Origin of the sequence: Nocardioides sp. Root140 (assembly GCF_001426745.1) — a bacterium.
Classification (GTDB): domain Bacteria; phylum Actinomycetota; class Actinomycetes; order Propionibacteriales; family Nocardioidaceae; genus Nocardioides.
Window position 1 is genome coordinate 1 of sequence record NZ_LMFI01000001.1, and the last position, 56,743, is coordinate 56,743.

At 66.5% G+C, this 56,743-nt stretch carries 52 protein-coding genes and 4 pseudogenes (1 of these 56 cut by a window edge); 23 read left to right on the forward strand and 33 right to left on the reverse strand.

Going from position 1 to position 56,743, the window contains the following annotated elements; translation table 11 throughout:
* Positions 1-33 precede the first annotated feature (33 nt).
* Both ASD30_RS00005 and ASD30_RS27360 read right to left on the reverse strand, forming a co-directional pair.
* On the reverse strand, positions 34-1,428 hold the full coding sequence (locus tag ASD30_RS00005; RefSeq protein WP_082563432.1) for an IS30 family transposase: 1,395 nt from the start codon (positions 1,426-1,428) through the stop codon (positions 34-36).
* Between the two features lie 79 nt (positions 1,429-1,507).
* Positions 1,508-1,705 (reverse strand): annotated as a pseudogene (locus tag ASD30_RS27360) (IS30 family transposase); the annotation flags it as partial.
* Between the two features lie 288 nt (positions 1,706-1,993).
* Between ASD30_RS27360 and ASD30_RS00010 the strand changes: the two are divergent.
* Positions 1,994-2,209: a hypothetical protein gene (locus tag ASD30_RS00010; protein WP_056675100.1), complete on the forward strand. Its 216-nt coding sequence runs from the start codon at positions 1,994-1,996 to the stop codon at positions 2,207-2,209.
* 184 nt (positions 2,210-2,393) lie between these two features.
* Here the strand turns inward: ASD30_RS00010 and ASD30_RS00015 are convergent, their stop codons facing one another.
* Positions 2,394-2,999 carry a TetR/AcrR family transcriptional regulator gene (locus ASD30_RS00015; RefSeq protein WP_056675103.1) on the reverse strand — a complete coding sequence of 202 codons (606 nt, stop codon included), beginning with the start codon at positions 2,997-2,999 and terminating at the stop codon, positions 2,394-2,396.
* 120 nt (positions 3,000-3,119) lie between these two features.
* On the opposite strand from ASD30_RS00015, the gene ASD30_RS00020 reads away from it, so the two are divergent.
* From ASD30_RS00020 to ASD30_RS00065, 9 genes are all read left to right on the forward strand, one after another.
* Complete coding sequence (locus ASD30_RS00020; RefSeq protein ID WP_056675105.1) at positions 3,120-3,998, forward strand: CoA transferase; 879 nt, start codon at positions 3,120-3,122, stop codon at positions 3,996-3,998.
* A 25-nt stretch (positions 3,999-4,023) separates the two neighbouring features.
* Positions 4,024-5,550 carry a class I adenylate-forming enzyme family protein gene (locus tag ASD30_RS00025; protein WP_056675107.1) on the forward strand — a complete coding sequence of 509 codons (1,527 nt, stop codon included), beginning with the start codon at positions 4,024-4,026 and terminating at the stop codon, positions 5,548-5,550.
* Positions 5,543-6,358, forward strand: a complete 816-nt coding sequence (locus tag ASD30_RS00030; protein ID WP_056675110.1) for an enoyl-CoA hydratase/isomerase family protein — start codon at positions 5,543-5,545, stop codon at positions 6,356-6,358. Before ASD30_RS00025 ends, ASD30_RS00030 begins: the two co-directional genes overlap by 8 nt.
* The gene (locus ASD30_RS00035) at positions 6,355-7,530 is read left to right on the forward strand and encodes a thiolase family protein (protein ID WP_056675113.1); all 1,176 of its coding nucleotides are present in this window, start codon (positions 6,355-6,357) and stop codon (positions 7,528-7,530) included. The genes ASD30_RS00030 and ASD30_RS00035 overlap by 4 nt, the downstream gene beginning before the upstream one ends.
* 11 nt (positions 7,531-7,541) lie before the next feature.
* Positions 7,542-8,285, forward strand: a complete 744-nt coding sequence (locus ASD30_RS00040) for an SDR family NAD(P)-dependent oxidoreductase (protein ID WP_056675119.1) — start codon at positions 7,542-7,544, stop codon at positions 8,283-8,285.
* A gap of 13 nt (positions 8,286-8,298) precedes the next feature.
* On the forward strand, positions 8,299-9,993 hold the full coding sequence (locus ASD30_RS00045) for a long-chain-fatty-acid--CoA ligase (RefSeq protein WP_056675121.1): 1,695 nt from the start codon (positions 8,299-8,301) through the stop codon (positions 9,991-9,993).
* Positions 9,986-10,762 (forward strand): enoyl-CoA hydratase-related protein, encoded by a 777-nt coding sequence (locus ASD30_RS00050; protein ID WP_056675125.1) that lies wholly within the window; start codon positions 9,986-9,988, stop codon positions 10,760-10,762. The genes ASD30_RS00045 and ASD30_RS00050 overlap by 8 nt, the downstream gene beginning before the upstream one ends.
* Positions 10,763-10,772: 10 nt before the next feature.
* Positions 10,773-11,933 carry an acyl-CoA dehydrogenase family protein gene (locus ASD30_RS00055; RefSeq protein ID WP_056675128.1) on the forward strand — a complete coding sequence of 387 codons (1,161 nt, stop codon included), beginning with the start codon at positions 10,773-10,775 and terminating at the stop codon, positions 11,931-11,933.
* A gap of 379 nt (positions 11,934-12,312) precedes the next feature.
* Entirely contained in the window at positions 12,313-13,404 is a 1,092-nt protein-coding gene (locus tag ASD30_RS00065; RefSeq protein WP_056675134.1) for an MBL fold metallo-hydrolase, read from the forward strand.
* A gap of 654 nt (positions 13,405-14,058) precedes the next feature.
* On the opposite strand, the gene ASD30_RS00070 is transcribed toward ASD30_RS00065, so the two are convergent.
* Together ASD30_RS00070 and ASD30_RS00075 are read right to left on the reverse strand one after the other, a co-directional pair.
* On the reverse strand, positions 14,059-14,658 hold the full coding sequence (locus ASD30_RS00070) for a TetR/AcrR family transcriptional regulator (protein ID WP_056675137.1): 600 nt from the start codon (positions 14,656-14,658) through the stop codon (positions 14,059-14,061).
* Positions 14,627-15,175, reverse strand: coding sequence for a MaoC/PaaZ C-terminal domain-containing protein (locus tag ASD30_RS00075; protein ID WP_056675141.1), 549 nt, complete (start codon positions 15,173-15,175; stop codon positions 14,627-14,629). Before ASD30_RS00075 ends, ASD30_RS00070 begins: the two co-directional genes overlap by 32 nt.
* A gap of 100 nt (positions 15,176-15,275) precedes the next feature.
* On the opposite strand from ASD30_RS00075, the gene ASD30_RS00080 reads away from it, so the two are divergent.
* The 6 genes from ASD30_RS00080 to ASD30_RS00105 are packed head-to-tail and all read left to right on the forward strand — an operon-like array spanning position 15,276 to position 21,219.
* On the forward strand, positions 15,276-16,865 hold the full coding sequence (locus ASD30_RS00080; protein ID WP_056675143.1) for an AMP-binding protein: 1,590 nt from the start codon (positions 15,276-15,278) through the stop codon (positions 16,863-16,865).
* Positions 16,862-17,677 carry an enoyl-CoA hydratase/isomerase family protein gene (locus tag ASD30_RS00085; RefSeq protein WP_056675146.1) on the forward strand — a complete coding sequence of 272 codons (816 nt, stop codon included), beginning with the start codon at positions 16,862-16,864 and terminating at the stop codon, positions 17,675-17,677. The genes ASD30_RS00080 and ASD30_RS00085 overlap by 4 nt, the downstream gene beginning before the upstream one ends.
* Positions 17,674-18,810 (forward strand): acyl-CoA dehydrogenase family protein, encoded by a 1,137-nt coding sequence (locus tag ASD30_RS00090; RefSeq protein ID WP_082563434.1) that lies wholly within the window; start codon positions 17,674-17,676, stop codon positions 18,808-18,810. The genes ASD30_RS00085 and ASD30_RS00090 overlap by 4 nt, the downstream gene beginning before the upstream one ends.
* Before the next feature lie 37 nt (positions 18,811-18,847).
* Positions 18,848-19,618 (forward strand): SDR family NAD(P)-dependent oxidoreductase, encoded by a 771-nt coding sequence (locus tag ASD30_RS00095; RefSeq protein ID WP_056675152.1) that lies wholly within the window; start codon positions 18,848-18,850, stop codon positions 19,616-19,618.
* A gap of 43 nt (positions 19,619-19,661) precedes the next feature.
* Positions 19,662-20,081: a Zn-ribbon domain-containing OB-fold protein gene (locus tag ASD30_RS26300; protein ID WP_162250900.1), complete on the forward strand. Its 420-nt coding sequence runs from the start codon at positions 19,662-19,664 to the stop codon at positions 20,079-20,081.
* Positions 20,074-21,219, forward strand: coding sequence for a thiolase family protein (locus ASD30_RS00105; protein WP_056675159.1), 1,146 nt, complete (start codon positions 20,074-20,076; stop codon positions 21,217-21,219). Before ASD30_RS26300 ends, ASD30_RS00105 begins: the two co-directional genes overlap by 8 nt.
* A 729-nt stretch (positions 21,220-21,948) precedes the next feature.
* Here ASD30_RS00105 and ASD30_RS25840 read toward each other — a convergent pair.
* The 3 genes and pseudogenes from ASD30_RS25840 to ASD30_RS00115 all read right to left on the reverse strand — a co-directional run bounded on the left by ASD30_RS25840 (position 21,949) and on the right by ASD30_RS00115 (position 24,344).
* Positions 21,949-23,297 (reverse strand): annotated as a pseudogene (locus ASD30_RS25840) (IS30 family transposase).
* Positions 23,298-23,590: 293 nt separating this feature from the next.
* Positions 23,591-23,953 (reverse strand): IS3 family transposase, encoded by a 363-nt coding sequence (locus ASD30_RS00110; RefSeq protein ID WP_162250901.1) that lies wholly within the window; start codon positions 23,951-23,953, stop codon positions 23,591-23,593.
* A gap of 70 nt (positions 23,954-24,023) precedes the next feature.
* Entirely contained in the window at positions 24,024-24,344 is a 321-nt protein-coding gene (locus ASD30_RS00115) for a transposase (protein WP_056675162.1), read from the reverse strand.
* Positions 24,345-24,554: 210 nt separating this feature from the next.
* Between ASD30_RS00115 and ASD30_RS00120 the strand changes: the two are divergent.
* A pseudogene (locus ASD30_RS00120) lies at positions 24,555-25,202 on the forward strand (IS630 family transposase); the annotation flags it as partial.
* Here ASD30_RS00120 and ASD30_RS26305 read toward each other — a convergent pair.
* The 3 genes and pseudogenes from ASD30_RS26305 to ASD30_RS00135 form a co-directional block, all read right to left on the reverse strand.
* Positions 25,202-25,396: pseudogene (locus ASD30_RS26305) on the reverse strand (IS3-like element ISPfr13 family transposase); the annotation flags it as partial. The pseudogenes ASD30_RS00120 and ASD30_RS26305 overlap by 1 nt on opposite strands.
* Before the next feature lie 408 nt (positions 25,397-25,804).
* Complete coding sequence (locus ASD30_RS00130) at positions 25,805-26,296, reverse strand: luciferase domain-containing protein (RefSeq protein WP_056675168.1); 492 nt, start codon at positions 26,294-26,296, stop codon at positions 25,805-25,807.
* Positions 26,297-26,322: 26 nt separating this feature from the next.
* A complete protein-coding gene (locus tag ASD30_RS00135; RefSeq protein ID WP_056675171.1) occupies positions 26,323-26,742 on the reverse strand; it encodes a DoxX family protein in 420 nt (139 codons plus the stop codon).
* 99 nt (positions 26,743-26,841) lie between these two features.
* Here ASD30_RS00135 and ASD30_RS00140 point away from each other — a divergent pair, with 99 nt between their 5' ends.
* Entirely contained in the window at positions 26,842-27,189 is a 348-nt protein-coding gene (locus ASD30_RS00140) for a winged helix-turn-helix transcriptional regulator (protein ID WP_200951053.1), read from the forward strand.
* Between the two features lie 1,240 nt (positions 27,190-28,429).
* Here ASD30_RS00140 and ASD30_RS00145 read toward each other — a convergent pair.
* Positions 28,430-29,788 carry a phenylacetate--CoA ligase family protein gene (locus ASD30_RS00145; RefSeq protein ID WP_056675175.1) on the reverse strand — a complete coding sequence of 453 codons (1,359 nt, stop codon included), beginning with the start codon at positions 29,786-29,788 and terminating at the stop codon, positions 28,430-28,432.
* Positions 29,789-29,857: 69 nt separating this feature from the next.
* On the opposite strand from ASD30_RS00145, the gene ASD30_RS00150 reads away from it, so the two are divergent.
* Entirely contained in the window at positions 29,858-31,249 is a 1,392-nt protein-coding gene (locus ASD30_RS00150) for an MFS transporter (protein ID WP_200951054.1), read from the forward strand.
* Between the two features lie 73 nt (positions 31,250-31,322).
* On the opposite strand, the gene paaI is transcribed toward ASD30_RS00150, so the two are convergent.
* Together paaI and ASD30_RS00160 are read right to left on the reverse strand one after the other, a co-directional pair.
* Complete coding sequence (gene paaI, locus ASD30_RS00155) at positions 31,323-31,727, reverse strand: hydroxyphenylacetyl-CoA thioesterase PaaI (RefSeq protein ID WP_056675179.1); 405 nt, start codon at positions 31,725-31,727, stop codon at positions 31,323-31,325.
* Positions 31,724-32,563: a LuxR C-terminal-related transcriptional regulator gene (locus ASD30_RS00160; RefSeq protein ID WP_056675181.1), complete on the reverse strand. Its 840-nt coding sequence runs from the start codon at positions 32,561-32,563 to the stop codon at positions 31,724-31,726. The genes paaI and ASD30_RS00160 overlap by 4 nt, the downstream gene beginning before the upstream one ends.
* Positions 32,564-32,671: 108 nt before the next feature.
* Here ASD30_RS00160 and ASD30_RS00165 point away from each other — a divergent pair, with 108 nt between their 5' ends.
* Positions 32,672-33,022, forward strand: coding sequence for a response regulator transcription factor (locus ASD30_RS00165; RefSeq protein ID WP_056675184.1), 351 nt, complete (start codon positions 32,672-32,674; stop codon positions 33,020-33,022).
* Between the two features lie 13 nt (positions 33,023-33,035).
* Here ASD30_RS00165 and ASD30_RS25845 read toward each other — a convergent pair whose 3' ends face one another.
* Entirely contained in the window at positions 33,036-33,620 is a 585-nt protein-coding gene (locus ASD30_RS25845; protein ID WP_162250902.1) for a TetR/AcrR family transcriptional regulator, read from the reverse strand.
* A 204-nt stretch (positions 33,621-33,824) separates the two neighbouring features.
* On the opposite strand from ASD30_RS25845, the gene ASD30_RS00175 reads away from it, so the two are divergent.
* Genes ASD30_RS00175 through meaB (ASD30_RS00185) form a run of 3 tightly spaced genes read left to right on the forward strand, consistent with a single transcriptional unit; the run spans position 33,825 to position 36,798 of the window.
* The gene (locus ASD30_RS00175; RefSeq protein ID WP_056675191.1) at positions 33,825-34,253 is read left to right on the forward strand and encodes a cobalamin B12-binding domain-containing protein; all 429 of its coding nucleotides are present in this window, start codon (positions 33,825-33,827) and stop codon (positions 34,251-34,253) included.
* Complete coding sequence (locus tag ASD30_RS00180) at positions 34,250-35,911, forward strand: acyl-CoA mutase large subunit family protein (protein WP_056675194.1); 1,662 nt, start codon at positions 34,250-34,252, stop codon at positions 35,909-35,911. The genes ASD30_RS00175 and ASD30_RS00180 overlap by 4 nt, the downstream gene beginning before the upstream one ends.
* Positions 35,908-36,798 (forward strand): methylmalonyl Co-A mutase-associated GTPase MeaB, encoded by an 891-nt coding sequence (meaB, locus tag ASD30_RS00185; RefSeq protein ID WP_082563440.1) that lies wholly within the window; start codon positions 35,908-35,910, stop codon positions 36,796-36,798. The genes ASD30_RS00180 and meaB (ASD30_RS00185) overlap by 4 nt, the downstream gene beginning before the upstream one ends.
* 15 nt (positions 36,799-36,813) lie before the next feature.
* On the opposite strand, the gene ASD30_RS00190 is transcribed toward meaB (ASD30_RS00185), so the two are convergent.
* The 18 genes from ASD30_RS00190 to ASD30_RS00275 all read right to left on the reverse strand — a co-directional run.
* The gene (locus ASD30_RS00190) at positions 36,814-37,755 is read right to left on the reverse strand and encodes an amidohydrolase family protein (RefSeq protein WP_235532470.1); all 942 of its coding nucleotides are present in this window, start codon (positions 37,753-37,755) and stop codon (positions 36,814-36,816) included.
* A gap of 985 nt (positions 37,756-38,740) precedes the next feature.
* Positions 38,741-40,720, reverse strand: a complete 1,980-nt coding sequence (locus ASD30_RS00195; RefSeq protein WP_156393466.1) for an AMP-binding protein — start codon at positions 40,718-40,720, stop codon at positions 38,741-38,743.
* Positions 40,721-40,796: 76 nt separating this feature from the next.
* The gene (locus ASD30_RS00200) at positions 40,797-41,999 is read right to left on the reverse strand and encodes an ABC transporter substrate-binding protein (protein ID WP_056675196.1); all 1,203 of its coding nucleotides are present in this window, start codon (positions 41,997-41,999) and stop codon (positions 40,797-40,799) included.
* An 81-nt stretch (positions 42,000-42,080) separates the two neighbouring features.
* Complete coding sequence (locus tag ASD30_RS00205; protein ID WP_056675198.1) at positions 42,081-43,121, reverse strand: branched-chain amino acid ABC transporter permease; 1,041 nt, start codon at positions 43,119-43,121, stop codon at positions 42,081-42,083.
* Between the two features lies 1 nt (position 43,122).
* Positions 43,123-44,001 carry a branched-chain amino acid ABC transporter permease gene (locus ASD30_RS00210; protein WP_056675202.1) on the reverse strand — a complete coding sequence of 293 codons (879 nt, stop codon included), beginning with the start codon at positions 43,999-44,001 and terminating at the stop codon, positions 43,123-43,125.
* Entirely contained in the window at positions 43,998-44,816 is an 819-nt protein-coding gene (locus tag ASD30_RS00215; protein WP_056675205.1) for an ABC transporter ATP-binding protein, read from the reverse strand. Before ASD30_RS00215 ends, ASD30_RS00210 begins: the two co-directional genes overlap by 4 nt.
* Positions 44,813-45,658, reverse strand: coding sequence for an ABC transporter ATP-binding protein (locus ASD30_RS00220; RefSeq protein ID WP_200951055.1), 846 nt, complete (start codon positions 45,656-45,658; stop codon positions 44,813-44,815). The genes ASD30_RS00215 and ASD30_RS00220 overlap by 4 nt, the downstream gene beginning before the upstream one ends.
* Positions 45,655-46,905 carry a phenylacetate--CoA ligase family protein gene (locus tag ASD30_RS00225; RefSeq protein WP_156393467.1) on the reverse strand — a complete coding sequence of 417 codons (1,251 nt, stop codon included), beginning with the start codon at positions 46,903-46,905 and terminating at the stop codon, positions 45,655-45,657. The genes ASD30_RS00220 and ASD30_RS00225 overlap by 4 nt, the downstream gene beginning before the upstream one ends.
* Positions 46,906-47,129: 224 nt before the next feature.
* Positions 47,130-48,689 (reverse strand): AMP-binding protein, encoded by a 1,560-nt coding sequence (locus ASD30_RS00230; protein ID WP_056675211.1) that lies wholly within the window; start codon positions 48,687-48,689, stop codon positions 47,130-47,132.
* A gap of 41 nt (positions 48,690-48,730) precedes the next feature.
* Entirely contained in the window at positions 48,731-50,095 is a 1,365-nt protein-coding gene (locus tag ASD30_RS00235) for an acetyl-CoA carboxylase biotin carboxylase subunit (protein WP_056675214.1), read from the reverse strand.
* Positions 50,095-51,042 carry a methylmalonyl Co-A mutase-associated GTPase MeaB gene (meaB, locus tag ASD30_RS00240; protein ID WP_200951056.1) on the reverse strand — a complete coding sequence of 316 codons (948 nt, stop codon included), beginning with the start codon at positions 51,040-51,042 and terminating at the stop codon, positions 50,095-50,097. Before meaB (ASD30_RS00240) ends, ASD30_RS00235 begins: the two co-directional genes overlap by 1 nt.
* 47 nt (positions 51,043-51,089) lie before the next feature.
* A complete protein-coding gene (locus tag ASD30_RS00245) occupies positions 51,090-52,127 on the reverse strand; it encodes an MBL fold metallo-hydrolase (protein WP_082563442.1) in 1,038 nt (345 codons plus the stop codon).
* The gene (locus ASD30_RS00250) at positions 52,096-53,004 is read right to left on the reverse strand and encodes a 3-hydroxyacyl-CoA dehydrogenase family protein (RefSeq protein ID WP_056675217.1); all 909 of its coding nucleotides are present in this window, start codon (positions 53,002-53,004) and stop codon (positions 52,096-52,098) included. Before ASD30_RS00250 ends, ASD30_RS00245 begins: the two co-directional genes overlap by 32 nt.
* A gap of 10 nt (positions 53,005-53,014) precedes the next feature.
* Positions 53,015-53,425, reverse strand: coding sequence for a cobalamin B12-binding domain-containing protein (locus ASD30_RS00255; protein ID WP_056675221.1), 411 nt, complete (start codon positions 53,423-53,425; stop codon positions 53,015-53,017).
* A 44-nt stretch (positions 53,426-53,469) separates the two neighbouring features.
* Positions 53,470-55,200, reverse strand: a complete 1,731-nt coding sequence (locus ASD30_RS00260) for an acyl-CoA mutase large subunit family protein (protein WP_056675224.1) — start codon at positions 55,198-55,200, stop codon at positions 53,470-53,472.
* Between the two features lie 21 nt (positions 55,201-55,221).
* Positions 55,222-55,995 (reverse strand): enoyl-CoA hydratase/isomerase family protein, encoded by a 774-nt coding sequence (locus tag ASD30_RS00265; protein ID WP_082563444.1) that lies wholly within the window; start codon positions 55,993-55,995, stop codon positions 55,222-55,224.
* Positions 55,996-56,158: 163 nt separating this feature from the next.
* Positions 56,159-56,392 (reverse strand): biotin/lipoyl-binding carrier protein, encoded by a 234-nt coding sequence (locus ASD30_RS00270; protein WP_056675229.1) that lies wholly within the window; start codon positions 56,390-56,392, stop codon positions 56,159-56,161.
* Positions 56,389-56,743, reverse strand: the final stretch of a protein-coding gene (locus ASD30_RS00275; RefSeq protein WP_056675233.1) for a TetR/AcrR family transcriptional regulator. 413 nt of this gene lie beyond the right edge of the window; only the last 355 of its 768 coding nucleotides appear in the window; its start codon lies off the right edge, out of view; its stop codon occupies positions 56,389-56,391. The genes ASD30_RS00270 and ASD30_RS00275 overlap by 4 nt, the downstream gene beginning before the upstream one ends.

Genomic DNA, 56,743 nt, shown 5'->3' on the forward strand with positions numbered 1-56,743 from the left:
ACTGGGTTCAACCGGTGGTAGCAACAACTGGGTTCAACCGGTGGTAGCAACACCAGCTTGGTGGAGCAATCGTAGGTGCTCGTCGAGGGCCTCTGCTGGGGTCTTCCATCCGAGGCTCTTCCTGGGTCTGCTGTTGAGTGCAGCTTCGACCGCTTGTGTCTCCTCGTTGCTCCATCGCGAGATGTCGGTGCCCTTGGGGAAGTACTGGCGCAGCAGACCGTTGTGGTTCTCGTTGGTGCCGCGCTGCCAAGGGCTCTGCGGGTCGGCGAAGTAGACCGCGATCCCGGTCTCGATCTTGAACTGCGCGTGCTGGGAGAGCTCCTTGCCGCGGTCCCAGGTCAGCGTGCGTCGCAGTTGCTCGGGCAAGGTCGTCATGGTCTCGACGAGGGCCTCCTTCATGGCCACCGCGCCGTAACCACCCAACGGTGGCCCGTTCTTCGTTGGCGCCACCATCCCGTAACCCTCAGCGCGAGGAAGGTGGACCAGCATCGTGTACCTCGTGCTCCGCTCGACCAGGGTCCCGATCGCGGAGCGGTTCAACCCGATGATCAGATCTCCCTCCCAGTGCCCCGGGACTGCACGGTCCTCGACCTCGGCAGGTCGCTGACTGATCACGACATCGGCGGTGACATGGCCGCCGGGTCTGTTGCGGGTACGTGCCCTGGGCTCACGCAATGCCCGACCGGTGCGCAGACATGCAACGAGTTCGCGCTTGAGGGCGCCACGGCTCTCGATGAAGAGCGCCTGGTAGATCGTCTCGTGGCTACAGCGCATGGACTCATCATCGGGGAAGTCGATAGGAAGTCGGTTCGAGATCTGCTCCGGGCTCCAGGCCTTGCTCCAGCGGCGGTCCTGACGGTGCGGCTTTCTGCGCCCCTTCCACGGTGCGACATCGGGCCCGAGGATCTCCGCGCCGTCGGGTCCGCGGAGCACGCCGGCGAGCTTGTCCTGGACGTAGCCCTGCAGTCGCAGGTCAGCCAACAGCTTCGCAACCTTGGGACGCCGGGCGGCCATCTGGGCCTTCCACTGCGCCACCGATGCGCGATACTCCAGCTTCCCGCTGCGAGTGGCGGCGTTGCGGCGCAGCTCGCGCGAGATCGTCGAAGGATGTCGACCGAGGCGCCTGGCGGTCTCACGGACCCCAAGGCCCTGCGCCTTCAAGATCGCGATCTCTTCCCTTTCAGGAAACGACAGGTACCGGCCCGACGGCGGGGCAAGACTCAGGGGTGGCATGCCGCCACCGTGGCGGAACCATCGGGAGCCGACTGGTCCTGACACGCCCACAGCGGCGGCGGCGTCCTCGCTGCTCATGCCCTCCGCGATCCGCCGCCAGAACTCCTGCTCGACCTGCCGGGGCGGTTGAGGACGACCCGGGGACCGCATCGCTGGCCGGACCGCACGATCTGACGCCTGCTGACGACGACCCATCAAACACCTCCGTGATCATGAGGTGTTGCGACGACCGGTTGAATTCGCCCTGAAATGCCGCCACCGTGGCGGAACCATCAATGCCGCCACCGTGGCGGAACCATCGGGAGCCGACTGGTCCTGACACGCCCACAGCGGCGGCGGCGTCCTCGCTGCTCATGCCCTCCGCGATCCGCCGCCAGAACTCCTGCTCGACCTGCCGGGGCGGTGGAGGACGACCCGGGGACCGCATCGCTGGCCGGACCGCACGATCTGACGCCTGCTGACGACGACCCATCAAACACCTCCGTGATCATGAGGTGTTGCGACGACCGGTTGAATTCGCCCTGGATCCCCGCGTCCTTGTGAGGAAATTCAGTGAGCAGAACTGGGATGCGGTTCATGGAGGTCGCGGCCGCGACCGCGATCGAACGGCTTCTCGCAGAGCGGCTCGCGGTCAAGGACGTCATGCATCTGACCGGGCTCGACCAGGCGACGGTGCGTCGGCTGCGTCAAATCGAGACCGACGACGACGAGCCCGGGACCGAGTTTGTCACCAGCGGCGGAGTCGATACCACCGCCGAGGGTGCCGACGCCGAGGTGGCGTCATGGCGAGCCCGTCGACGGCAACGATCCATACAAGCGGCTCAAGACGGCCCTCAAGACCGATATCGACCGGGATGCCGGGGCCACGCTCGACGCCACCGACTCGCGCCCCTTCTCCAAGCCGGCTACGGGCAAGGTCGCGGCCAAGGTCATCAACGATCACGGCGACGAGGTAATGAAGCTTGAAGTGGAGTGATTGCAGCAGACGCATGCCACCCATCCCGGCACCTCCCGAGACAGCCTGCGCCAGCTGCACCGTCCTGCCCCACGCGATCACGAGGGCGGCGACCGTGCCGAGCTCCGGACTTGACCGGTGGCAAAGCCCATCCCGCGACATAGGGACCCAGCCCGCTTGTCCGGTGACGCTCGTGCGTGACGGCTCAGTGGTTCACATCCACAACGAGCTGCGGTCTCATCGACGCGCCCGTGTCATCGGCGAACTCGTCGGTGATGCGGTCGACAAGCGGCTGCAGGAAAAGGCGTCCGAGCTGCCGCACCATGATGGTGACGACCTGCTCGCCGACGGTGTGCTTCGTCGAGGCGACGCCGGCCTCCCGCAGATCGTCGACCTGCTGGGCGGAGAGCTGGCTGAGCCGGCTGACCAAGTCGACTCGCCCTGCGCTCCCATCGAGGATAGCCCGCCGCAGGTAGTCGACGATCGCTTGGTTGGCCGAGAGCATGGCGGCCACAGCACGGTCGCGTGCCGCCGTGACCTGGCCGGGCGGGCAAGGGCCGAGCGGGACGGACGCGATCGTCTGGGCGAACTGCTCGACGATCGCGAGTTCGACGGCTTCGCGCAGTGCCTCCTTCGTCCCGTAGTGGTGGACGACTAGACCGACCGTCACGCCCGCCGCGGCCGCGACCGCGCGTAGCGAGGTGGCCTCGGCGCCATTCGCCGCGAAGAGATCCAGTGCGGCGTTCCGGATCCGCGCCTTCGCCGTGAGGTCGTCCGCGCGTAGAGCCGCACTGGGCTGTCGTCGCGTCATGTCTCCTCATCCTTCTCGGTCTGCGTTCTCGGATCGGCACGAACGTACTAGTTACCTATTGCACGAACGTACCAGTTGCTATACAACTGTACAAACAGGCAGCGGCCAAAGGAGCAGTAAGTGTCGAGAACGCCAGACGCGACCGCAGTCGCGGGCGTCGGGGTCGTTTCCCTGGCCGTGAACCTCCCCGGACCCTTGGCGGTCGCCCGCCTTGCCTCGATGGGGGCGTCAGCGACCAAGGTCGAGCCGCCCTCCGGAGACCCGCTCCAAGCGGTCGCACCGAGCTGGTACGAGGAGCTCGCCGCCGGTCAGGAGGTCGTCACGCTCGACCTCAAGAGCCCAGCCGGCCGATCAGCGCTGGAGACGCGGCTCGCGGTTGCCGATGTGCTGCTGACCGCGATGCGACCCTCGGCTCTCACGCGGCTTGGGCTTGTGGATAGCGTCGAGCGGCATGGTCTCGTCCTGGTCGAGGTCGTCGGCTACGACGGAGAACGATCGGACGAGGCCGGGCATGACCTGACGTACCAGGCCGTCCAGGGCACGCTCATGCCGCCAACCATGCCCCTCGTGCCGTTTGTCGACGTGCTCGGAGCAGAGCGAGCGGTGACCGCGACACTCGCCGGGCTGCGGCGACGGACGTCAAGGAAGACGGCCGTACGCGAGCGGGTCGTGCTCGACGATGTGGCCTTCCACGCATCGGCCGCGGTGCGCCACGGCCTGACGCGTCCCGGTGACGTCCTAGGAGGGGGCCTGCCCACCTACAGCATCTACGCGACAGCCGACGGGCACGTCGCCGTCGGCGCGATCGAACCGCACTTCGCCCGCCGTCTCGCCGACGCAGTCGGGCGCACGCGTGAGGAACTGATCGCCCGCTTCGGCACCGAGTCCAGCGCCCACTGGGAGTCGCTGGGCCGTTCGCTCGACATCCCCCTCGTTGCCGTCCAAGACCCGCGTGCCGCTGTTCCTGACCCGCCCGTCCCTTTCCACAACCTCGGCTGATCCCCACCCCAACTAGGAGTCTCCCGTGCCCAGCCTCGCCCAAGTCCTCGCCCGGACTGCCAGTCGTGTTCCCCAACGGATCGCCGTCGAGTTCGGTTCGGGTTCGATGACGTACGCCGAACTCGACGCCAGCGTCAACCAGCTCGCGCGTGAGCTGACCGACCGGGGCCTGGCCAAGGGCGACCGTCTACTCCTGCTCTCGGGCAACAGCGGCGCCTTCGTCGTCGCGCTCTACGCCGGACTCCGTCTGGGCGCCATCGTCGTGCCCGTCAACCCGCGGTCGGCGCCGCCCGAGATCGACCACTTCGTCACCGACTCGGGCGCCAGTCTGCTGCTCTTCGGTCCAGAGGTCGTCGAGAACATCCAGGGGCTGGCAGGCGGCGGGGGGCGCGCAGGTAGCATCCCCGCGCTCGCGCTGGGTCGCGCAACGGGTTTCGACGACGTGCTCGCAGCCGCGGCCGTCCAGTCCGCTGAGCCGATCGACGTCGAGGTCGCGGAGGACGACGACGCGCTCATCATCTACACTTCGGGCACGACCGGTCGCCCCAAGGGTGCCCTCTTCGACCAGCACCGCATCCTGTGGGTCGGCATCAACACGGCGATTGGTTTAGGACTTCATGAGGGGGAGCGGATGTTGCACGTTGCTCCCCTGTATCACTCAGCGGCCCTCAACATGCTTCTGATCGGCGGGATGATGTATGGCGCGACGCACGTCATCCTGCCCCGCTTCGACCCGGAAACGGTGCTCGAGATGCTCGAACGCGAGCGGATCACCCAGTTCTTCGGCGTCCCGACGATGTACACGTTCCTGCTGCGCACCCCGTCGATCGCGACACGCGACCTGTCGAGCCTGCGTGTCTGCTTGTACGGCGCTGCTCCGATGCCGGCGACGACGGCTGAGGCGCTCGTGGCGGCGCTGCCGGGCGCGTCGATCATCCAGGCATGCGGCCAGACCGAGGGCGGGCCGGGGGGCATCCTCCTGCAGCATGACGAGGTGCTCGCGCGACCGAGCGCGAGCGGTCGCAGCGCCATCGCCAACACCGAGGTGCACATCGTCGACCTCGACGGCAACGACGTGGCGCCCGGCGGGGTCGGCGAGATGATCATGCGCGGCGAGACGATGATGAAGGGCTACTGGGGCAACCCCGAAGCGACGGCGGAGACCGTCCGAGACGGCTGGGTGCACACCGGCGACATCGCCAGCATCGACGAGGACGGATACATCACGCTGGTCGACCGGCTCAAGGACATGATCATCACCGGTGGCCGCAACGTCTATTCGGTCGAGGTCGAGAGCGCCCTGGCCGGTCACCCAGCGGTCGGGGACATCGCCATCGTCTCGCGACCGAACGAGGAGTACGGCGAGAGCGTCGTGGCCGTCGTGACCCCACGGGACGGTGCGACGCTCACCTTCGAGCAACTGCGCGAGTACGGCCAGCAGTGCCTCAGCAGCTACAAACTGCCCCGCGAGCTCATCATCATCGACGAGATTCCCCGCAACGCCTCCGGCAAGCTCCTCAAGCACCAGATCCGGGCGAAACTGAATGCCTGACACCCCGAGCGACCTGGGCAGTGGGTCCACCGCCAGGGCGCCGACGGCGCCGTCGACCCTGCGCCTCACCGTGGACGGACCCGTCGCCACGGTCGAGCTGACCCGGCCTGAGCGCCGCAACGCGCTGAGCCCTCACTCGGCGCAGGATCTGCTCACAGCTTTGGCCGACGTCGCGCGGGACGACGACGTTCGTGTCGTGGTGCTCACCGGCGCGGGGGGCAACTTCTGCGCCGGCGCCGACCTCATCGACCTCGACCCCGGCCGACTTGGCGAGGCCATGGTCGAGTTCAACAAGATCGTTCCTGTCCTGCGCAACTTGCCGCAGCCGGTCATCGCCAAGGTCCGTGGCGCCGCGGTCGGCGCCGGCTGCAACCTGGCCCTCGCCTGCGACTTCGTCGTCGCCGACGAGACGGCGCGGTTCACCCAGAACTTCGCCCGGCTCGGCCTGTCCATCGACCTCGGTGGCAGCTGGGTCCTGCCCCGGCTCGTCGGACTGCGGCAGGCGCGCGAGTTGGCCCTCCTCGGGGACGACCTCGACGGGCCCACCGCTGCTCAGGTCGGACTCATCGCACGCTGCGTGCCATCGGAGGAGCTCGATGACGCGGTCACCGCCCTGGCCCGACGCCTGGCCGGCTCCTCCCGCCCTGCCCAGGCACGCACCAAGCACCTCCTCGACGCCACGTGGACCGCGGCCCTCACCGAAGCGCTGGCCCGCGAAGCCGAAGCCCAGGTCGCCAACGTGTCGACGCCCGAGTTCCACCAAGCCCTGAACGCCTTCCGCACCCGCCACCAAGGAGCCCAACCATGACCCGTGAAGCAGTCATCGTCGACGCCGTCCGCACACCGGTCGGCAAGCGTGGCGGCCAGCTGCGCGACTGGCACCCCGTCGACCTGCTCGCGCACACCCTCGCCCACCTCGCCGAGCGCACCGGCCTCGACCCAGACCGACTCTCCGACGTCATCGTCGGCTGCGCCCTCCAGCGCGGTGAGCAGAGCGGCAACGTCGCCCGCAACGCCCTGCTCGGTGCGGGCCTGCCCACCGCCGTGCCCGGCACGACCCTCGACCGACAGTGCGGGTCCGGCCAACAGGCGGTCCACTTCGCGGCCCAAGCGATCAAGTCCGGCGAGTACGACTTCGCCATCGGCGCCGGCGTCGAGTCCATGAGCCGGGTCGACCTCGGTCCGCTCTTCGTCCCCGGCGGCGCCCAGGGCGACTGGTACGGCGAACGGGCCCTGGCGCGCTTTGACGGCAACCTGCCCGCCCAAGGACCATCAGTCGAGCTCGTCGCCACGAAGTGGGGTTTCACCCGTGAGCAGCTCGACACCTTCAGCGTCCAGAGCCACCGCCGCGCCGCCGCAGCGACCGACGCCGGGCACTTCGCCTCCGCGCTCGTGCCCCTCGACGGCGCGGCCAAAGACGGCTCCACCGCCCCGATGACCCGGGACGAGGGGATCCGGCTCGACATCGCCCCCGCGCGGGTCGCCGCCCTGCAGCCGGTGTTCTCCCCGGACGGCGTCATCACCGCCGGCAACGCCTCGCAGATGAGCGACGGAGCGGCCGCCCTCCTGGTCGCCGAACGCGCCGCCGCTGAGGCGGCCGGACTGCGACCGCGGGCCAGGGTCGTCTCCATGGCCGTCGCCGCGGACGACCCGGTGCTTCAATTCACGGCCATCATCCCAGCCAGTCAGAAGGCCCTGGACAAGGCCGGCCTCACCGTCGGCGACATCGACCTCGTCGAGGTCAACGAGGCATTCTCGCCGGTCCCGCTGCTGTGGTGCGAGGAGTTCGGCTACCCGGAGGACCAGCTCAACGTCAACGGCGGATCCATCGCCATCGGCCACCCGCTCGGCTCGACCGGCGCGCGCCTGCTGACCCAGCTCGTCAACGAGCTCGAGCGCCGCGAGGCCCGCTACGGCCTGCTCACCATCTGCGAGGGCGGCGGCATGGCCAACGCCACGATCATCGAACGCATCGCCTGAGGAGCAACAACATGGAGATCAGCAACCACACCTTCCTCGTCACCGGAGGCGCATCCGGGCTCGGAGGCGCGACCACCGCCGCCCTACTCGAGCGAGGCGCGCACGTCGTCGTCGCCGACCGCGCCGGGACAGCGCCCGCCGGCGCCGTCTTCGTCGAGACCGACGTCACCGACGCCGGCGCGGTGGCCCACGCGGTCGAAGTCGCCAGCCACCAGCCGGGACCGCTCTGCGGGGTGGTCAACTGCGCCGGAATCGGCGTCGCCCAAAAGGTGCTCGGCAGGTCCGGGCCGCACCAACTCGAGGACTTTATGAAGGTCCTCGATGTGAACCTCGCCGGTACGTTCAACGTGATCAGGCTCGCCGCCGCCGCGATGAGCGACGCCGAGCCTGGCCCGAGCGGCGAGCGTGGTGTGATCATCAACACCGCCTCGGCCGCCGCCTTCGACGGCCAGATCGGCCAAGCCGCCTACTCGGCCTCCAAGGGCGGAGTCGTCGCCATGACGCTCCCGATCGCCCGCGAGCTTGCGCGGTACGGGATCCGGGTGGCAACCATCGCGCCGGGGCTGTTCCTCACCCCCATGATGGGCGTGCTGCCTGAAGCCGCCAGGGAGTCGCTTGGCCAGCAGGTGCCCTTCCCGGCGCGGCTCGGCGACCCGTCCGAGTACGCCGCCCTCGCAATCCACATCATCGAAAACCAGATGGTCAACGGCGAGGTGATCCGTCTCGACGGAGCCCTGCGCATGGCCGCCCGCTGAACAGGAGACCGTCATGACTTCCCCCTTCACCACCCGCCCCCTCGTCACCGGCTACCCGTCGACCATGGGGGACGACGTCCAGCTGAACACGACCACGCTCATCCTGCACGCCGCACGCACGCATCCCGAGCGCGAGATCGTCTATCGCACCCCGGAAGGGGGCTGGGACCGCTACACCTACGCGGCGGCATACGAGCGCGTGATCCGGGGCGCAAACGCGCTGCGCGCTCTTGGCGTCCAGCCCGGGGACCGTGTCGGCGTCCTCGACTGGAACAGCCGCCGCCACTACGAGCTCTACTGGGCCATCCCGGGCCTTGCCGCCGTGTTGGTCCAGCTCAACCTCCGCCTCGGGCCAGAGGACCTGTCATTCGTGATCGACGACAGCGGCACGTCGGTCATCTGCATCGACGAGACGCTCCTGCCGGTCGCCGAGGCCGTTGCCCACCTGCTGCCCGGAGTGCGTGCATGGGTCGTGATGACCGACAAGCCGCTCTCACAGGTCGAGACCAGCCTGCCCAACCTGCACCACTACGAGGACCTCGTCGCCGCGGCCAGCCCGCACCTGGTCTGGCCGGAGATCGACGAGCGCTCCGCGTACAGCGCGTGCTACACGACCGGCACGACCGGGCGACCCAAGGGCGTCTACTACTCCCATCGGGCGATCTACCTGCACTCGTACGGCATCGCCACGAACATCGGGATGGTCCTCGACGACTGCACCATGCTCATCACTCCGATGTTCCACGGCCAGGCGTGGGGCCTTCCCCAGGCAGCGACGCTGATGGCCAACAAAATCGTCCTACCCGGCCGCTATATGGCCGAGGACACCAAACCGCTGACCGACGCGATCATCGCCGAAGGCGTCACCGTCACCAACGGCGCACCTGCAATCTTCCTGCCGATGTTGCATTACATCGAGAGCCTCGACGAGAAGCCGGACCTGTCCCGGCTGCGGATGATGTCTGGAGCCACCGAGCCGCCGCTGACGATGATGCGCGGCTTCCGAGACCTGACCGGCGCCGAGATCGTCCACGCCTACGGCGCGACCGAGACCACCCCGCTCGTGACGATGAACCGCTACAAGCCGAGCGTGCGCGAACGCCTGAGCGAGAACGAGCTCTTCGAGCTCAAGCGCAAACAGGGCCTGCCCGTCACGGGCGTCGACGTCCGGCTCATCGACGGCACCGGCAACGACGTCGCATGGGATGGCGTCACCCAGGGGGAGATCTGCATGCGAGGCCCGTGGGTCACCAGGACCTACCACAACATGCCAGAGGACGACCGAGCCGGCCGGTTCCACGACGGCTACTGGCGAAGCGGCGACGTCGGGACGATCGACGCGGATGGGTACCTGAAGGTGACCGACCGGGTCAAGGACGTCATCAAGAGCGGCGGTGAATGGATCTCCTCGATCGACATGGAGAACCTGCTCCTCAGCCACCCGGCTATCGCCGAAGCCGCGGTCGTGGGACTGGCACACCCGAAGTGGCAGGAGCGGCCCTTCGTCCTCATCGTCCCCAAGCCCGGGCAGGAGATCACCCTCGAGCAGGTCCGCAGCCACCTGTCTAGCGCATTCGCCGCGTGGCAGCTGCCCGATGCCATCGAGATCGTCGCCGAGATCCCCCGTACGAGCGTCGGCAAGTTCGACAAGAAGCAGATCCGCTCGGCATACGCCGCCGCCTACGAGGGTGAGCAGGCCGATGCCTGAGCAGCTCGTGTCCGCCGAAGCCCACGGTACGACCCTGGTTCTCACCCTTGACCGGCCCGCCGCCCTCAACGCGTTGAGCCGCACACTCGTCGACCACCTCGCTGACCGCCTCGAGGAGGCCGCCGTCGACAACGCCGTCCGCGCGGTTGTCGTGTCCGGATCGGACAAGGCATTCTGCGCTGGCGCGGACATCGGCGAGATCCCCGGCATGGTCAACGCCTCCCCGCTCGACGCGTTTCCGTTCGACCGGCTCTTCGAGACCGTGGCCTCCCTGCCCGTCCCGACGATCGCCGCGGTCCGCGGCCTCGCCTTCGGCGGCGGCTGCGAGCTCGTCCTCGCCTGCGACACCGCCGTCGCAGGGCGCTCGGCCCGCTTCGCCGTCCCCGAGGTCAAACTCGGGGTGATCCCCGGCGCCGGCGGCACCCAGCGCCTGGTCCACGCCATCGGCAAGGCCAAGGCCATGCGGATGCTCCTCACCGGCGCGCCAGTCGACGCCGAATGGGCCTACACGGCAGGCCTCGTCGCCGACCTCGTCGACGACGGCCAGGTACTCGACCGCGCGCTCGAGCTCGCCGCCCAGATCGCCGCCAACGCTCCCCGAGCCGTGGCGTATGCCGCTGACTCGGCCCGGCGGGTCCACGACCTGCCGCTTCAACAAGGACTCGCCCACGAGCGGCGCAACTTCCTCCTCGCGCTCGGCACGTCCGACGCTGAGGAAGGGATCAGCGCTTTCACCGACCGACGCACGCCCGCCTTCACCGGCAGATAAGGACGACCCGATGATCCTGGACGACTACCGGTCACCCTGGCTGACCGAGGAACTCGACGACCTGCAGCAGCTCACCCGCACCTTCCTCGACAAGGAGGTCGTGCCGAACCAAGCCCGGTGGGCCGAGCAGCACATGGTCGACCGCGACTTCTGGCGCGCGGCCGGACGCGCCGGTCTGCTGTGTATCAGCATCCCCGAGGAGTACGGCGGCGGCGGCGCCACTTTCGCACACGAAGCGATCATCGCGGCCGAGCAGGCCCACGTCGCCGACGACGCCTGGGCCAACAGCGTGCACAGCACCATCGTCGCCCACTACGTCAACGCCTTCGGCACGCAGGAGCAGAAGCTGCGCTGGCTACCCGGCATGGCCTCCGGTGAACTCGTCGCTGCGATCGCAATGACCGAACCGACCACTGGCTCGGACCTGCAACGGGTCCGCACCCGCGCCGTACGCGACGGCGACGGCTACGGCTACATCATCAACGGCTCCAAGACATTCATCTCCAACGGAACCCACTGCGACGTGCTCATCATCGTGGCCCGCACCAGCGACGAGCCCGGCGGCCGAGGCCTGTCCCTCATCGTCGCCGAGACGCAGGACCTGCCGGGCTTCGAGCGCGGCCGGGTGCTCGAGAAGATCGGCATGCACGGCCAGGACACCCGAGAGCTGGCGTTCGTGGACATGCGCGTGCCTGCCGTCAATCTCCTCGGGGGCGTCGAGGGCCGCGCCTTCCAGCAGCTCATGGAGCAGCTGCCCCAGGAACGGCTCATCATCGCCGTCACGGCGGCAGCCGCGGCTGAGACGGCTGTAAGGCACGCGATCGCCTACGCGAAAGAGCGAGAGGCCTTCGGGGAGACGCTCCTGTCGTTCCAGAACACCCGATTCGTCCTTGCCGAGTGCGCTGCTGACGCCCTCGCCGCGCGCACCCTCGTCGACAGCTGCATCACCCGGCACGTCGCCGGCGAACTGGACGCGGCCGGTGCCTCCCTCGCGAAGTTCTGGTGCACCGACATACAGAACAAGGTGGTCGATCGCTGCCTGCAGGTCTTCGGCGGCTACGGCTACATGATGGAATACCCGATCGCCCGGATGTTCGCCGCCGCCCGCGTCCAGAAGATCTACGGGGGAACGAACGAGATCATGAAGGAACTGGTGGCCAGAGCCCTATGACGTGCTCCGACGTTGAGACAACGCACCCGTGCTCCTGCCCGCTGAGGACATGCCCGTCGGGCAAGACATCGACTGCGGCCCCTATCAGGTCACGGAGAACGAGGTCGTCGAGTTCGCCTCGGCCCGGGCCCCGCAGTACGTCCACGTCGATCGCGATCTCGCCGCGCACACCGACGTCCGCGCACTGGATCGCCAGCGGTCTGCACACGGCCCGGATCATCCAAAGGGTTCGCAGCGACCGGCGTGTACCAGCGGCACGGCCTCGTCGCGGGCGAGGACATCCACGACATACGCTTCCTTCGCCGCAGCGCGCCGGTGACGTGGTGACGTGCTCGATCGTCGTCCAGCCCGTCGTGACGGTTCGGACGGGGTCCATGACATGACGACGCCAACGACACCGACCCACCGGGCGATCTCGGCCGACTCCGGCACGCACTGGACCGCGGAGGGCGCGTGGCAGGTCGCTGAGGGCATCCACCGAATCCCGCTGCCGCTGCCGATGGACGGCCTGCGGGCGGTCAACGTCTACGTCATCGACACCGATTCCGGCCCCATCCTCGTCGACGGCGGCTGGGCGATTCCCGAGGCCCGCGAACTGCTGGACCGCTGCCTGCGCTCGCTCGGCTACGGCTTCGGCGACATCGATCGGTTCCTCGTCACCCACATTCACCGCGACCACTTCACGATGGCCTCGGTTCTCGGCCGGGAGTACGGCGCCGAGGTCATACTCGGCGAGCCGGAGCGGCCCGCGCTGGAGCTGCTGCTCACTCCCGACACCAAGCGCAACCCGTTCCACGACGTCCTGGTCACCGCCGGAGCGCGTGACGTCGCCGAGGCCTGGGTTGAGGCCGGCCCAGGCGAGATGCCGGACTTGTCGATCTGGGCGCTCCCGGACAACTGGCTCGAGGGAGACCTCACGGTCGACCTGGGCACGCGGGTGCTGGACGCCGTACACACGCCCGGCCACACTCCCGGCCACTACGTGTTCGCCGAACAGGCGGCCGGGCTGCTCTTCGCCGGCGACCACGTGCTGCCGACGATCACACCGTCGATCGGTCTCACCGTGCCGCCCGCTGATGAGCCGCTCAGGGACTTCCTCACCTCGCTGGCCAAGGTACGCGCCTTGCCCGACCTCCAGCTCCTGCCTGCCCACGGGCCGATCGCGCCGTCGACCCACGCACGGGTAGACGAGCTGCTCATACACCACGAGCAGCGGCTCGAGCTCAGCCTCGCTGCCCTCGCCCGTGGTCCGTCGACCGCGAAGGGCGTCGCGACCCACCTCGGCTGGACCCGCCACGAGCACCCGTGGGACCAGCTCGACATCTTCAACCAAGGCATGGCCGCGATGGAGACTAAGGCCCACCTCGACCTCCTCGTCGCCCGCGGCCAGGCCACCGCCACCCCAACCTCCGGCGGGGTCGTCTACACCGTCAGCCCTCGCCGACCAGTTTCCATGGGCTTCCCCTCGTAGCGTGGAGCATCGCCACAAACGATGAGCCATGGCCAGGTACCGAAGTTCGACGAACTTCGAGCAGGGCGCGGTCCGGCTGGTGCTCGGAACCAGGAAACCGATCGCGCAGGTGGCCCGGGAGTTGGGGATCATCGAGGGACGTTGGGGACCTGGGTGGCCAAGGCCCAGCCGGGGAGGTCACGCGAGAACGCGCCGTTGAGCGAGTCCGAGCGCGCGGAGATGCAGCGCCTGCGCAGGGAGATCATCGATCTTCGGCCAGCGTGATGTGCCCAAGCGCTTGGTGGCCCACTGGGTGCACGAGGCGATGTGCTGGTATCCGTGGCCGGATCTATCGCCGCCCAGAGGGCGAACCACGGCGTGCTGCCGTCGGCGACTACGCGTCGGGCGTTTCTCGGCGTTCGCAGGGAAGGTTCTACGAGTGGCGCGACGGCGACCGTTCGGCGCAGGAGAGAACACCGTCGCGGCGATGATGCCCGAGCTCGGGCTGGCCGCCGGGCGTCGGCGGACCACTCGTCAGCGTCGGAATCGGTGGCGGGCACCAAACCTGGAGCGGTCGGGACTTCGGCACCGATCGGCTCAACCACAAGAGGTACGGCGACGGCACGGAGATCCCCACCGACCTGGGCAAGCTCTACCCGTCCGGGCACAGCTGGCTCAGGCACCGTCTTGGTCGATTGCCGGAAGGGGACCCGACAGCATCACCAGCACTTGGTGCGCCAGGTCCTCGGGCGTGGTCGATCCCAGTGGGTCGTACCACCGGAAAAGGCTGGTGAGCATGGTCAGGGTTAGGTTTGCCAGGACCGTGCCATCCGCTTTCGGCTCGAGTCTCTCGCTCTTGCGGTAATCATCCAGGAGCTCGGCGAAATCGCGGGTAACGGTGTGGGACCAGGATCGGAAGGACTGGAGCGCCAGCTCCGACAACTCCGGTTGCTCACCCCAGACAGTGGCGTAGAAGACGCGTTTGCTGGACGCTGACTCGATGTGGAGCTTGACGACCGCCCGAATCTTCTCGCGGGGCGAGAGGTTGCTGGTGAGCAGGTCCTGCAACTTCTCGCTGAGCTCCTCCGTGACGTGCGCCACCATCTGGTCCAGGAGCCACAGCTTGCTCTCGATGTACTTGTAGATCGTCGGACGGGAGATCCCGGCCTCGAGGCAGATGTCGTCGATGGTCGAGCTTCGGTAGCCCTTGGTCTGGAACACGCGAGCGGCGGCTTCAATGATGTCAGCCGTGGTCGTCGCCCGTTGCCTGGCCACACGTGCTCCCTCCGGATCCGGACGGCTGCAGGCTACTCCACCGGTGTCTCGAGGCCCGTGCGGTGCTGACATAGCTCTCGAGGCGCAGAGTGAGGACCGTCTTGCCGTGCTGATTCTCCAGGCGGCCCTCCACCTCGAGTTTCGCCATGCCGTTGCGCGGGGGACAGGCGCCGTTGACACGGACCCAGCCGGTCAGGACGTCCCCAGGGAAGACCGGCCGCGGCAGCACCATCTCGCGGATCGCACGTCCCGCCACGACGGCCCAGGAGGAGTACGCCGCGTCGACGGCGAGCCGCTGGAACACTGCAAAAGTGTGGAGCCCGCTGGCGATCACACCGCCGAAAGGACCCCCGTCGCCGACGTGGATTGGAAGCGGGTCCCACCGCTGCGCGAAGGCGCGGATCTCCGACTCGGTCATGGTGACGGGGCCGAGCGAACTCAGTACGCCGACCCGCGCGGCGAGGTCTTCGGCGTACAGCAGACCGTCCTGGATCGGAGCTGGACCTGCACTGCTCATCGACGTGGGCACCTTTCTCGAACGAGGTCGTGCTCGACCTTGACGTACGTGAAGACTTGCCTAGACTAACTGATGAGTTAATCCGGCGGAAGGCGTCAACATGGCTCACTCAGCCCCCACCATCCCGGCCGCCTCGCGCGGAGCGACGTATAGCGACCTCATCGTCGAGGCGTTTGAGCGCTTCGCGGACAACGAGGCGTTCGTGCTCGGCGAACAGCGCATGACGTTCGCCGAAGCGGCCGACTCCATGAGCCGCATACAGCAGCTGCTCGTCGACCGCGGAATTTCCCATGGGTCTGGCGTGGGGGCGCTCAGTGTCAACCTCCCCGAGGTCTGGCTGACCCAGGCGGCGACCTACCTCATCGGCGGCCACTACACCGGCCTCCACCCGATGGGGTCCGTCGAGGATCACGTCTGGATCTGCGACGACGCCGAGATCGAGGTCCTCATCGTCCATCCGACATTCGCGGAGGTGGGAGCCGCTGTCGCCGAACGCTCCAAGACGGTGAAGCACCTGCTCGTGTTCGGTGAGTCCGACGCTGGGCAGGACCTGTTCGAGCTGATCGAGGGCTACGACCCGAAGCCGCTCGAGCCGGGCCCGGCCGGCCAGGAGGACCTCGCCTGGCTGCAGTACACGGGCGGGACCACCGGCACGCCGAAGGGCGTCATGCTCTCGCACCGAGCGATGGCCGAGCAGTGCAAGGCGGTGCTGACGAGCTGGCAACTCCCCGCCAAGCCCCGCTACCTGGTCGCACCGCCGATCACGCATGCCGGGGTGCTGCCGCTCTTCCCAACCCTGGCCCGCGGCGGCACGGTCATCTTGCTTCAAGGCTTCGAGCCGAAGTCCTTCGTGCAGGCGATTGAGAAGGAGCAGGCCAACTGCACCTTCGCGGTGCCGACAATGATCAACGCCCTGCTCGACCACACCACATCGGAGGACGCGGACCTGAGCTCGCTCGAGACCTTCGTTTATGGCGCAGCACCGATTTCGCCCTCCCGGCTCACCCAGGCCCTGAACCGGTTCGGGCAGAAGTTCGTCCAGTGCTATGGTCAGACTGAGTGCGTCGGCGTTACGACGAGCCTCCTACGTGAGGAGCACGACCCGGTTGGGCGTCCGGACCTGCTCAGTTCGTGCGGGCGTCCGGTCATCGGCACCACGGTGACGATCGTCGACGAAGCCGACCAGCCGGTCCCTGATGGGATTCCCGGTGAGCTCTGTGTCCGCTCGCCAGTCATCATGTCCGGCTACTGGAACCGGCCCGACTTGACCGAGGAGACTCTGCGCAATGGGTGGCTGCATACCGGGGACATGGCGATGCGTGACGAGCAGGGCTATCTCCACATCGTGGACCGCAAGAAGGACATGGTGATCTCAGGCGGGTTCAACGTCTATCCGAAGGAAGTCGAGGACGTGATCGCGGCGCATCCCGACGTCGCCGCGGTGGCGGTCGTAGGCATGCCGGACGACAAGTGGGGCGAGGCGGTCACCGCGTTCATTGTCCTCCACGAGGGAGCCGCCATCGACAAGGCCGTGCTCAAGCGGCTCGTGCGCGACGCGAAGGGCGCGCACCAGGCGCCTAAGGAGATCCACCTCGTCGACGCGCTGCCCGCCACCCTCGTCGGGAAGATCGACAAGAAGCGTCTGCGCGCCATGGGTGCAGAGATCGGCGCCGAGGGTGGGGATCGATGAGCGCAGTGACGCAAGCCGCCGTCACTCGTATCGACAAGGGCCCCGTGGCCTGGTTGTCGCTCAACCGGGCCGAAGCGATGAACGCCCTTAGCGAGCGCGTGCTCGATGCACTTGCCGCCCATCTGGCTGACATCGAGGACGAGCGGGACGTGCGTGTCGTGGTCGTCACGGCGACGGGCCGTGCCTTCTGCGCCGGCGCAGATCTCAAGGAGGTGCTGGGCCCAGACGGCAAGGTGGATCCCGTTCGACTGCTCGCCTTCGAGAAGGGGGCGGCCGAGACCTTCGCCATGCTCGCCTCGCTGCCGAAGCCAGTCATCGCTGCGCTGAACGGGATCACGATGGCGGGTGGACTGGAGCTTGCGCTGCACTGCGATCTAGTCGTCGCCTCGGCCGACGCGCGCCTCGGCGACGGCCACATCAACTACGGCCTCCTCCCCGGCGCCGGCGGCGCAGCCCGGCTGCCACGGGTGGTCGGCCCCACCCGCGCCAAGTACCTCGCCTTCACCGGTGAGCTGGTCACTGCGAAGGAGGCGCAGGCGATGGGCCTGGTCAACGAGGTCGTCCCGGCCGACCAGCTTGTGACGCGAGCCGAAGAGCTTGCCACGACGATCGCGCGGCGCAGCCCGAGCGCGTTGCGCCTGTTCAAGCAGGCGATCGACGACGGCCTCGACCAGCCGCTCGCCAGCGCCTTGCGGCTCGAGCGACTCGTCACCGCCGAGCACCTGCACAGCGGTGACGTCGACGAGGGGCTCAGAGCCTTCGCCGAGAAGCGTGCGCCGCTGTTCAAGACGACGTCGGGAGGCACCAGATGACGGACCATGACGAGCTCGCTGACTTCCGCGACAGCGTTCGCGCGTTTGCGCGCAAATCCTTCCTCGAGGGGTATCTCGAGCGCGCTCAGGGTGCCCCCTACCCGCGAGATACCCTTATGGACCTCGGAAGGAATGGGTTACTCGGCCTTTGCGTCCCCGAGGAGCAGGGAGGTCAGGGATCGGACCTGCAAGCCCTCGGCATCGCCTGCGAAGAAGTCAGCTACGCCGACGCTGCCTGCGGCTACCAGGTGTTCGCCAACAACGTCACGGCCGACCTGCTGGTCAAGTCCGCTTCGGAAGAGGCAGTCCGCCGCTGGCTCGGACCGGTGATCGCAGGGGAAGCAGTCTGTGCCATCGCACTCACCGAGCCCGCGTCCGGGTCCGACGCCCAGGCGCTGAGCGCCAAGGCCGTTCCCGTGGACGGCGGCTGGGAGCTGTCGGGTGAGAAGACCTCGATCACCCAGGGGCCCGATGCAGACCTCGCGATCATCGTCGCGCGTCAGACCGACACGGGACGCATCAGTGCGTTCGTCGTGCCCATGGACTCACCCGGCCTGTCCGGCCAGCGCTTCGCCGACCCTGGATTCCGGCCGGTCGGCCGCGGTTCGATCGCCATGGAGGGTGTCTTCGTTCCGCACTCGCACCAACTCGGTCAGGGCGGCGAGGGGTTCGCAATGATCATGAACGAGTTCGACCTGACGCGCACCCTCATCGCGTTCATGGTAGTCGGCATCGCCCAGCGGGCCATCGACCTGACCATCGAGCACATCAAGACCCGCACGAGCTTCGGCAAGCCGCTGAGCCACTACCAGGGCGTGACCTTCCCGATCGCCGAACACCTGACGTACCTCACTGCCATCCGAGCCCTGGCCACGTCCACGCTCGAGGCACGCAGCAACGCAAGGCCGCACACCGTCGAGGCGGCAATGCTCAAGTGGTGGGCACCCCAGGTCGGCTTCCAGGCGGTGCAGGACTGCATCGTGCTCCACGGCCATGTCGGCTGGTCGGAGGAGATGCCGCTGCAGGCATTGCTGCGCGACGTGTCCGGCTTCCAAATCGGTGACGGCACGCCACAGATCCAGAAGCTCATCATCGCCCGGTCCGCCATCGGCCGCGAGGTCATGGGCCGCTGAACCGGCACCGAGAACCACAACGCTCCCAGGAGAAGCCGTGAAGATAGAGAACGCCGTAGCCATCGTGACCGGTGGCGCCTCCGGCCTAGGTGAGGCCACCGCCCGCCGCCTGCTCGAGCTCGGAGCCCGGGCAGTCGCCGCGTTCGACCTCAACGACGAACGCGGAGCCGCCCTCCGCGCCGAGCTGGGGGAGCGCTACCGCTACCTTGAGGTCGACGTCAGCCAGCTCGACCAGGTCGAGATGGCCGTGGCGGCCGTCGAGTCCGAGCACAGTGCCGTCCAGGTCGTGGTGAACGCCGCCGCCGTCGCCGCCCCCGCCAAGCTCCTGTCCAGCCGCGGACCGCTGCCTATGGAGGTCTTCGACAAGGGGATCAAGGTGAACCTCTACGGCCCGATCCATGTGATGCGCAGCGTGGCCCCCGGCATGGCGGCCAGCGAGCCTACCGCCGGCGGGGAACGTGGTGTCATCATCAACGTCGCGTCCGGCGCGGCGTGGGAGGGCCAGATCGGGCAGATTGCCTACAGCGCCTCCAAAGCCGCCCTCGTCGGCCTGACGATGCCGCTGTTCCGTGAGCTCGCCCAGCACGGAATCCGTGTCATGACGGTAGCGCCCGGTGCCTTCGACACGCCGATCTACGACCAGGTCCCTCCCGCCCTGAAGGCGGAGCTCGCCGCCCAGTCGCTCTTCCCACGGCGCATGGGCGAGCCCGCGGAGTTCGCGATGTTGATCGAAGAGATCGTCCGAAACCCTATGCACAACGGCCGTTCGATCCGGCTGGACGCCGGGATGATCCTCCCGCCGAGCTGACCCGTCCTCCCATGGACCGCGACCTAGAACCAGGAGCATCGACGTGACCAACCCCGTTCCCCTGCGCGAAGGACTCTTCCGCGAGACAGCGGCAGGCCCGACCCTGCTCGCGAGCTGCTGCACCGCGTGCGGCCACACGTCGTATCCGCCCGCTCCTCGCTGCCTCGACTGCGGCAGGGAAGCGCAGGAGCCCGTGGAACTCGGCTCAGACGGCGAGCTGCTCTGCGCGACCGTCGTGCACATGGGCAACCACCGCTACCCACCTGGCTACACCGTCGGCTACGTGACCATGCCCCACGGCGTGAGGGTCTTCGCCCAACTCGCGATCTCCGCCGGCGAGGACCTTCCGGCGCCCGGCACACCGATGACGCTCGAGATCGTGCCGATGTGGCGTGAGCAGGAGCAGGACGTGCTCGCCTACCGCTTCGTCCCTGCGCCCGGAAAGGAATCCGCCCATGCGTGAGGTCTTCGTCCTCGGAGTGGGACAGAGTGACTTCGGCAAAATGCCCGAGCGCAGCATCGCCGACCTGGGAGGCCAGGCCGCCCGCGCCGCGATCGCCGACGCAGGCATCAACTCCGCCCAGATACAGGCCGTCTTCTCCTCCCGGGTCTACGACGCCATGATCACCAGCCAGACCATCATGAAGGACCTCGGCGTCACCCGCGTCGAGATGGTCAACGTCGAGAACGCGTGCGCGGGTGGATCGACAGCGATCCGCAGCCTCTACAAGGACATCGCCGCCGGCTTCGTCGACCTCGGCATCGCCATCGGTGTCGAGTCGATGACCACGAGTCCGATCGCCGGGAAGCTGATCCCGCCGGACAGGGACGACCTCGACGGTCAGCTCGGACTCAGCATGCCCGTACTGTTCGCGCTTCAGGCGCAACGTCTCATGGCGACCCACGGCGCGACACCTGAGGACTTCGCCCAGGTGTCGGTCAAGGCGCATGACTTCGGTGCCCTGAACCCGCGAGCGCAGTACCAGAAGCGCTTCACCGTCGAAGAAGTACTGGCCTCCCGGATGATCGCCGACCCCATCACGCTGCTCCAGTGCTGCCCCAACACCGACGGGGCTGCCGCCGTGGTCATGGCGTCCGCCGACGTGGCGAAGAAGTACGCCGAAGCACCGGTCCGCGTCGCTGGATCAGCGCTGATCTCGGGCGACTACGATTTCCGGCGCTCCGACATCACGACCCTCGAGCTCGGTGCGCGGGCGGCGGCCCTCGCCTACGAGCAGGCCGGTGTGGCGCCCTCCGACGTGGACGTCGTCGAGTTGCACGACGCCTTCGCGAGCGAAGAGATCGTCCACTACGAGGACCTGGGGCTGTGCGCGCGCGGTGATGGCGTGGGTCTGCTGCGCTCCGGCGCCACCTCGTTAGGCGGGCGCATCCCCGTGAACCCGAGCGGTGGGCTGCTGTCCCTCGGCCACCCGCTGGCCGCATCCGGCGTCCGGGTCATCTGCGACATCACCGACCAGCTGCGCGGGCGCAGCGGAGCCAGCCAGGTACCTGGCGCCAAGGTCGGCCTTGCCCAGATGCTGGGTGGCGTCGCCACCGGGCTGGACGCGGCAGCCGGCAGCGTCCACATCCTGACGGTCTAGCAGGTTGGAACGTAGTTCGCGAGTTGGAAGTCGTGTTATCTGCTCGATGCGTCTCGGCGGACGGTCGTGGGGATCCCTGTCGTGTGGGCACGACGACCGGGAGGCCGCCGGGTGCTCGGTCGGCTAGCTGTGTGTCCTTCCCAGTTCTCGATGCATGGCTCAACTCAACTGAACACTGGCTGGTGCACCCCGGGGGACTGCCCCCGGTTTGATTGACACCCAATCATTGTCCCGTTCAGGTTCACACAGGGCGCAGCCAGCCGCAGGCCGCCGGTACCGTGACAGGCACGGATGGCCTGCTGGGTACCCCTCGTCCCCCGACGTCGTCCCCCGATTGTTCTCGACTGTGGGAGTGAATCGCCCCGGGTTTCGTGGAGGCTCGATTACTTGGATCCAGTCCCGGTCGGGACGAGTTCTTGAGGGTAGTGCTCCGGGGGTGATGCTGGCCCAGTGGTTGCCTTCGAACTCGGCGGGCGGGACAAGTCCGAGCTCGCCGTGCAGGCGCCTGTGGTTGAACCAGTCGACGTATTCGGCGACCGCGATCTCGACGTCGCCGACGTCTTCCAGCCGCCCTTCGGCCGCATGACCGGGTTGCGGATGCACTCGGTCTTGAACAGCGAGTTGAGCGCCTCTGCCATCGCGTGTCGTAAGAATCGCCCCGCGATCCGACCGACGCGACGGCCTCTGCTTCCGCGAGTCGCTCGGTGTAGCGAATCGCTCGAACCAGGTTCAACCGGTGGAAGCAACACCGCCTTGGGAAAGCAACTGTAGGTGCTCGTTGAGGGCTTCGGCCGGCGTCTTCCCTTCCAGGGTTTTGCGGGGTCGGTTGTTGAGGGCTGTTTCGACGGCCTGCATCTCGTGCGCTCCCACCGGGACAGGTCGGTGCCCTTGGGGAAGTACTGGCGCCGCAGGCCGTGTGGTTCTCGTTGGTGGCCCGCTGCCAGGGCGAGTGGGGGTCGGCGAAGTAGACCGCGATCCCGGTCTCGCTCTTGAACTGGGCGTGTTGGGACAGTTCCTTGCCGCGGTCCCAGGTCAGCGTGCGACGCAGCTGCTCTGGCAGGGTCGTCATCGTCGTGGCGAGGGCGTCCTTCATCGCGACCGCGCCGTAGCCGCCCAGCGGTGGACCGTTCTTCGTGGGCGCAACGATCCCGTAGCCCTCGGCACGGGGCAGGTGCACGAGCATCGTGTACCTGGTGGTGCGTTCGACCAGAGTGCCGATCGCGGAGCGGTTCAGCCCGATGATGAGGTCGCCTTCCCAGTGACCGGGCACCGCGCGGTCGGCAGCCTCGGCGGGCCGCTGGCTGATCACGACGTCCGCGGTGACGTGGGCGCCGGGCGTATTGCGTGATCTGGCCCGGGGCACGCGCAGCGCCCGACCGGTGCGCAGGCAGGCGACCAGCTCGCGTTTGAGCGCGCCGCGGCCCTCGATGTAGAGCTCTTGGTAGATCGCCTCGTGGCTGATCCGCATGGACTCATCATCGGGGAAGTCGATCGGGAGCCTGTTGGCGATCTGCTGCGGACTCCACGCCAACGCCCAACGGCGGTCTTGACGGTGCGGCTTGTTCCGCCCCTTCCAGGGCGCCACGTCCGGCCCGATGATCTCCACGCCATCTGGTCCACGGAGCACACCGGCGAGCTTGTCCTGGACGTAGTCGCGCAGCCGCGGGTTCTCGACGAGCCTCGCGGTCTTGGCGCGCTTGGCTGCGCTCCGGGCCTTCCACTGCGCCACCGAAGCGTGGTACTCCACTTTCCCGCTGCGGGTGGCGGCGTTGCGTCGCAACTCGCGCGAGATCGTCGAGGGATGCCGACCGACCCGCCGGGCGATCTCGCGCACCCCTTGGTCCTGCGCCCTCAGGATGGCGACCTCCTCCCGCTCAACGAACGACAGATACCTGCCTGACGGTGCGGCAAGAGTGATCGGTGGCATCCCGCCACCGTGGCGGAACCACCGCGACCCGACCGGGCCTGACACGCCAACAGCGGCCGCGGCGTCCTCGCTGCCCATCCCTTCGGCGATCCGCCGCCAGAACTCCTGCTCCACATGCCGGGGGTGGATACGGACGCCCAGGCGACCGCATCGCCGGCCGCACCGCACGATCCGCATCCTGTTGTCGACGAACCACCGAACACCTCCATGCAGTCGAGGTGTTGCGACGACCGGTTGATTTCGCCCGATACTCCACGGTCGCTGTGATGGACCAAGCCGGTGACATCCTGCCCGGCCCGTTGCCGGTTCCAAAGGCCCATGTCGAGGGCGTCCAACGCCAGGTCGGTGCGCAGGCTGGTGGACACCTGCCAGCCGACGATCATTCGGGCGAAGACATCGAGGACGAACGCGACATAGTCCAGCCAGCGTGGGTCCTGACGTAGGTCAGGGGTCGGCCACCCACAGCTGGTTCGGTGCTGTCGCGACGAACTTCCTGCTGACAAGGTCCTCGGGTCGTTCGGTCTCAGCGCCGTCGCCGAGGGTGGTCTTGCGGGTCTTCTCCCGCGGGATCCCGCGCAGCCCCTCAGCCCTCATGAGTCGCTCGACGGTGCAGCGGGCGACCTTCACGCCCTCGCGGTTGAGCTCGGCGTGGATCTTCCGCGCGCCGTAGACCCCGAGGTTGGCCTTGTGGGCGACCTTGATATCCTCGACCAGTTCGGCGTCGCGGATCGCACGTGCCGACGGCGGCCTGGTCTTCGCGGCGTAGTAGCTGCTCCGGGCGATCGTGAAGCCGGCCTTCTTCAGCACGGCACAGATCGGCTCGACCCCGACCTCGCGCCATCGACCACGTCGTGGCGATGAGCCTCGATGTAGGCAACTACCTGTTCGTGGGGCGGTCGAGCTCCGCCGCGAAGAAAGCCGAAGCCGTCCTCAGAATGTGGTTGGTCCGACGCAACTCGCGATTCTCCCGCTCGAGCTCGGCCAACCGATGCCCGTCGCTGGTCGTGGTGCCGGGCCGGACACCACCGTCGGCCTCGGCCTGCCGGACCCAGTTGCGCAACGTCTCGGGGTGCATGCCGAGTTGCTCGGCCACACGATTGATCGCACCGACCTTGGTCTCGGGATCTTGCCGGAGCTCGACGGCCATCCTCGTGGCCCGCTCACGCAGCTCGTCGGGGTCCTTCCTGGGTGCTGCCATGACTCTCATCCTCCATGGATTGAGAGAGCCTCCATCAGACCCAGGGCTATTCACCCCCGACCTTGAAGACGGGTTGTGCAGTGCAGCGGGTGCCGCTAGGCAGCTGGGTTTGACTACTCAAGACCCAGGTGATGACCGAACGCCGTCGGTCGCCAACCGAGCACCGCAAGCACGGCGCGTCACTCCGCAACTGGCCTATCCCGGGGACTGCTGTCGAAGGACCCGCAGTTCGTCGACAAGGTCAAGGACGTCGTCGGGCTCTACCTCGCCCCACCTGAACGGGCCGTGGTGCTGTGCGTCGATGAGAAGTCCCAGATCCAGGCGCTGGACCGGACCGCACCGATCTTGCCGATGTTGCCGGGGACCCCGCAGCGCGCCACCCATGACTACACCCGCCACGGCACCTCCAGCCTCTACGCCGCACTCGACATCACCACCGGCAAGGTCATCGGCCAGCTGCACGCCCGGCACCGGGCGATCGAGTTCAAGAAGTTCCTGACCACGATCGACAAGGAGGTTCCCGACGACCTCGCAGTGCACCTGGTGATGGACAACGTCTCGACCCACAAGACCCCCGTGATCCAGCGCTGGCTGGTCGCCCATCCGCGCTTCGTGGTGCACTTCACCCCGACTTCGAGCTCGTGGCTCAACCTGGTCGAGCGCTGGTTCTCCGAGCTGACCACCAAGAAGCTCCAGCGCGGCGCGCACACGAGCGTCCGCGCCCTCAACAACGACATCCGCGGCTGGATCAAGACCTGGAACGAGAACCCCAGGCCCTACGTCTGGACCAAGACGGCCGACCAGATCCTCGACTCCATAGCCCGCTACTGCACGCGAATCAACGACTCAGGACACTAGGCGATGTCACGCACCGCGTTGACGACGTGGCGTCACTCACGGTCCGCACCGCGACGACTCGGCCTGCTCGCTTCCAGCTGCGGTAGGTCCGCGGCGATCTGGCAGCCCTGCTCGCGCAGGGCCCGGCAGATCGACTCGACCGCGTGGCCCTGGCTTCTCATCGTGTCAATGAAGCCCATGATCAGCGGTTGCGGGTTCTTGATGTGAGGCACTACAGGTCCCAGTCCGCGCGGATCAGGCGCGATGCCGCCGCGCGTACACCCGAGGCGTTGTTCTACAAGATGACGAAGTCGTCGTGCTGCTCAACTGTGAAGTCGGTCCAGCGTTGCACCCCGGGCTGGTCGCCCAGGTTTGGCGGCTGCGCCGAGAGCATCTCACCGCCGCGCGCGCATGAGCTCGATGGTCCGTTCGGCGAGTTCCGCCTTCGGGTCGCAGTCCGCGGTCTTGGCGTCAGCGGCCGAAGGTGCCGCACCCTCGTCGTCCCATGTCGCCCAACGTGCCGGTGTTTGAGGGCCAGATTGCCCTCGAGTCTTCCTGCGATGAGGTCCAGCTGTTGGAGTGGCGTGGTTCCTAACAGCGCGACCTGAGAGCCGGCGTTGCCGTCAGTGCCCGCGCTCGTTCCCGGTGGTGATCGGAGGTTCTGCACCGATTGCGTAGGCGTAGGATGCCCGTACGAGGCCAGCGGCGATGTCCGCCTCGTATGCATCGCGTGGGGCGTAGACCATGACCGCCCCCGGCGAGATGATCCCGAGGCGGGCGATCGGGTGCTGCTCGGCCCAGCCAGCCTCGATCGCAGCCTCGGCGGTCGGAGGCGGCAGGACCAGGTGTAGGGATTGATCGGGGGATGGGTGGAGGTGGGCGAACTCGGTGCCGATCATGAACGCATCCGGTGGCCCTTGGGCCGGGCCTTGAGGCAGGGTGAGCGCCTGCGCACCGGGGACGGAGATCATCGAGCCCGCCCAGACCACCCCCGGCAGGGTGCCGATCTGCCCGATCAGGCGCTCCCGTGGTTGGTCATCGCGGGGCTGCTGGTCGAGCTGGGTGTGTGGGTTCGTCGGGGTCGTCGAGGGCCGCGGGCCAGGGCGCTGGGGCATGGGAACAGGGACAGGGACGGCTTTGCTCATGACAGGGTGAATAGCGGTCCGACGAGGACGAGGCCGAGATCGTCACCGAGGTAGGCGAAGGCCGCGAACATCACGAGTGCCGCACCGGCCAGCGAGAGGTCTTTGAGGAACTGGGTCTGTTCCATGACCTTGGCTCCGGGGTCGGTCTCGGCCCAGAAGCCGTGCATGATGAAGGCGGTGGGTAGCAGGAAGGCCGCGAGCAACAGGGCCCCGACGTCGGGCCAGATCCCCAGGGCCACCATGAGTGCGCCGGCCAGGAGCTGCAGGCCGGTCAGGACGACCATGACGGGCGCGGCGGGCACTCCCTTACCGGCGGCGTATCCGGCCATCATCTCCCTCTGTGCGAGGTGTCCGTAGCCTGATCCGAGGAAGAGTAGGGCGAAGAGCACCCTCCCGATGAGTACCAGAACATCCACGCTTCCTCCTACGATCGATACTTACTATGAGTAAGTGGTTGAGTTATAGCAGTAGCCTGACCGCAGGTCAATCAAGCTTGATGCAGAGGTGGGGTCGAGGTGGCGGACGGGCTGATCGGTCCGGTGGACAATGACTGCGGACGCTACTGCCCTCAGTTCCACCAGACGGTGGAACTGCTGGGCCGGCGTTGGAACGGTGTCATCCTCCACGCGCTGATGACCCACGCTGAGCGCTTCGGTGAGATCCACGCCGCGATCCCTGGAATTTCCGACCGCCTGCTGACCGAGCGGCTGCGAGAGCTGGAACGCGAAGGACTCCTCTCGCGGATCTGCCCAGGCACCTCAAGTGCCCCGCGATACCTGCTGACGCCCAAGGGAAGGGCGCTGGGACCGGTCATCGACGCGATATCGGCCTGGGCGGCGGACTGGAACCCGGTTGCTGAGTGAAGGGCATCCCGGTGACCGCATATCGACGATGCGGGTCCGACGGCCCGCATTCATCGTGGCCACTGCCCTGCTGGGTTGCGCGTCGTGCCGGCGGCAAGAGTGACCACGGCTGCATCGTCGGGACGCCTCGCCGTGACATGTGGTAGAACGCCGGACGTCGCGAAACCAGGGCTCGACTGTCCCGTGGTGTCGGTGGGAATCCTCGTCCAGAATGAAGAAGGCGGCCCCTGCTCAAACGAGCGCATCAGACTGGCCGTCGGTGCTTGTGCTGTTCAGTGTGCCCCTCTTGGGTGCTGCGCTTCGAGTAGTGGGGATGGTCGAGGTCGACCGAACGGCCGACCGTGACGCCATCGGACAAAGTGGCTGCGCGGGGACTGCCGGTCTGGTCTTTCCTGAGGCCCTACGTACCGAGATGTGGACGGCGGGGGAGTGGCTTGAAGGATGCTCCATCGGTGACGACACGTCGGAGCGCTTGAACACATAACTGCAGGTCAACATGCAGTGGTTTTTGTCACTGCGGTCAACATCGGCAGTCACACCACAGCAGGCTCCTATGCACCTAAGGAACACTGGCAGATCGCAGCGATCACTTCGAGCAAACTTTTTGCGGCGTTGTAGTTCACGGCGACTGCGCACCCTCGAGGGCTGCTTCACGGAGGGCACACGGCCTGATGATCGTGCAGCTGACCCGCGAGCGTTGTCGCACGTCAGCGTGCAGTGGGTTTGTGAATCGCGGTCAATGGGAGGTACGCCGAGTGCTCGAACCCAAACGGTGGGGCACACCAAGATTGGTTGGACCGGCTCGGAGGAGCCATTCGACGTTGCAGTCTCCTTTTGCAACCTTGGCGGGGGAGAACATTGGAGACACAAAGCGGTTCCTATTCACCTATGTCGGGCAAGGGTTCGGAGCGATCAAGTCGAGGCGAGGAATCCCAATCGCCTCGTTTTGATCGCTGCGGCACCCCTTTGCGGGGCGGGTTGCCATGACGCGCGAGCCGGCTCGGTTGAGTGGCCCAACTTGGCCCGTCACCTGAGAGTGCAACAGACTCGCCGGAGCGATCAACCTCGTTAAGAATTTTGGTGGGGACGGACAGATCGCCGACTATTCGCGGCATACCAACCTGACAGGCGCGTCGAACGACACGCCCGAGGCTCCGGGTCGACCAGAAGCCCTCAGCGCCGCCGATCATCCTGGCTAGGCCGCACCTGCCTCAGACACCCTTGCGCACGGGCCTCAATATCATCGGGCCACCATTGCGGGGCGTCGGTCATCGACGCGCTTGGCCTTCGACATGGACCGCTCGAGTGTCTCCGGCTTCAGGACCTCGACTGCGAAGCTGATGTTCGTGTCGTTTTTCAACCGCGCCTGGACCGCCTCCGTGAGTTCGCGCTTGAAGGCATCGAGGTCGCTGGGTTCGAGAGTGGGGTCGTACTCGACGCGCACTGTTGCCCGGTCCATCGTGTCTGGACGGTCGAGGACGATCACGAACTCGACGCCTGTTCCGGGCACGGTGAGCAGGGAGCGCTGTACCTGGCTCGGGTAGACGTTCGCGCCGCGGATGATGAGCATGTCGTCGAGGCGTCCGTAGACACCGTTGGGCAGTCGGGGATAGGTCCGTCCGCACGGGCATGGTTCATAGGTCATGTGGGACTCGTCGCCGGACGCGAACCGGATCATCGGCTGGGACTCGCGGTGAAGATGCGTGTAGACCACGCCGCCGCTGGTTCCCTCCGGGGCACCGACGTGCGTGTCGGCCTTGTCCACGATCTCGGTCCACACCTGATCCTGCAGAACATGTACGCCGCGACCCTCCTGGCACTCGGCGTTGGTCGCGAAAGGCGTCATCTCAGAGGTCGTGGCAAGGTCCCGTACCGTCATGCCCCAGCCCTTTTCGAGCACCTCTCGGGTGCCCGGGATGGCGGCTCCTGGTTCGCCGATGAAAATGCCCAGGCGCAGCGGGGACGCTGCCGTGTCATAGCCCAGCGAGCGGGCACGCTCCAGCATGTGCAAGGCGTACGTCGGCGTACAGATCAACACCGTGGAGCCGACCCGGTACATCAGCTCGAGCTGACGCTCCGTTTCGCCGGCGCCGATCGGAAACGTGGTGGCCCCGATCCGCTCGCAGCCGAGCAGCGAGCCCCAACCGCCGATGAACATGCCGAACACGGTGGAGAGCTGCACCTTGTCGTCGGGGCGGATCCCCGCGGTGTAGAAGCCCTGCGCCATCACGTCGGCGACGTGCTCCCAGTCTCTGTGTGAGATGCCGTAGAGCGTGGGTGCGCCGGTGGTTCCGGACGAGCCGTGGATGCGGGCGATCTTCGACTCGAGTACGCCGAGATAGCTCCCGAACGGCGGGTTCGCGGCCTGGTCGGCGCGCAACATGGACTTGGTGATGACCGGGACCAGCCTGGTGAAATCCTCAAGAGTGTGGACCTGGTCGGGGTGGAATCCATGCGCGTCGTAGTGCTCGCGATAGAACGGCACTTCGTCGTACACCCGGTGCAGCTGGGCCTGCAGCAGGGCGAGCACCTCGTCCTCCCGTGCGGCCCGCGTACGGGTTTCCTTCGGCTCGTCCCAATAGGCGCGATGGGGGGTCATCTGAGACCACCTTTCTCCTCGAATATGGCCACAGCATGCGCCGGCTCGGCGTGAGGGGCTACCCCCGAAATGGGCCTCATTTCGGGGGTAGCGAGTGAGCCACCTCACCACGAACACTGCACCGCTATGTCCACAACCAAGAATGCCGAGCCATCCGCTCCGGCCCGTCCGGTGTCCATGCGTCGCATCGCCATGGCCAGCTGTGTCGGAACAACCATCGAGTTCTACGACTTCTTCATCTACGGCACAGCGGCCGCGCTGGTCTTCCCGACCGTGTTCTTCCCATCGCTCGGGGCAACCGCCGGCACGGTTGCGTCTTTCGCGACGTTCGCCGTCGCCTTCGTGGCCCGGCCGGTCGGGGCGGTTGTCTTCGGCCACTTCGGTGACCGGATCGGCCGTAAGCGCACGTTGGTGTCCACGCTGCTAACGATGGGTGTCGCCACAGCGCTGATCGGCGTCCTGCCGAGCTCGTCGACCATCGGGATCCTGGCACCGATCGCGCTCGTCATGCTCCGGCTCGCCCAGGGCTTCGCCGTCGGCGGGGAATGGGCCGGTGCGACGCTGCTGACCGCCGAATACGCCCCCGAAGGGCGGCGCGGTCGGTACGGCGTGTTCCCCCAGCTTGGCCCCAGCATTGCCTTCGGTCTGTCGAGCGGCACGTTCCTGATCACGGGTCTCCTGCTGGGCGACACCGATGGCGCGTTCCTCAGTTACGGCTGGCGGATTCCGTTCCTGTTGTCGATCCTCCTGGTGGGTCTGGGCCTGTGGGTGCGCCTCTCGATCGAGGAGACCCCGGCGTTCCGCGAGTCGCAGGCAAAACTGGACACCAGCCGCCACTCGCCGTTCCGCGAGGCCGTTCGCGCCCAGCCGCGGGAGATTCTCCTGGTAGCCGGCTCGCTTGCCATGTTGTTCGCCTTCTTCTACATGGGCACGGCCTACCTCACGGCGTACGGGACGAACCCCGACGGGGCCGCGCTGAGCCGGCCCACGGTACTCACCATCGGGCTCGGGGCGTCCGTGGTCTTCGGCCTCGCCACCGCCGCCTCGGGCATCCTCTCGGACCGCTTCGGGCGACGCCGCGTGATCGTGACGGCATGTGTGTTCGGTATCGCCTGGGGTCTGGCGCTCTTCCCGATCCTTGACACCGAATCGCCGCTGGCCTTTGCGCTCGGCGTCACGGTGTCGCTCGTGGTGTTCGCGGTCTCCTACGGACCGGCCGCCGCGTTCTTGCCCGAGCTGTTCGAGACCCGTTACCGCTACACCGCGGCGGGCTTCAGCTATGGGCTGGCCGCGGTCCTGGGCGGAGCGATCCCTCCGTTGCTGGCGCCCGGCCTGGCTGCGGAGTACGGCAGTCGCTCGATCGGAGTGATGCTCGCCGTGATCAGCGCGATGTCCCTGGTGTGCACGCTGATGCTGGTGGAGACGCGTGGTCGAGGTCTGCGTCAGGACTCGGCTGGCTGAGTCACCGGAATGACGTCAGCCCGGGACTTCGCAGTTCGTCTGCGGAGGCCCGGGTTCTTCCGTCCCCGTGGCTCTAGCGAGAGCGGCTGTGGGCGCGGAAGAGGGCGATGAGGGTGCCGTCGGCGCGGGTGACCGTGACGTCGAAGACTCCGTTGCGGCCGAAGCTGGCCTGCTCGTGGGCGGTTGCTCGCAACACGTCGCCGAGGTGCGCGGGTGCGACGAAGACGATGTCAGCCTTTGCGGCGACCGCCGGGCCATCGCTGTTGCAGGCGCAGGAGAACACGGTGTCGGCGAAGAGGAAGATCTGGCCGCCGTGGCAGGTTCCGTGCCCGTTGAGCATCGCCTCAGTCACCACCATCTCCCCGTCGGCCGCACGGTTCCCGAAGCTGGTGATCACGATGCCGTCGCGGCGCGCGGTCGCGTCGGCGGCGAACATCGTCGCTGCGCCGGGGGCAGGCGGAAGGGTCGAGGTGCTCATGGCAGGACTCCTGAGGATCGGGCCGCGGACACGGCGGCGTGACGGCTGCGGACACCGAACGCCCGGCGTAGTCCCCGGACCGCGGTGCGAACGGCGACGACGTCGAGCCCGAGGTCCTCGGCGATGTCGAGGTCGCTGCAACCTGCTGCGGCGAGCGCCAGGACCTCGCGCTCGCGTGAGGACAGCAGCGGCGGGCGTGCGGGTTCCAAGTCTCCGCGCATGACTGCCAGAAGCCTGACACAGGTGCGGCGGGCCTCGTCGTGGACCAGTGGGGCCGCCTCCCCGCTGAGGTCGGACAGCATCCCCTCGACCGTGGTGCACCACTGGACCCGGCCCGGACCCTGCGCAACCCGTGCGGAAACCGAGTCTGCCACCGGTGCGGACGCGGCCTGCTCGAGGCTGTAACCGAGTTGGTGACTCAGGGCGACCAGTTCATTGATGGCACGGTCGCCGATCGCGACGGGCGCACGGACCCCGCCATAGAGGACGGCCGATATGTCGCCGTGCACACGCACCGGTACGGCGACCATGCTGCGGAGCCCTTCGCGAGCCACCGCGGCGTCGTACTCGTGGGATATCGCGAGTGCGCTGGCGTAGTCGCGGACCGACACCGGGCGTCCGATGGTCACGGCCTTGCCGCCGAGCCCGACGTCAGGGGGAAGCGCGAGACCCTTCAGAGCCTCGCAGCGATTGCCGCGCAGGCGGCTGATGCGCAGCGCTCCCGACCGGACCCTGCCGGCGAACACAACCGGCAGGCCAGAAGTCGTCAGCGCCGCCGAGAGCGCCCGCTCAAGGGCGTCGCTCGCGTTCGAGCTCGTCTTCAGGACACTGGGCATTCCGCCACCTCGTTTCTGAGCGATAATCCGGCGCATAAAACGCGAGCGCTCGCTCGCATGTTATCCTTGCGAGGGACCGGCGGCAAGTGGGAAGACGAGGACTGCTCAATGAGGAGCCATGAACAGTTGACGGGCCGCGAGACCGAGGCCATCCGCGTCGCCTTCGCCGAGCTTCGCGCCCTCGCCGCCAGCGCCGATGGCATTGCCGAGCAGCAGGTGCTGCGCGACTGCTGCCGGCGCCTGATTGCCTCGCCTGCCGAGAGTGACCTGCTCTCCGAGCGGGAGGTCGACGTACTGGCGCACGTCGCAACCGGACTGCAGAACGGCGAGATTGCGGCGGCCCTGGGCGTCTCTGCAGAGACGGTCAAGAGCTACTTGCGCTCCGCCTTGGCCAAGCTCGGCGCGCACAGCCGCCTCCAATCGGTCGAGGTTGCGCGCCAGGCCGGCCTGCTTCCCTGAGCCTTCCCGAGCCTCAGACGGACAGTCGTGCCATCACCAGAGCGGTCTGTTCGTCGATGAGGTTGTCGACGGCGATGCGGTCTCGCAACGCCCATCCCTTCAGGGCGGGCAGGTGGCCGAGAAACACGATGTCCTGCGCGAGGACCTGCGTGTCGACGTCAGCGAAGGCGCCGCGTCGGATGCCTGCAGACAGAAGATCCGCGAAGACACCGACGATTCCGAGCTCCCGTTCCTGATAGCGGCGGTGCGCCTCCTCGGGGAGGTGGCGGTACTCGCGATACATCAGCAGGATCTGCTTGCGGTTGCGCACGCATTCACGCAGATAGGTGTCGATCATCAGGCGAAGCTTCGCGGGCAGCTCGTGACGATTGTCGGTGGCGATCTCAGCAAGAGTCTCGCGCAATCCGCCGTAGATCGTCTCGCAGGCCATCACGAGCAGGTCGGGCTTGGAGCGGATGTAGCGGTAGAGGCCACCGACGCTCATCTGGAGATCCTCGGCCAGCTCGTTGACCGAGACCCGGTCGAAACCGCGCTCCATGATGTGTCGGGTCGCCACCTCCTGCACCCGGGCCAATCGCTCCTCACGTGGGGGCTTCATCGGCAGGACACCCCGTCGCGTCGGGCGTCTGAGGGGCATGCGTACGGCGCTCGGGGGCAGGTCACGGGCCCGAGCATATAGCCGCCGGGCGCGTCGTGACCAGCGCCATCCATGGGCGGCCTTGACGACGCCGACCGTTCCCACGCATACTCGGAATGCGAGCGAGTGCTCGCACGCATATTGACCAAACGAAAGGCGGCACCGGTGGACACACCCATCAGGGTCCTGATCACGAAGATCGGACTGGACGGCCATGACCGCGGGAGTCGGATCATCGCCGCATACCTTCGTGACGCGGGGCATGAAGTCGTCTACACCCCGCCCTGGCAGACGATCAGCGGGGTCGTGCGCCTGGCGCTCCAGGAGGACGTCGAGGTGATCGGGGTCTCGTCCCTGGCCACCGACCATCTGATCGTGCCCGACCTGTTGCGCGAGCTCGCCGAAGCCGGGCTCGATGACGTTGCCGTCGTGGTCGGAGGCATCGTGCCCGACAGCGAGCACGCGATGCTGACCGACGCCGGAGTCGGCCGGATCTTCGGCCCGGGCTCCTCGCGTGACGAGATCGTCGATGCGGTCAACCAATTGGGTGCAGCCGTGCGGGATCGCCGCTCCAGAGCGGAGGTGCCGGCATGACCGCCGTGACCCCCAGCGCCGCCCGGGAACGCTGGGCCGCTGACTACGCCAAGCAGGCCGACCTGGACCGCGTCGTACGCAACCGCTCCGGCATCGTGGTGGAACCGCTCTACACGCCCGACGACTGGGCGGGCGAGCGCTATCAGGCCGACCTCGGCTTCCCCGGCCAGGAGCCGTTCACGCGCGGGATCTATCCGTCGATGTATCGCGGCCGGACGTGGACCCAGCGCCAGCTCATCGGGCTCGGCACGCCGGCCGACTACAACGCGCGGGTCCGCCAGATCCTCGACCTAGGGGCCAGCGCGATCAGCCTCCTGCCGTGCAACTCCGGCTTCCGTGGTCTCGATTGCGACGAGGTCCCGGCGCCGTTGCTGGGCACGTGCGGCACCGTCATCAACAACGTCGACCACATGGACAGGGCCTTGGACGGCGTCCCGCTCGGCTCGATCTCCACGGCGATGAACGACCCGACACCCTTCACCCTGCTGGCGTTCGTGCTTGCGACGGCCCACCGTCGCGGCGTTGCCTTCGACCAGATCACGGGGACGTCGAACCAGTCTGACTACATTTCGCACTTCGTTGCGAACCACATGTTCTACCGACTCTCCCAGCCGGGATCGCGCCGGGTCCTGGTCGACCACGTGGCCTACTGCCGTGAGCGAGTGCCCGGATGGAACCCCGTCTCGGTCGTCGGCCAACACATGCAGCAGGCCGGAGCGACCCCCGCCGAGACCATGGCGTTCACCCTGGCCACCGCCATCCAGTACGCCGAGGACTGCATGGCCCGTGGATTGCACCCCGACGCCATCCTGCCCCGCTTCACCTTCTTCTTCGACGTGTCGATCTCGTTCTTCGAAGAGGTCGCCAAGTTCCGGGCCGGCCGCCGAATCTGGGCCCGGATCACTCGTGACCGGCTGGGCGCGAAGGACCCGCGTTCGTGGCGGTTCAAGTTCCACGGCCAGACGTCGGGCGTTGACTTGACCGCCCAGCAGCCGTTGAACAACGTTGCCCGAGTGGCGACCCAGGCCATTGCCGGCATCTTCTCTGGACTGCAATCGATGCACACGGACGCCTACGACGAGGCGATCACCTGCCCCACCGAGGAGTCGGCGCGCATCGCCGTGGCTACGCAGAACATCCTGCGTGAAGAAGCACACTTGTGCGACGTCATCGACCCCCTCGGCGGCTCATATTACGTCGAACACCTCACGGACCAGATGGAGGAGGAGATCCTGCGCGTCATGGCGGTGATCGAGGAGGCCGGGGGGATGTACGCCGCCGTGGGCTCGGGTCTCGTGCAGGGCATGATCGGGCGCTCCGCACTCGCCGCACAGGAGCGGATCGATGCCGGCGTCGACCGGGTCATCGGGGTCAATTGCTACGAGTCGGAGGACGACAACGAGGAGCAGCCGCCGCCCTATCGGCCAGATCGGGAGTCGATGGAAGCCCACGTGGCGGCGTTCCGCGACTTCAAGCGGTCCCGCAGCGAGTCGGAGGTCCGTCGCGGCATCGACGGGCTGCGAGCTGCGGCCGAGGACGAGAGCAAGAACGTCTTCGCGAGTGTGGTGGATGCCGCGACCGCGGGCGTGACCCATGGTGAGATCGTGGCGACCCTGCGCGACGAACTCGGGTTCGGCAACCCGCTGATCGTGGCATGAGCACGCTGGCTGCCGCCGTCGCCGCTGGCCACGAGGGAAACCTGGCCAGGGCACTGACGGTGCTCGAGAAGGGTGGCGTCGACGCAATCGCACTGCGTCGTACCCTGCTCGAGCACACGGGCCGGGCGATGGTGGTCGGTGTGACCGGCCCGCCCGGTGCCGGCAAGTCCTCACTGATCGGAGCATTGATCGGTGCATTGCGCAACGAAGGCAAGCGGGTGGCAGTCCTGGCTGTCGACCCATCGAGCCCGCTCTCAGGTGGAGCGGTCCTCGGGGACCGGACCCGGATGGGCGAGCACACCCTCGACCCCGGGGTCTTCATCAGGTCGGTCAGTTCGCGGGGCCAGTCGGGAGGCCTGTCCCGGGCCGTTCCGGCCCTCATCGATGCGCTCGACGCGGCGGGCTGGGATGTCGTCCTGCTCGAGACCGTCGGCAGCGGCCAGTCCGACGTGGACATCGCGGAGTACGCCGATGTGGCGGTCCTCGTGTCCGTTCCCGGCCTCGGAGACGACGTACAGGCGATCAAGGCCGGCATGCTCGAGGTCGCTGACATCCTCGTCGTCAACAAGTCGGATCTGCCGGGTGCGGCACGGACGGCGCGTCAACTCGAGCAGATGCTGTCACTGCGATCGTCCGACAGCGTCCACCCACCCGTCATCCGCACCAGCGTGCCTGATGCCTCCGGCATCGATTCCCTGGTCAGCGAGTTGGGCCGGACGGCACGAGCTGGCGGCCGGTTGCGACGGTTGCGCAAGGAGATCGTCCGCGAAGCCGAATCGGCGTTCGCACTGCGTTTGAGCAAGGACCTCGTCGACCGTGCCTGCAGGTCCGTGCTCGACGAAGGCCGGGAGATCAGCGTGGTCGCGCTCGAACTCGCCGCTCGTTGAGGTCCGCGCGCCTGTTCAGCTGTCGAGGCGGAGCAGGCGCGCGGGTGCGTCATGCAGGACCGAGCGCAGGAACGGGTCGCCGAGCCGGTCGTCGGCAGCGGCCCAGCCGGCGATCGCGCTGAGCTGCTCGCAATACGCGTACGGCAACTGCGGGAAGTCCGAGCCGAGCACGATCCGGTCCGCGACATCGACCAACCGCGCCGACCAGTCGGTCGGCAGCGGCGCATGGGACTCCGTGAACGCCGTGCCGACCATGGTCGTGTCCAGATGGACCCGCTCGTAGGCGGTGGCCAGCTTCAGCGCTTGGTCATAGTCCGGCATTCCCGCGTGGGCAAGGACGACCGTGAGGTCCGGATGGTCGTGGAGCACCTCGCCGAACACGTCGAGGCCGGTGTGTGCGCCGCGCAGTGGGCCGTGGCCACAATGCGTAACTACAGGAAGCCCGCTCGCCGCGAGCATCTCCCAGACCGGCTGCAGCACGGGCTCGCGTGGGTCGAAGGCCCCCACCTGGACGTGCACCTTCACGGCACGCGCGCCGGCAGCGACGGCTTCCGACAGATAGTCGAGGACGTCGTGCTCGGGAAACACCGTCGCCGTCACGACCGCCTCCGGCGTGCCCGCCGCGAACTCCCGAACCCACTCGTTGAGCCATCGGGCCATCCCCGGCTTGTGGGGATAGACGAGGGGCGCGAACGCACGCACACCGATCCGCCTCAGGAAGTCCGCGCGTTCCGCTTGCTCCCACCGGTACCGAATCGGCCACCGCAGACCGTAGTTGGCCTCGGCGTCGTCGAAATAGGACCAGACCTTGCGCATGACCTGGTCCGGCAGGAAGTGGACGTGGAGATCCACCAGCCCGGGCAGGCCAAGCTTAGCAAGGAAGCGCGGGATGTCGTCGTCGTCGATCGGTGGCTGGGTCGCGGCCTGTGGGCGAGGAACGGATGAGTGACTGGTCACCGCTCCACTCTGGCAGCGCTGGCGCATACCGCCACCCCCGAATTAGTGCGAAGAGATGAAAACTGGGTTTCTGGCCAGCGGGCGACGCTATGCCAGCGCTCAGGACGAACTTGTAGCCTCCGTCTTTGAGGTTCGTAATGTGTGGGCGACAGGTGGCCCGATTCTTGGGATGCCCTGCTGGTGTTCTTGGTAGATCGCGGCGCTGGCTAACGCCACGGCGTCGCGAAAACCTACGCCACTCAGTGGGACGTCACCCGACCTACGGGTTGTGTGGGGGAGTCGGGCCTTCACGCAGCATCTCCGGCAGGTGCACGCGTAGCATCTCGTGGTCTGCCCAGGCGATCTGTCGGATCGTCAAGGGCACCGGCGATTCCTGCTCAACCCCACCTCGACTGACGCCCATTGAGTTCTGGCGAGTGAGTTAATGGTGCAACAGGTAAAGCGCGGGGTCGATGTGAGCGCCTCCGACTTGGTTGGCGACCTTTTCGACGAGGACCGAGCGACTGAACTCATTGCGGCATCCCGGATCACTGTTCGATTTCCCAGTCGCGCCGCGCGGCTTCGTTAGCCGCCGTGAGAGGGCGTGCACCTGTACCTGCCACGGAATCGGTGGCGCGATTCCGAAATCATTGAGCCGTGGGCTCCAACCGCCGTGGCTCCATGGCCCCATGTTTCCGAACTTCACGAGCTTGTGATCTGGCAGCGCATTCGCTTCAATACATCACCGCCAAGTGGAGTCCAGCAGAGTGGTGTACGACGAACCTGAGTGAGCGCGTGCCTCCAACGTAGGCGCGGCCACCGGGTAAATCCTTCGAGTGAACCTTCCAAAGCACTCTCGAATGGAGAACCACGATGACCGCCGCTGTGCCCAGTATCGACCCTGCCCGCTTCCTGAACGAGCGCCACGAGGCTGCAGCAAAGCTGTCGTCTCAACCCCCAGCCCTGAGAATCAGGCACAGGAAACCACGCCCGGTTAGCCGATGGTTCACGCACGTCCGCACATTGGCGGTGTTGCGTCAATGTCGATAGCGGTGAGCAGTTGCAGCCGGACCGTGGATTCAGCCACCTCCTCGCCCGAGTAGCGCACCTCGGTCCGCAACTCGCAGCGGTCTTCACCGCCATAGAGGGCATCAATCAGGTCGCGATAGCGCTCCTCGACGAAGCCGCGCCGAATTTTCCTCGTCCTGGTGAGTTCGTCGTCGTCAGCGTCCAACTCCTTGTGCAACAGGACGAAGCGATGGATCCGGGTCCGGTCGGGTACGTCGACGTTGACCCTGCGTACCTCGCTCAGGATCAGGCTGACAACTTCCGGCTTCTGGGTGAGGTCGGTGTAGGTCGTGTAACCCACGTGGTTTCGTTCCGCCCAGTGGCCCACGTTCGCGGCATCGATGCTGATCAGCGCGGAGACGAAGTCCCGCTCACGGCCGAAGATGACCACGTCACGGATGTACTGGCTGAACTTGAGTCGATTCTCGAGGAACTGGGGAGAGAACTGAGTTTCGTCAGCGAGGCACATCAGGTCCTTGACTCGATCGATCACGGTCAACTGGTTCGCAGGGTCGATGAAGCCCGCGTCACCAGTGCGCAACTGTCGCTGGGGCGTCAACGCAGCGGCCGTCGCCTCGGGGTCGCGGTAATAGCCGGCGAAGACGAAGTCGCCGCCAATGAAGATCTCGCCGCTGTCAGCGATCGTGACGTCGACGCCCGGCAGTGGCTCTCCCACCGTGTCCGAGCGCGCTCGTCCATCGCGGTGGACGACTGCGATGCCAGCGCACTCCGTCTGGCCGTAGACCTGCTTCAGGTTCACACCCAACGCTTGGAAGAAGTCGAACACCTCCGGCCCCATTGCCGCACCGCCGGTATAGGCCCTGCGCAGGCGCGTCAGGCCCATCGAGTTCTTCACCGATCGGAGCATCGTGTGCTCGGCAAGGAGTCGGGCCAGCCACAGCATCGGCGGCACCTGTTTGCCAGCGGTACGCCGCGCAAGTGCGCGGTGGGCGATCCGCATCGCCCAGTGTGCGGTGACCCGTTTGAGCCAGGGAGCCTCCTCGACACCGACTTGATAGGTGGACAGGTTGTTCTCCCAGACCCGGGGCGGGGCGAACATTGCCCGGGGTCCGATCTCACGCAGGTCGTTGCTGACTGTCTCAGGCTCCTCGGGGAAGTTCACCACCAGGGGCACCAGCAGAGCGGTCGCCATCGTCATCATTTGCTCTCCGATCCACCCCATGGGGAGAAAGGAGAGGAAGTCGTCACCCGGCTTCAAGGGGTCGACGTCGTTGAGGCCCGTGGCCATGCTCATCAGATTGCCGTAGGTGAGCATCGTTCCCTTGGGTGCACCGGTGGTCCCGGAGGTGTAGAAGATTCCGGCCACGTCCTTGCCGTCTGCACTGGCGACGGTCCGGGCGAACCGTTCGGCACCTTCGAGGCCCTGCAGGCGACCGCGTTCCTTGACCTCCTCCATGCTCACCAGTCGTGGGTCGTCGTAGCTGTGCAGCCCCTTGGAGTCGTAGTAGACGATGTGCTTAACCGATGGAACTCCATCACCCAGACCGAGGAGTTTGTCGACCTGCTCCTGATCCTGCAGGATCGCGATCTCGGGCTCTGCATGGTTGATGATGTGGCGGAACTCCTCACCCAAGGAGTCCTGATAGAGGCCAACGGACCATCCCTTCATGGCCTGTACGGCGAGGGCGGCGTAGGCCCATTCGGGGCGGTTGTCACCGACGATGGCGACTCGGTGTCCGGCCTCGAGGCCCAACTCGGTCAGCCCGAGTGCCAAGTCCCGGACGTGGTCCCGGTAGTCGGCCCAGCTGATCTGTTCCCAGAGCCCGAAGCGCTTCCACCGCAGCGCGGTTCGCCGGTCGTAACGTTCGGCGTTCTCGACCAGCAGCTGCGGCATCGTCTGGCAGGATCCGAGCGTTGAGTGGTCCGCGAGCACCGGATCGGCGGCCATGACCTTCATGTGAGTCCTCCTCTGTCAGGGTTGAGGGGGCGCTGGTGGTCGTCACCGGCGCCCCCACACGGCGCATCAAGAAATGTCAGTCCAGCGATTTCGGTGCTGTTGGCTCGGTCATCTTGACGAAGGCGCCGTCCTTGTACTCGAGGATCGAGGCGGAGTCACCGGGGAATGGTTGTTCGCGGCTCAAGGAGATCGGCGAATACAAGCCCTGAGTGTCCAGATCCTTGATCTGGTACCAAGCGTCCACCACCCCTTCAGGAGTGAGGTTGTCCGCCTCCGCTGCCTTCTTCAGTCCCTCGGCGTAGATGATCGCGTTGACGTAGCCGTAGATGAAGTAGGTCCCCACCTCGTGATCGGGCGCGTACTTCTTGGCCCGCTCGAGCATCTGCTTCACACCCGGTACGTCGTCGGTCGGAGCGGCCCAGCTGGTTGGCCCGATGAACCCCTCGAAGTCCTCCGAATCACCTAGTGCGATGGTGGATGGTTGCACGGACGCTGCCACCAAGGAGCCGATCTTGACGTCCCATCCGAGGTCAGCGATCTTGGACATGATCGCGGCCGGTTCCACCTGTACGCCCGAGGTGAGGACCCACTCGACGTTCTTTCGACGGAGTGAAGCGACCTGGGCGGTGAAGTCGGTCGACCCGCGCTCGTAGCCTTCGGTGACCAGTTCGATCCCGTAGTGTTCGGCGGCCTTCTCGGCGCCGGAGAGGCCGTCGCGACCGAAGTCGTCGTCCTGGTAGATGACGCCGATCTTCTCGGGGTGGTAGTTCTCCTCGATGTAGTCGATCGTGATCGCGGCCTCCCACGAGTAGGGGATGCCGTTGATCAGGACGTAGTCGTTCTGCGGCTCGTAGAACGCCTTGGCCTGGGAGATCATGATGTGCGGGCGTTTGTTGGCGATGATCTGGGGTGCCACTGAGACGCAACTCGGTGTGCCGAAGCACATGCCGCCGAAGATGTTGTCCTGCTTCACGAACCGCTGCCAGTTGGACAACGCGCGGGTCGGGTCGTAGCCGTGGTCGCGGCTGATCACCTCGACCTTGCGGCCGTCCACCCCACCGTTGTCATTGAGCCAGTCGAAGTAGACCTCGAAGCCTTTGGTGGCATCGATGCCCGTGCTGGCTGCCGGGCCGGACAGGTCCGCGTTCACTCCGAGGACGATCTTTTCATCGGTGACGCCGGGGACATCGCCGGATCCAGCGGCGCCACTGCAGGCACTGAGCGCCAAGATGGGCGCGGCCAGAGCGGCCACGATCTGCAAGAATTTGTTCTGCTTCATAGGTCTCGTCTTTCTCCAGTTCGTCCGATCACCCGAGCGGTCAGGCGTGCCACAGAGGGCTGTTCGTGGTCCTTGTCCCGGTCAGTCGGGAACCTGTCGATACGGCCAAGCTCGGAAGTAGTTCTTGGTGTCTCGCCACCTCCCCACGAATCCGTCCGGCTCGCGCACCAGAACGACGACGATGATGAATCCGAAGAGAGCGATCCTGAAGTCTTCGAAGTTTTCGTCGAGGAAGGTGAACCTGCCTTCGAGAGTTCCGCGGATGAGTTCGGGGAGGAAGGTCAGGAAGAGCGCACCTACGATCGATCCGAGCACGGAACCGAGGCCGCCGATGATGATCATCGCGATGAACTCGACACTGAGCAGGAGGTTGAAGTGGGCTGGGTTGATGAATCCGATCAGGCTGGCGTAGAAGCCACCGGCGAGCCCCGCAATGGCTGAGGACAGCGCGAACGCGAGGATCTTGTAATGCGTCAGATTGACACCCATGATCGCGGCGGCGATGTCCCGGTCCCGGATGGCAGCGAACGCCCGGCCGGTCCCCCTGCGGATCAGGTTCTTTACCCCCATGGCGATCAGCGCCAGCACGATCACCAGTAGGAAGTACCACTGCTCGCTGGTGGTGATGATCAGTGGACCGATTGACGGTATCGGCACCAGGAGCCCATTGTCCCGACCGAGCAGGTCGCTGCGGCGGATCACGAAATCGACGACGAAAGCGAAGCCCATCGTCACCAGGGCCAGGTACAGCCCCTTGAGTCGCAGAGCAGGGAGTGCGGCGACCGTGCCGAAGAGCGCGGCAGCGCCGGCGCCGGTCAGCACCGCGAGCAGAAACGGAAACGACCAGTGCACCGAGACCAGGGCCGTGGTGTAGGCGCCGATAGCCATGAAGGCGGCGTGACCCAGCGAAACCAGACCGGTGTTCCCGATCAACAGATTGAGTCCGATCGCCGCGATCGCCGCGATCAACGCCTGGTTGACCAGGTAGATCTGGAACGGCGAGACCACCAGCGGCACGGCGAGTACTGCGACGCCGAGCACGATCATCCAGAACCGTGAGAACTTGCTGTCGTAGAGAGCGGCATCCTTGAGGTAGGAAACCTTGTAGTAGGCAGTGCGCATGTCAGACCCTCTCGATGTCCTTGGAGCCGAATAGGCCGAAGGGGCGGACGAGCAGGACCACGATCAGGAGGATCCACGCCATCAACTCCCGGTAGGCTCCGCCCAGGTAGCCGCCGAACAGTGTCTCGGCGACGCCGAGGATCGCGCCGCCCACGACAGCGCCCCCGGTGGCGTCGAGTCCGCCGAGGACAGCAGCTGGGAATGCCCTCAGCGCCGTGTCGCCCACGTGGATGAACAGGAAGCCGAGCATTCCGAGGATGACCCCGGCGAGCGTGCCGACGACACCGGCCAGCCCCCAGGCGAGGGCGGAGATCCGGTTGACGTTGATGCCCATCATCTGCGCGACGTCCTGATTGCTCGCCGTGGCTCGCATCGCGATCCCCCATCGGGTGCGTTGGAAGAACACGAAGAACGCCAGGAACGTGAGCATGGTCATGGTGAGCGTCGCTATGTTCTCCGCCGACAGGGTGACGTCCACTCCGGGCAGGCGGACGGACTCACCGGAGAACGGGAACGTGATCCGCTGCTCGGAGTGACCGAAGGCCATGCCCGCTATCCCGCGCATGAGCCAGGCGAGCCCGATCGTGACGATGATGATCGAGAAGACGGGTTGCCCGAGCATCGGGCGTAGGACCAGCCGCTCGATGACGAACCCAAGGAAGAAGGACGCCACCAGGGTGACTCCGAGAGCGACGAAGAACGGCCAGCCGTGCGTGCTGCTCAGCGTGAAGGTGACGAATGCGCCGATCATCATCATGTCGCCCTGGGCGAAGTTCAGCACTCGGGTGGCCTTGTAGACCACAACGAATCCAAGTGCGATTAGGGCATAGACCGAGCCGATGGCCAGACCGGAGATCGTGAGCTGGAGAAAGAAGCTCATTCCGGGTCACCGCCTTTGCCCAGGTAGACGCGGAGGACTTCGGGGTGCTGGGCAATCTCCCGCGGTGGCCCTTCGGCCACCTTTCGTCCGAAATCGATGACCACCACTCGATCGGAGATGTCGACGACGACTCCCATGTGGTGCTCGATCAGCACCACGGTGGTGCCCAACTGCTCCTTGACGTCGAGGATGTAGCGGACCATGTCCTCGGTCTCTTCCTGGTTCATGCCACCGACCGGCTCGTCGAGCAGCAGCACCGCCGGCTCCATGGCCAGGGCCCTCGCGAGCTCAACACGCTTTTGCAGGCCGTACGAGAGCTGCCCAACCGGCATCTGTCGATATTTCTCGATCTCGACGAAGTCGATGATCTCCTCGGCCACGCGTCGGTGCTCCAGTTCCTTGCGCAGTTGGCGTGGAGCGAAGTAGAGCGCATCGGCCCACCATTTGGGCCGCAGCGCGTGGTGCCGGCCGAGCATCACGTTCTCCAGGACTGTCAGGTGGCTGAACAGCTCGATGTTCTGGAAGACCCGGCCAATGCCGCGGCCGGCGATCTGGTGCGGCTTGAGCCTGGTGAGGTCCTGGCCGTCGAGGTAGATCCCTCCCTGCTGTGGCCGGTAGAAGCCGGAGATGCAGTTGAGGAGCGAGCTCTTTCCTGCCCCGTTCGGACCGATGATCGAGAGCAGTTCGCCCGGCTTCACATCGAAGCTCACGCCGTCCAGGGCATGGACTCCGCCGAATCGCAGGGAGACGTCGCGAATTTCGAGTCCCTTCTGCTCTACGGCGCGGGTGCGATCTGTGAACTGTGTTGTCGTCATGACATCCACCGCTTCCGCCGGCGATAGTGTTTGATCGCGGCATAGTTCGTCGAGGACCCCTCGGAGGCCCCCAGGTAGAACTCCTTGATGTCCTGGTTCTCGGCGATTTCGCTCGATCTCCCATCCAGCACGATCCGGCCGTTTTCGAGCACGTAGCAGTAGTCGGACAGGTCGAGGGCGATCTGCGCGTTCTGCTCGACGAGCAGCACGGTGACCCGCTCCTGGCGGCTGACTTCGGTCACGATGCGGGTGATCTCGTCGACCATCACCGGAGCCAGGCCGAGAGAGGGTTCATCCAGGATCAGCAGGCGCGGGTCCAGCATCAGCCCCCGCCCGAGGGCGAGCATCTGCTGCTCACCACCGGAGAGGTAGCCCGCCTTGCCCTTCCACAGGGTGGTGAGCTTGGGGAAGTACTCCTGCACCATCTCCAGCCGTGACTCGACCTTGCGTCGGTCGGTTAGTGTGAACGCCGCGGCGCGGAGGTTCTCCTCGACGGTGAGGTCGCGAAAGACCTGCCGGCCCTCGGGAACATGGCAGATGCCACGTCGCACGATCTTGTCGGCTGCAAGATCGGTGATCGGGTCCCCGTCCAAGCAGATTGTTCCGTCGGTGACCTCGCCGTCCTGGGAGGTGAGCACGCTCGAGATCGCCCGAAGGATGGTCGTCTTGCCTGCACCGTTGGCCCCGAGCAGGGCGCACACGGTGCCTTCCTGCACCTCCATCGAGACGCCGCGGACGGCGAGCACGACCTGGTTGTAGGTGACCTCGAGGTTCTTCAGCTCCAGCAGGGGAGTGCGGACGGTGGCAGGAGCGGCGGTCGCGCCCACTTCGGTTTGGCTCATTTGGCGCTGCCCACCGAGGCGATGTTCCGACGGGCGTCGCCCCGGAGGTCGTCGACGGTTGGCCCCTCGTCGATGGCAGGGACCAGTTCGACGTCGTTGAACGACAAGAGGGTTCCTTCCTTCAGGCTGCGCTTGACTGCCGCGATGTCGACATCGGTGGTGGTCGCGGCGACCTTCAGTGCGATCTGGTCGACCCCGTTGCTCTCGCGCAGGGTGATCCGGTATTGCCGGGGATCCAGGCCCTCGAAGCCGGCGAGGATGAACGCCACCTGGGAGGGGTAGAGCTTCACGCCCTTGACCTTGGTCATGTTGTCCGTGCGTCCGAAGACTCCTCGAGGCAGCACGGTGGTCGCGCCGCACTCGCACTCGGTGGCCTCGACCACAGCCAGGTCCCCGGTGCGATAGCGCAGCAACGGCATCCCTTGCTTGTTGCGGTGAGTCACCACGAGTTCGCCCGCGGTGCCATGGGGCACCGGGTCCAGGGTCTCGGAGTCGATCACCTCGACGACGCAGAAGTCCTCACGCAGGTGCATCCCGGTCTCGGCCCGGCACTCGGCGGCAACGGGGAAGCACTCGGAGACACCGTACGTGTCGACGGCACTCAGCAGCTCGCCGTCAAAGGCGTCCTTGAGTGCCTCCCGTCGACCCTCGATCGCCGTGAAGGGCTCCCCGGTCAGCACCATGCGGCGGATACCTCGCAGCCCGGCCTCGCCGAGCCGCTGGGCGAAACTGGGGTTGCTCATCAGCACCGTGGGGTGGCCCCGGCGGGCCAGGTTGAGTTGTTGCTCGGTGGGCACCGCACCTGCTTGCAAAGAGCACGCCCCCAACTCGGCGAAGCCTTCGTCGAACAGTCGGGCGGCCACCAGAACGTGATAGGCGAGGGTGACCTGGACGACGTCGTCCGCCGTGATCCCGGCAGCCCGAGCGACTGCGGCCAGGGCACGAGCACTCGCGGCCAGGTCCGATGGCGTGTGGAACTCCGGGAGGAGCCCGAGGCGGGCGCTCGGGGTGAAGTTCATCCGCACCACGCCGGGCACCCGGAAGCCGCCCCAAGCGGTGTCGTTCTCGAAGCAGTCCTCGAAGTCGGCACGGCTGAGCAAGGGCAGCTCCTGGAACTGCTCCCATGTCTCGACATGCGTCAGGTCGATCCCCGCAGTGAGCGCCCTCTGGGCGTAGAACGGCAGGTTTGAAATCCTGCGGAGCTGCCCGCGGATTTCGGCGTCCAAACGGCCTTCGTGCTGACTCATGAGTCCTTCCCATTCCTCGTGCCGATCGACCAGTTATTCGCCCAACCGACTCATTGGTTGGGGATGTTACGTGCGTCACAAGATGGGTGTCAAGGGTCAACTTCGGGAGCTGTCGACGACCCCGACACGGAGTTGATGGGGTGCCCTTTTTGCAAAGTGGCATGACTGAAACCCCGCCGGTCGTGCAGACATTTTTCGACCGACAGGGTCCAGATTTGGACCGTTCAGCTCATGGCTTCGGCGAACTTCCCGTCGGTCGCCCAATCCCTGAGCACCGTCTTGCGGACCTTCCCCGAGACGTTCGTCGGGAGCTCGTCGATGAAGTGGATGCGCTTGGGCAACTTGAATCCGGCGATATGGGACCGGGTCTTGGCGATGATCTCCTCGGCACTGGTCGGCGAGTCTGCGGACGCCACCACGAAGGCCACCACGGCCTCGCCCCACTTCTCGTCAGGGACTCCGATGACCGAGACGCCTGTCAGTTCCGGGTTGGCTGCCATCAAGGCCATCTCGACCTCGAGGGAGTAGACGTTCATTCCGCCGCTCTTGATCATGTCCTTTTTGCGGTCCACGAAGTAGAGGCTGTTCCCGCGGAAGCAGGCGAGGTCCCCAGTGTGCAACCAGCCGCCGCGCAGCACCTGCTCGTTGACCTCGGGCCGCTTGTAGTAGCCCTTGAAGACGTTGGGTCCGCGGATGACGAGCTCGCCTGCCTCGCCCTCCGGAACAGGGTTGTCGAATTCGTCGACGATCAGCACGTCGTTGTACCAGACCGGGAAGCCCAGGGTGTTCTCGTTGGCGAGCATCTCGCCGGAGAACTCGGTGACACTGGCCAGCGGTGCGGCCTCGGTCAGGCCATAGCCGAACAGGAGGCGGTCCACCTGGAGCCGATGCATCGTCTGGATCGACAGGTCGCGGGTGTACTTCGCCGCGGCCGTGAGCACCAGTTGGAGCGAGGTGAGGTCGTAGTCGTCCATGCCCTCGAAGGCCAGCAGTTGCTGGAGTGGCGTGACCAGGATGGTCGCCGCAGTCACCCGGTGCTTCTGGATCAACTGGCAGGCCTCCTCGGCATCCCACTGGCGCATGATCACCAAGGGCAGCCCGCGGATCAGGAAAGCAGAGGTCTGCATGTGCAAGCCACTGACATGGTTCATCGGCATCCCGACCAGGAGCGCGTCGTACGGCCGGGGGGCGGCGTACGTCAGATAGCTGATCGCGTCCCAGCAGACGTTGCCGTGGGTCAACACCGCTCCCTTGGGGAGGCCGGTGGTGCCCGAGGTGTACATGATCAGAGCGTCGTCGCTGCTCCCCACCTCGGCGGTGGGCTCGGCAGTGGGTGCCTTCTGGGCCAGGTCCTCGTAGGAGAGTGCCCCTGGCAGCGTCGGCTCACCGTCGTACACGACGATCGTGATGTCGGGTAAGTCAGCCAGGGCCGGACGGACCACCTCCTGGAGTGACGCCTCGACGGCCAGCACCTTGGAGTCACCGTCGGTGACGATGAAGGAGATCTCCTTGGGGGCGAGCCTCCAGTTGACAGTGCCGAAGACTGCGCCGATCTTGGCGGAGGCGTGGCACAGCTCGAGGTACTCGATCGAGTTCTTGCCGAGAATGGCGATGTGGTCGCCGAAGTCGATGCCCAGTTCAGTGAGCGCGTTGGCGGCCCGGTTCACCCGCTCGTTGTATTGGGAATAGGTGTAGGTCTTGCCTTCGTAGATGATGGCAGTCCGGTTTGGATACTGCTTGGCCGATCGCCGTACGACGTGGCCCATGGTGAGATTGTCGGTCATGATTGAGACGTCCTCTCAGTGAAGTTTCATGGGGCTGCGGATCAGGGTTGCGCCGGACCGGCCCACGCAGGAGCCGCACTGGTCTCGACGAAATGGGTGTCGTAGTCGCCCAGCACGAACTGCTGGGAGTCGAGCAGATGTTGCAGGAACCCGAGATTGGTCTTGACTCCCTCGATCTGAAACTCGCCGGCGGCAACTCGGGCTCGGGCGATGGCCTGGTCGCGGTCCGCCCCCCAGGTGCACAGCTTGGCGAGGAGAGAGTCATAGTGCGGGCTGACGGAGTTGCCGGCCCGATATCCGGAGTCGACGCGGACCCCCTCCCCTCGGGGCTCGATCCACCCGGTGATCTGTCCGGGGCTCGGCAGGAATGAGACCGGGTCTTCGGCGCAGATCCGCAACTCGATGGCATGGCCGGCGTGGGCGGGCGCGGAGTCGCAGGTCGGGGACTGGCCACCGGCGATGAGGAACTGCTGCTCGACCAGGTCGACTCCGGTGGTCAGTTCGGTGATCGCGTGCTCGACCTGCAACCGGGTGTTCATCTCCAGGAAGACGTAGTCCTGCTTGACCGGATCGACCAAGCACTCCACCGTACCTGCGTTGCGGTAGCCGATCGCGCTGCCGGCCCGTCGCGCTCCCTCGAGCATGCGTTGCCGCAGATCGGGCGAGACTCCCGGTGACGGGGTCTCCTCGAGGATCTTCTGGTGCCGACGCTGCAGGGAGCAATCGCGTTCGCCGAGAGTGATCACCTCGCCCTCGTTGGTCACCAGGATCTGGATCTCTACGTGGCGGGCGTTGGCGATGAACCGCTCGAGAAGGATGTCGGGGGAGCCGAAGAAGCGCTCGGCCCTGCTCAGCGCCGTCGCGAAGCAGTCCTCGAGCTCGCTCGCGTCGTGCGCGACACCCATGCCTATGCCGCCTCCGCCCGCGGACGCCTTGACCATCAAGGGGAAGCCGATCCGGTCCGCGTGGGCAACCGCGTCGGCCAAGGAGGTGGCCGGTGTCCCGGAGCCGGGCGCTACCGGGACACCGGCCGCGGCCATGATGTTGCGGGCGTTGACCTTGTCGCCCAGGGCTTCGATGGCTGAGGCATCAGGTCCGACCCAGGTCAGGCCGGCCTGCGCCACTGCGGCGGCGAAGGTGGGGTTCTCTGCCAGGAAGCCGTAACCGGGATGGATCGCCTGGGCGCCCGTCCGCTGTGCGGCCTCGAGGACCTTTTCCATGTCCAGATAGCTCTGGCGTGCCGGTGCGGGTCCGATCAGCACGGCTTCGTCGGCCTCGGCCACGAACGGCATTTCCTGATCGGCGTCGCTGTGGACGGCGATGGTCCGGAGGCCCATCTTCTTGGCGGTTCGGATCACCCGGCTGGCGATTTCGCCTCGATTGGCGATCAACACGGACTCGAACATCACTCGACGCCTTCCGACAACCGGGGGCGAAGGCCCGCCTCGACGATGTCGAGGGCCAGGCCCTGGGGGTCGCGTCGGCGTCCCAGGAGGTCTTCCAGTGTTTGGGGCGGAAGGCCAGTCCCGCTGACACCGAGCAGGCGACGACGGGCGTGCTCGCCTACGAAGGCGGCCACCTCGCGTGTCAGGTTCTCCTGACGACGCTCGTCGAGCCGACCGGATTCGATCTGGCGTTCGCGGAATGCCTCGATGCCCTGCAACAGCTCGGGCACGCCGTCTCCCCGGTGTGCCGATGTCTGTATGACGTCCGCGTTCGCGCCCTTGCCCGATTGCTCGCGGAGCACCCGGCGAAGTTCCCGGGCCAGGCGTTCGGCCCCCTCCCGGTCCGCCTTGTTGACGACGAACTGGTCGGCAATCTCCATCAGCCCGGCCTTCATGGTTTGCACCACGTCACCCATGCCCGGCACCTCGACCACGACGGTGCAGTCGACCGCGCCCACAACGTCCACCTCCGACTGCCCCACGCCGACCGTCTCGACCAGGATCCGGTCGAAGCCGGCCGCGTCGAGGAGACGTATCGCGCTCGGTGTGGCCAGCGCGAGCCCGCCGACGTGTCCGCGGTTGGCCATCGAGCGGACGAAGACGCCCTGGTCGGCGGCGAAGGACCGCATGCGCACCCGGTCACCCAGCAACGCGCCGCGGGTGAAGGGGCTCGACGGGTCGACCGCCAGGACGCCGACACTCAGGCCTTCGGCGCGGTAGTGCGCTACGAGCTGGTCCACCAGTGTGGACTTTCCGGCTCCTGGCGGGCCGGTGATCCCGATCGTGAAGGCCTTGCCCGTGTGCGGGAAGAGGGGGGTGTGCAACTCACTGGCACCTTGACCGTTCTCCACTAGGGTGATCGCCTGGGCGATGGCGCGGTGATTCCGCTCCAGCACTTCGCCGGCCAACCGGGAGGTTGGTCGTTCTGTCTGCATGGTCATCTCGGTCCCTCCATTCATCCCACGGCCGCGAACAGGTCCCCGTCGCGGCGCAGTGTTCCGTCCTCGATGCCCTCGAGGAGGTGGGTTCCCAGCACACTCGCGGCCCACGGGATGACCCCGTAGACCCTCTGGTTGTAGATCTCCAGTTCCAGGTCGGCGAAGGAGCGCGGTCGTGCCGTCAGCTCCCGACGGATCAGGCTGGTCCTGTTCCGGATCCGGTCCGAGGTGATGGTTGTTGCCTCAGCCACCGAGTCCGCTCCGAAGAGTGCGTCCCCGTGGCCTCGTACGGCGATGTCGACCGGCAGGTCGGCAATCCGCGCTAGCCCTGCCAGATAGCCCGCGGTCCCGCCGCCGCCGGGGGCGTACCACGGAATCGCGGTGCCTTTGGCGGCGAGGACGTCGGAGCAGGCGAGGATCCCCAGTTCGGGCTCGAAGTAGGAGTACATGCCGTCCTCGTGCCCCGGTGTCGGGATCGCCTCCCACCGGGTTCGGCCGAGGTGGATCACGTCACCTGGCTCGACCACGGTGGTGGCCACCGGTGCTGCGGAGGTCCCGCAGTCGGTCTCGAAGTGCTCGACGATCTCCAGGTCCGCCCGCTCGGGAGCGAGATCCCGCAAGACTGTCGGGAAGATCAGTTCGGCCGTTGCGTGCGCATTGGCGACCAGCACACCCAGGCGGGATGGGCCGAGGACGCGTACCCGTTCCTCGAACAGCCCGATCCCACCGGCGTGGTCGAGGTGCGGATGGGTCACCAACACCGTGTGGACGGCGCGGATGTCGAGGCCCAGGCTGCTCAGTGCCTCGGCGACCCCGTCGCGTCCCTCCTCGGTGCCGAAGCCGCAATCGATGAGCGCGACTCCGACATCGTCCTGGATGACCACGATGTTTCCCGGAGCCGGCCAGAACGTGCTCCGGGCCTGCAGGACGTGCACATGGTCGTGCAGCCGGGTCACCACAAAGCCCAGGTCAGTGGGGGCTGCACGGAATCGTCCCGCCGTCGGCTCGGGCATCCCGCACACGTCACTTCTCCCGAGCAGCAGGGCGGTCAGCACCGAGGAATTCGTACCAGCCACCGCGGCTGGAGTGCTTGAATGTGGAGTCACCCAGGAAGCCCGCGGAGAACACCTGGTGAGCCAGCGGCGGCACCGCGTAGCGGTCCCCGCACTTGTCGTGCAGGTACTCCTGCGCGTGGTACCACGCATCGAAACTCGCCGTGTCGTCGAGCAATTCGAAGACACCCATCGGCCAGCCAAGCCCAGTTTTGACCATCTCGTCGATTTCGGCCGGTCCGGCGATGCCGAGCTCGACCGAGCGGATCGCTTCGGCGATGAAGCTGTTGACGAACCTGGTCATGAAGAAGCCGGGGGCGTCCTTCACCTGCACCGGACGCTTACGGATGGTCGACAAGTAGTCGATCACAGCACCGGTCACTTCGGGAGCAGTCAAGGCACTCGGAGCGACCTCGACCAACGGCATCACGTTCGACGGATAGAACCAGTGCGTGCCCACCAATCTCGACGGATCGGGCAACGCCGAACTCAACTCGGCGATCATGATGCTGGAGGTGTTGGTGGCAACGATCGCGGTCGGCGGAGCGGCCTCAGCGGCCGACGCCAGCGCCTCGAGCTTGAGTTCCGGCACTTCGGGAATCGACTCGAATACTAGATCGGCGGAGCCGAGCCCGTCCGCATAGTCCGTTGTGCCCTCGAGCCGCGACATCGCTTCGCGGAGACCCTCCTCTGTAAGGCGACCGCGATCGACCGCCTTCCGGAGGCCGTAGGGCCCGTTCTCGACGGCGTCCAGGCCCTTCTCAACCGTGGCCTCACGACGGGAGACGATGGTCACCCGGGCGTCGCTCCCGGTCAGGCAGGCCAGTGCGATGCCGTGGCCCATCAAGCCGGCACCGCCGAGGATCGAGATGTTCTTCATCGTGATCGCCTCAGTTCCGGGTTCCGGTGGCCACCCGCGCGTTTTCGCGGATATAGGATTTGATCTCGTCAGGGTCGCTGCCGGGTCCGAAGATCCGACCGACGCCTTCGGCCCGTAGTTTCTTGACATCGGACGACGAGATGATGCCGCCGCCCATGAGCAGCACGTCCTGTTGACCGCTCTCCTTGAGAGCCTGCGCGATCTCGATGAAGACGTGCATGTGGCCACCAGCGGAACTCGAGATGCCGATCACATCCACGTCCTCCTGGGTGGCGGCGCTGAGCACGTCCTCGGGGAGGAGGAAGTTCATGAAGACCACCTCGAACCCGCCGTCGCGCAGCACGCGCGCTAAGTAGCGGACGCCGCGGTCATGACTGTCGTGGGTGGGCTTGGCGAGCAGCACCCGGATGGGTTGTTCCATCGTGACTCCTTTTGGATGTGATTGGTGAGCGGGGAAGCGATCGGTCAGAACTCATGGGGTGCGGCCCAGCCGAGGTGCTCCTTGAGCACCGCCATCATTTCGCCGGTGCTTGCCTCGGCGCGGGCTGCTTCGATGGATGCCTCCATCAGCCGGTCGCTGCCCAGATCGGCGACCTCGGCCTTGGCGAACTCGGCGGCCGCGACGTGCAGGCCTGCGATCGCCTTCTCGTAGCGGTCGTTGTCGCGAGTGGCCCGCAATTCTTGGATCCGCTCGACGGCCAGTTGTTCCAGGGACGGGTCGACGGCGAAGACCTCGTGCTCCTGGTTCTCCTCGACCTTGTAGCAGTTGAGGCCGACGATGCGCCGCTCGCCGCTGTTGACCTGCTCGCGCCACTGCTCGGACGTGGCCTCGACCTCGGATCTGATCCAGCCGGACTGCTGCGCCGCGACGAATCCGCCCTGCTTCTCGACCTCGTCGGCGATCTCCATCGCTTTGCGGGCCAATTGATCGGTGAGCGCCTCGACGTAGTAGGAGCCGGCGAGCGGGTCGGAGACAGCTGTGACGTTGGTCTCCTCCTGGACGACCTGCTGCACTCGCAGGGCGAGGGTGTGCGCCTCGACCGAGGGGATGCCCAGGGCCTCGTCGTACGCGGAGACCTCCATGGCCTGGGTACCCGCTATCACCGCGCCCAAGGCGTGGATCGACGTGCGGATCAGGTTCACCAGCGGCTGTTGCGCGGTGAGCACGGCACCGGAGGTGTGCGAGTGGATCCGCACATGCATTGAGCGCGGGTCACGGGCACCGAACTCGTCGTGCATCGTGGTGGCCCACATGCGCCGCATGGCGCGGACCTTCGAGATCTCCTCGAAGAAGTCGTTGGCCTGGGAGAACTGGAAGCCGAAGCGGGGCAGGAAGTCGTCGGCCTTCATGCCGGCGGCGATGCACGCGCGGGCGATCTCGCGCCCGACGGCGATCATCAGCCCGGTCTCTTGGGCTGCGTTGCCTCCTGCCTCCTCGATGCCGTAGCCGAAGAAGTTCGTGGTGTTCCATTTCGGCATGTGCTTGGAGCAGTAGGAGATCAACTCGGTGGCCAGCTTCAATCCCTGGTCGGCCGGGAATGCGCTCATGCCGACGTACGCCGACTGGTGGTACCAGTTCATAGAGTTGCCGCGGAGCTCGTCAGGGCGGACGCCCATCTTCTCCCCGTAGGCGATGTACTGCGCGAGTGCCGGAATGGTCTGGTAGTAGGTGATGTGGACGACGTTGATCTTGCGCAGGTCCATACCGTCGAACAGGCGCTCCATGTCTCGGACGTTGTAGATGCCCATGCCTACCTGGCCGATGCGTCCGCGAGCTGCGGGGTGGTCCGGGTCGAGACCCTCGTGCGAGACCAGGTCGTAGACCAGGTTGTAGAACCGTTGGCCGAAGTAGCCGATCATGCCCTGCGACTCGAGATAGTCCATCCGCTCACGGGTCTGCTCCGCGAGGCCGTAGCCGATCACTGGCTGGTTGGCCCACGCCATCAGCTGGTGTTGGGCGGCCAGGTTGCCGCGGGTGAACGGGAACCCACCGGGGCGACCGATCTGCTCCTCGACGTCGATGCCGTCGAGGTCATGGGGGAAGTAGGCGCTCTTGAGCGGCAGCCCGGACTGTGACCGGGGGCTGGTCGCCTGCTTCGGGGCGGCGTCGCCGAAGCGTCCCACCATCTTGGCGTACTCGGTTGACCACTCATCTTCCATGCGCTGGGACTTGTCCCTGTCTTCTGCTGACGACATGTGAATCTCTCCTTGGGCGGTTCAGCGTGCGGCGGTGAGGAATGCGGCAATGCGTTCCTCGTGTTCGGGCGTCGACATCAGGCGGGCCTGGGCCTGGGCGGCACGGTCCATCGATGTCTCGAGGTCGTGCTGGTCGGCTCCACGCAGGGCGAGGAGGGACTCGGCCAAGACCGGGGCAGGGACGTTCTCGACGAGCTCGAGCACCACGTCGCAGGCCGTGTCCATGAGCTCCTCGTCGGGACCGACCACGCGGTCGACCAAGCCCAGCTCAAGGGCCTCGCCGGCGGGCAACTTGTGACCGCCCAAGAGGAATCGCAAGGCCTGGTGGCGGCCAATGCGGCGGGCCAGAAACCAGCTTCCCCCGAGGTCGGGAACCAGGCAGACCGTGGCGAACGCGGCGGTGAGCGAGGCCGTCGGGACGGCGACCCTGATGTCGCAGGCCAGCGCGAGGTCGACCCCTGCGCCCGCGGCGCTGCCGTTCAACGCGGCAACCACTGGGATCGGACACGCCTGCAGGGTCTTGACCAGTTCTTGGGACCCGCGGTACTTCGCGACCCGGCTGGCGTGGTCGAGCTGACCCCACTCGGCGAGAGTGCTCACGTCGCCCCCGGCGCAGAAGAGGCGCCCGGTGCCGGTCACCACGATGCCGCGGACCTCGGGATTCGACCCGGCCTGCTGGACCGCGGCGCTCAGGTCCGCAGTCACCTCGCCGTCCAAGGTGTTGCCGCGGGAGGGGCGGTTCAGTCGCAGTACTGCGATCGCGCCACGTCGTTCGATTTCCACGCTGGAATTCACCGGTGCAACTCCTGTCTACCGACTCGTTGGTAAGAAAACCTACCGCTCGGATGGTTGTCGGTCAAGCCCCTTCGCGACCCGGATCTACAGCGCCGGAAATGCCGAAGCGCCGGGCCGACGAGATGTCGACCCGGCACTTCGGGGAAGGGTGGAGCTCAAGCGTTCAGTCGGTGGGAACCTCCATCACGACGAGCACGTCGCCCTCGGCGATGACCGAGTCCGCGGACGTGTTCACGGCGGTGACGGTGCCCGCCTTGGGGGCGATCACGGGGATCTCCATCTTCATGGACTCGAGGACGATCAGCTGATCGCCCTTGTTCACCTCGTCGCCAACAGAGACGAGGATCTTGTACACGTTTCCGGCCAACTCGGCCCGGACCTCCTGTTGTTTGCTCATGGTGATTCTCCAGTCCTGATGCCGATCACGCCTTGGTCCAGGCGTTCTCTGGCGAAAGTGAGTTCTGATTCGAGTGAGTCAGCGCGTTCGCGGAGTTCACGCACGAGTGTGAAGCTCTCCGATAGTGCCGATTCGACCGAGTCGGCGCGCGGCCAGGCCGGCCGTGCAGGTGCGTCGCTGGCCAGCCAGCCGTGCTCCAGCAACTGGACGAACTCGCCGATGATCTCTCTCTGGTCGTGCCGATCGGCGTCGTACCACGTGTACATCCAGTTGGTCATGCCCAGGAGGCCGAGCACCATGAACCGAGCCGATCCGGCACGCAGCAGGCCCTTTTGTTGGCCTTCCTCGACC

Bases quoted from the DNA above. Each gene is read 5' to 3' on its own strand.
- ASD30_RS00005 (WP_082563432.1), bottom strand. From the start codon at position 1,428: ATGGGTCGTCGTCAGCAGGCGTCAGATCGTGCGGTCCGGCCAGCGATG.
- ASD30_RS00015 (WP_056675103.1), bottom strand. From the start codon at position 2,999: ATGACGCGACGACAGCCCAGTGCGGCTCTACGCGCGGACGACCTCACG.
- ASD30_RS00030 (WP_056675110.1), top strand. From the start codon at position 5,543: ATGCCTGACACCCCGAGCGACCTGGGCAGTGGGTCCACCGCCAGGGCG.
- ASD30_RS00035 (WP_056675113.1), top strand. From the start codon at position 6,355: ATGACCCGTGAAGCAGTCATCGTCGACGCCGTCCGCACACCGGTCGGC.
- ASD30_RS00040 (WP_056675119.1), top strand. From the start codon at position 7,542: ATGGAGATCAGCAACCACACCTTCCTCGTCACCGGAGGCGCATCCGGG.
- ASD30_RS00045 (WP_056675121.1), top strand. From the start codon at position 8,299: ATGACTTCCCCCTTCACCACCCGCCCCCTCGTCACCGGCTACCCGTCG.
- ASD30_RS00050 (WP_056675125.1), top strand. From the start codon at position 9,986: ATGCCTGAGCAGCTCGTGTCCGCCGAAGCCCACGGTACGACCCTGGTT.
- ASD30_RS00055 (WP_056675128.1), top strand. From the start codon at position 10,773: ATGATCCTGGACGACTACCGGTCACCCTGGCTGACCGAGGAACTCGAC.
- ASD30_RS00065 (WP_056675134.1), top strand. From the start codon at position 12,313: ATGACGACGCCAACGACACCGACCCACCGGGCGATCTCGGCCGACTCC.
- ASD30_RS00075 (WP_056675141.1), bottom strand. From the start codon at position 15,175: ATGAGCAGTGCAGGTCCAGCTCCGATCCAGGACGGTCTGCTGTACGCC.
- ASD30_RS00080 (WP_056675143.1), top strand. From the start codon at position 15,276: ATGGCTCACTCAGCCCCCACCATCCCGGCCGCCTCGCGCGGAGCGACG.
- ASD30_RS00085 (WP_056675146.1), top strand. From the start codon at position 16,862: ATGAGCGCAGTGACGCAAGCCGCCGTCACTCGTATCGACAAGGGCCCC.
- ASD30_RS00090 (WP_082563434.1), top strand. From the start codon at position 17,674: ATGACGGACCATGACGAGCTCGCTGACTTCCGCGACAGCGTTCGCGCG.
- ASD30_RS00105 (WP_056675159.1), top strand. From the start codon at position 20,074: ATGCGTGAGGTCTTCGTCCTCGGAGTGGGACAGAGTGACTTCGGCAAA.
- ASD30_RS00115 (WP_056675162.1), bottom strand. From the start codon at position 24,344: ATGGCAGCACCCAGGAAGGACCCCGACGAGCTGCGTGAGCGGGCCACG.
- ASD30_RS00130 (WP_056675168.1), bottom strand. From the start codon at position 26,296: ATGCCCCAGCGCCCTGGCCCGCGGCCCTCGACGACCCCGACGAACCCA.
- ASD30_RS00145 (WP_056675175.1), bottom strand. From the start codon at position 29,788: ATGACCCCCCATCGCGCCTATTGGGACGAGCCGAAGGAAACCCGTACG.
- ASD30_RS00150 (WP_200951054.1), top strand. From the start codon at position 29,858: ATGGGCCTCATTTCGGGGGTAGCGAGTGAGCCACCTCACCACGAACAC.
- paaI (WP_056675179.1), bottom strand. From the start codon at position 31,727: ATGAGCACCTCGACCCTTCCGCCTGCCCCCGGCGCAGCGACGATGTTC.
- ASD30_RS00160 (WP_056675181.1), bottom strand. From the start codon at position 32,563: ATGCCCAGTGTCCTGAAGACGAGCTCGAACGCGAGCGACGCCCTTGAG.
- ASD30_RS00165 (WP_056675184.1), top strand. From the start codon at position 32,672: ATGAGGAGCCATGAACAGTTGACGGGCCGCGAGACCGAGGCCATCCGC.
- ASD30_RS25845 (WP_162250902.1), bottom strand. From the start codon at position 33,620: ATGAAGCCCCCACGTGAGGAGCGATTGGCCCGGGTGCAGGAGGTGGCG.
- ASD30_RS00180 (WP_056675194.1), top strand. From the start codon at position 34,250: ATGACCGCCGTGACCCCCAGCGCCGCCCGGGAACGCTGGGCCGCTGAC.
- meaB (WP_082563440.1), top strand. From the start codon at position 35,908: ATGAGCACGCTGGCTGCCGCCGTCGCCGCTGGCCACGAGGGAAACCTG.
- ASD30_RS00195 (WP_156393466.1), bottom strand. From the start codon at position 40,720: ATGAAGGTCATGGCCGCCGATCCGGTGCTCGCGGACCACTCAACGCTC.
- ASD30_RS00200 (WP_056675196.1), bottom strand. From the start codon at position 41,999: ATGAAGCAGAACAAATTCTTGCAGATCGTGGCCGCTCTGGCCGCGCCC.
- ASD30_RS00205 (WP_056675198.1), bottom strand. From the start codon at position 43,121: ATGCGCACTGCCTACTACAAGGTTTCCTACCTCAAGGATGCCGCTCTC.
- ASD30_RS00210 (WP_056675202.1), bottom strand. From the start codon at position 44,001: ATGAGCTTCTTTCTCCAGCTCACGATCTCCGGTCTGGCCATCGGCTCG.
- ASD30_RS00215 (WP_056675205.1), bottom strand. From the start codon at position 44,816: ATGACGACAACACAGTTCACAGATCGCACCCGCGCCGTAGAGCAGAAG.
- ASD30_RS00220 (WP_200951055.1), bottom strand. From the start codon at position 45,658: ATGAGCCAAACCGAAGTGGGCGCGACCGCCGCTCCTGCCACCGTCCGC.
- ASD30_RS00225 (WP_156393467.1), bottom strand. From the start codon at position 46,905: ATGAGTCAGCACGAAGGCCGTTTGGACGCCGAAATCCGCGGGCAGCTC.
- ASD30_RS00230 (WP_056675211.1), bottom strand. From the start codon at position 48,689: ATGACCGACAATCTCACCATGGGCCACGTCGTACGGCGATCGGCCAAG.
- ASD30_RS00235 (WP_056675214.1), bottom strand. From the start codon at position 50,095: ATGTTCGAGTCCGTGTTGATCGCCAATCGAGGCGAAATCGCCAGCCGG.
- ASD30_RS00250 (WP_056675217.1), bottom strand. From the start codon at position 53,004: ATGAAGAACATCTCGATCCTCGGCGGTGCCGGCTTGATGGGCCACGGC.
- ASD30_RS00255 (WP_056675221.1), bottom strand. From the start codon at position 53,425: ATGGAACAACCCATCCGGGTGCTGCTCGCCAAGCCCACCCACGACAGT.
- ASD30_RS00260 (WP_056675224.1), bottom strand. From the start codon at position 55,200: ATGTCGTCAGCAGAAGACAGGGACAAGTCCCAGCGCATGGAAGATGAG.
- ASD30_RS00270 (WP_056675229.1), bottom strand. From the start codon at position 56,392: ATGAGCAAACAACAGGAGGTCCGGGCCGAGTTGGCCGGAAACGTGTAC.